This is a genomic window from Ferrovibrio sp. GW821-FHT12B10 (assembly GCF_058807515.1).
In genome coordinates this window covers 633,413-689,233 of the sequence record NZ_JBXAQT010000001.1, presented here as the reverse complement: position 1 = coordinate 689,233, position 55,821 = coordinate 633,413, and the positions used below count along the sequence as shown (strand labels likewise).

Sequence of the window (55,821 nt, the reverse complement as noted above, 5' to 3'; positions counted from 1 at the left end):
CACGTAACGTGCCCGTGAAGTAACATTTGCCGGGCGGGATGAACGGGTAAAAGAAACGGCGCCGGGTTCACCGGCGCCGTTTTCCGTCAAAATTCCGAGGGCACCATGGCCGGCGAGCCGATCAACTTCCTGGATTCCAGCGCGTTCAACCGCAGTCACTTTGCCGCTGTCCTGCAAATGAATACAGAGTGTGCCCTCTGGGCTCTGGAAGAGGCCGCTTCGGAGCCGACAGCCATGACGCGCATCCGTCGCATCATGCAGCAGCTTCACCCCCTCAGCATCGCCTGCGGCCATATGCGTGTCGCTGCGATTTGCCAGGCCATCTGCCAGCTCATCGAGGGTGCGGCGGCTGATCTGCCGCAGGCCGTGCTTGCCGAACTGAAAGCCCTGCGCCGCATTGTCGTCGCTGCCCTGCAGGACAATGCCGGCGCCACGCTCTGCGCGGCCTAATTCTTTCGCCTATTGGATCGTGATGCGCGGCATGCGGCTGGCCGCCGCGTCGCGGTCGATTTTTTCCGCCACCTTCGCCGCAATCGCGCGATAGGCCTTCGCTTCCTCGCTGTCCGGCATCGAGGCCACGATCGGTGTGCCGCCATCGCTGGTTTCGCGGATTTCGATCTTCAGCGGCAGTTCGCCCAGGAAGTCGCAGCCCAGCTCCTCGGCTGTCCTGCGCGCGCCACCATGAGCGAAGATGTCGCTGCGATGGCCGCAGTTCGGGCAGCAGAAGTAGCTCATATTCTCAACGATGCCCAACACGGGCACGTCGACGCGGCGGAACATGTTCAGACCCTTGCGCGCGTCCAGCAGTGCAATGTCCTGCGGGGTCGAGACGATCACCGCGCCGGCCAGCGGCACGCGCTGCGCCATGGTCAACTGGGCGTCGCCGGTGCCCGGCGGCATGTCCACCACCAGTATGTCCAGCTCGCCCCATTCCACGTCGCGCAGCATCTGTTCCAGCGCGCTCATCACCATCGGGCCGCGCCAGATCATCGGCGTGTCTTCCGGCACCAGGAAGCCCATCGACATGCAGGGAATGCCCCAGCCCTGCAGGGGATGCAGGCGCTTGCCGTCGGGCGAGTTCGGCTTGCCGGTGATGCCCATCATGCGCGGCAGGGATGGGCCGTAGATATCGGCATCCAGCAGTCCGACCTTCTTGCCGGTCTGCGCCAGCGCCAGCGCCAGGTTGACGGCGGTGGTGGACTTGCCCACGCCGCCCTTGCCCGAGGCGACGGCAATGATCGATTTGATGCCCGGGATGGCCGGCCGGGCGCTCACTTCCGGTTTACCGCCAGCGGGCGCCTTGGCCGGACCATGGCTGTGGCCGGCATGGTCATGCCCGGCATGGCTGTGGGCGGCAGGTTGTGCCGCGCCGCCACCTTTGCCCCGGGTTTCGGCGGTCAGAACCACGGTGGCCGAGGTGACGCCGGGCAGCGCGGCGACCGCCTGTTCGGCCGCCTTGCGCAGCGGTTCCTTGCGTGGACCCTCCTGGGCGGGCACTTCCAGCACGAAACCGACATTCCCGCCCTTGATGACCAGACCGGTCACCATGCCGAGATCGACCACATTCTTGCCATGATCGGTGTCTACCACATCGCGCAGTGCGCCTAGGATCTGCGCTTCTGTCAGCCCGGTCATGCTTGAAATCCCTGTAAACGTTCCAATATTCTTGATCAGCGGCTGGCAGTGCCAAGCTTGCGCCAAGTGATTGATATATCGCGGGGGCGGGGGCAGGGCAATTCACCGGTCAAACAGGCAGGCAAAAGGCGGGCTGGGCACTCTGACCCCGGCAGGCGGTCTGATACACTCACGGGCGCATAAGCCCGGTAACAAGCCCCAAATCGCGAGACGGTTTCGGCAAAGAAGGACAGTGGGATGCCCTGGAGCAATCAAGGTGGTGGCGGCGGTTGGCAAGGCGGAGGCGGCGGTGGTCGCGGGCCTTGGGGCCAGGGTCCCCGTGGGAATGGTCCCAATGGCGGCGGCGGTGGTGGTGGCTTCGGCGGCCCCAATCCCCCCAGTCTTGAAGATATTCTCCGCAAGGGGCAGGACCGCTTCCGCGGCATGCTGCCCGGCGGCGACGTTTCCGGTCGCGGCATCCTGCTGCTGATCCTGGTGGCCGTGGCCATCTGGCTCGGCACTGGCTTCTACCGCGTCGATACCGACGAACAGGGCGTGGTGCTGCGCTTCGGCAAGGTGCATGCCGTGACGGAGCCGGGCCTGCGCTATCGCCTGCCCTGGCCGGTCGACAGCGTGCTGACGCCGAAGGTGACGTCGGTGAACCGTGAAGAGATCGGTTTCCGCAGCCTGGGCGATTCTCCCACCCGCGGCGCGCAGCAGCGCGACGTGCCGGAGGAAAGCCTGATGCTGACCGGCGATGAAAACATCGTTGACATCGACTTTACCGTGCTATGGCAGGTGAAGGATGCCGGCCAGTACCTGTTCAACGTGGTCGATCCCTCGCGCACCATCAAGCAGGTGGCGGAAAGCGCCATCCGCGAAGTGGTCGGCAAGAACAACATCCAGTTCATCCTCACTGAAGGCCGCACCAAGATCGCCGACGACACCCGTCGCGTGATGCAGGCGGTGCTGGACGGCTATGGCGCCGGCGTGGTGGTCACCCAGGTGGCCCTGCAGCGCACCGAGCCGCCGTCGTCGGTGCTGGATGCCTTCCGCGACGTGCAGTCGGCCCAGGCCGACCGCGAGCGGACGCAGAACGAGGCGGAAGCCTACCGCAATGACATCGTGCCGCGCGCCCGCGGCGAGGTGCAGCGTCTGCTGCAGCAGGCAGAAGCCTACAAGCAGGAGACCATCGCCAACGCGCAGGGCGATGCCAGCCGCTTCACCCAGGTCTACAACGAATATCGCCTGGCCAAGGACGTCACCACCAAGCGCATGTACCTGGAAACCATGGAACAGATCATGCGCGGCACCAACAAGGTGATCGTCGACGGCCATGGCAACGGCAGCGGCGTCGTGCCGTATCTGCCGCTGCCTGAGCTGCAGAAGAAGGCGGCGCCCGCGGCGCAGCCGCAGCGCTGAGGAGATACCCAGATGAACCGCTCTCTCCTCACCATCATCGTCATCGTCGTCGTTGCGGCCGGTTTCCTGCTGCGCGGCGCGCTCTTCACCGTGCATCAGGCCCAGCAGGCGCTGGTGGTGCAGTTCGGCGATCCGCGCCGGGTCATCACCGAGCCGGGCCTGAATGTGAAAATCCCGCTGATCCAAGATGTCGTTTACTTCGATAAGCGCATCCTCGGCCTTGATGCGCAGCCTGAGGAAATCCTCACCAGCGACCAGCGCCGCCTCGTGGTGGACAGCTTCGTGCGCTACAAGATCGTCAATCCGTTGCTGTTCTATCAGACCGTCCGCAACGAACTCGGCCTGCGCGGCCGTCTTGCGCCCTCGGTGGCCAACGCCTTCCGCGGCGCCTTTGGCCGTCTGGATGCCGCCAGCGTGATCTCGGGCGATCGTCCGCAGGCCATGCAGCAGGTGACCAACACGCTGCAGGAAGACTCCCGCCGTCTGGGCATCGAGCTGGTCGACGTGCGCATCAAGCGCGCTGACTTCCCCGATACCATCAGCCAGGCGATCTTCCGCCGCATGCAGACCGAACGTCAGCGCGAGGCCAACGAACAGCGCGCCACCGGCTTCGAGCTGGCGGAGCGCATTCGCGCCGAGGCTGAGCGTCAGCGCACGATTCTGATTGCCGACGCGCGTCGCAAGTCGGAAATCCTGCGTGGTGAAGGCGATGCCGAGCGCACCAAGATTTTCGCCGAGGCGGCCAACAAGGACCCGGAGTTCTATAACTTCTACCGGTCGCTGCAGGCCTATACCAAGGTGTTGACGCCGGCTGACACCACCATGGTGCTGTCGCCGGATTCGGAGTTCTTCCGGTATTTCGAGAATCCGACCGGCACGCCGCGTCGGGCGCCCCAGCGTTAAGTGTTGCATGATCGCGGCGGCGGGTCCGTTCGCGAGGAGGTTGCCATGAATGCCATTCTGCCGACGTCCCTGTTACGTCCGGTGTTGCGACCGGTCCTGAATCGGGTGCTGGCCGCCGGTCTGGCGGTCAGCGTCGTCTTCGGTTCCGCCCTGAGCCCGGCTCTGGCGCGCGCGCCGGAAGGCGACTTCGCCGATCTGGCCGAGAAACTGCTGCCGGCGGTGGTCAATATCTCGACCACGCAGACGGTGCAGAATCGCGGCGGCATGCCGGAAGGCCTGCCGCAGTTCCCGCCGGGCTCGCCGTTCGAGGACTTCTTCAAGGAGTTCTTCGAGCGCCAGCAGCGCGGCGAGGGCAACCGTCCGCCGCGCCAGGTTTCGTCGCTGGGTTCGGGCTTCATTGTCGATGCCCGCGGCTATGTGGTGACCAACAACCACGTGATCGCCGATGCCGATCAGGTGCGCGTCATCCTGCACGACAACACCGAACTGGAAGCCAAGATCGTCGGCCGCGATCCGGAAGTGGATATCGCCGTGCTGAAGGTCGAGCCCAAGGGCCGCACGCTGACCGCCGTCAACTGGGGTGACTCGGAAAAGATCCGCGTCGGCCAGTGGACGCTGGCGATCGGCAATCCCTTCGGCCTGGGTGGCACCGTCACCGCCGGCATCATCTCGGCGCGTGGCCGCGACATCAACGCTGGCCGCTACGATGACTTCATCCAGACCGATGCCTCGATCAACAAGGGCAACTCCGGTGGCCCGCTGTTCGACAAGGACGGCAATGTCATCGGCATCAACACCGCGATCTTCTCGCAGTCGGGCGGCTCGATCGGCATCGGCTTCGCCGTGCCGGCCAATCTCGCCCGCCCGGTGGCGCAGCAGCTGATCGAATTCGGCCGCACCAAGCGCGGCTGGCTCGGCGTGCAGATCCAGTCCGTCACCGACGAGATGGTCGAGGCGCTCGGCCTGCAGCAGGCGCGCGGCGCCCTGGTCGCCAAGGTGGTGCCCGGCGGTCCGGCCCAGAAGGCCGGTATTGATTCAGGCGACGTGATTGTCGGCTTCGACGGCAAGACGATTGCCAGCACCAATGCGCTGACCCGCAGCGTCGCCGAAACGCCGGTGGGCAAGGCGGTGAATGTGGAGTTCATCCGCAAGGGCAAGAAGCAGACGGTGAAGGCGACCCTGGGCGAGTTGGAGGCCGCGCTGGCTTCGGCCAAGCAGGAAAGCACCCAGAAGCAGGATACCGCCCGCGGCAAGCCTGGCCGCAATGAGACCGATCTGGCCGATCTGGGCGTACGGGTTTCGGCCCTCAACAAGGAACTGCGCCAGAAGCACGACATCAAGGATGACGTGAAGGGCGTGGTGATCACCGATGTTGAACCTGATGGCCCGGCCGCCAAGCGCGACGTGCGTGTCGGCGACGTGATCATCGAGATGGCGCAGTCGGAAATCCGCAACACCGACGACGCGGTCGAGATGCTCAAGGCGCTCAAGGACGCCAAGCGCAAGGTGGCGCTGTTGCAGATCCAGCGCGGCGGCGAGCCGCGTTTCGTACCCGTGCCGCTCAAGTCGTAAAAGTTTGCGATCCCAATAAAAAAGGCCGGCTTTTTAGCCGGCCTTTTTCGTTTCGTACCCGTGGCGGATCAGTCGATCTCGCGGGCGTTCTGGACCACCTTGCCGACAAGGCCGTATTCCACGGCCTGCTCGGCGCTCATCCAGTAGTCGCGGTCGGTGTCCTTCTCCACGCGCTCCAGCGTCTGGCCGGTCTCGCGGGCGAAGATTTCATTCAGCCGCTTGCGCATGCGGATGATTTCCTTCGCCTGGATGGCCACGTCGGCCGCCGTGCCGCCGGCGCCGCCGGACGGCTGGTGCAGCAGGAAGCGGGTGTTGGGCAGCGCGAAGCGGTTTTCCTTCTTGGCGGCGGCATAGATGAGTGCGCCGGCCGAGGCGACCCAGCCGGTGCCGACCACGCGCACATCGGGCTTCACGAACTTGATCATGTCATAGATCGTGTCGCCGGACTCGACATGGCCGCCCTGGCTGTTGATGTAAATGGTGATCGGTTCGTCGCCGGCCGACTGCAGGGCCAGCAGGCGGGCCGACACTTCCTTGGCCAGCTTCTGATCGATGCCGCCGAAGATCAGGATGGTGCGCGCCTTGAATAGGCGCTCCTCGATGGCCGGGGTCTTGTCGCGGACCTTTTCCTTGTCGCTCTCGCCGTTCTTTTCCGGCTCGTCATCATCCATGCGGGTAATGCGGTTCAGCATGCTGCAAAATGCTCCTGTAAAAGGCCGTCCAGTCTCTTGGACCCAGTATCTTTGCGGCCGGGGCGGGGTGCAAGGCTCAGGCCGGGGCTACTCCCGCCTGCCGCTAGGCAAAAGCCCGGCTTTTCCGTTAGGCTTTACCGATCTAGGTGTTGGCCAGACAGGCTCTTTAAGAAAGGTCTCCCCATGCTGAAAGGCAAGTCCGCCGTCGTCACCGGCTCCACCAGCGGCATCGGTCTGGGCATCGCCCGCGCGCTGGCCGCCCAGGGCGCCAATATCATGCTGAACGGCTTTGGCGATGCTGCCGAGATCGAAAAGCTCCGCGCCGGCCTGGCGTCCGAATTCGGTGTCAAGGTGGTCTATGACGGCGCCGACATGAGCAAGGGCGAGGCGATCACCGCCTTCATCAAGAAGGCTGAGGCCGCGTTCGGCGGCATCGACATCCTGGTGAACAATGCCGGCATCCAGTTCGTCTCGCCGGTGGACGAGTTCCCCGAGGCGAAATGGGAGGCGATCCAGAGCATCAACCTGTCGTCCAGCTACCACACCATCAAGGCGGCGCTGCCCGGCATGAAGAAGAAGGGCTGGGGCCGCATCGTCAACATCGCGTCCGCCCATGGCCTGGTGGCCTCGCCCTTCAAGTCGGCCTATGTGGCGGCCAAGCATGGCCAGGTCGGCCTGACCAAGTCGGTGGCGCTGGAAGTGGCCGAGGCCGGCATCACGGTGAATGCGATCTGCCCGGGCTATGTGCGCACGCCGCTGGTGGAAAACCAGATCGCCGACCAGGCCAAGGTGCATAAGATGTCGCAGGAGCAGGTGATCCGCGAGGTGATCCTCGCCGCCCAGCCGACCAAGAAATTCGTCGAGGTGGAAGAGGTGGCAGCGCTCGCCGTCTTCCTGTGCAGCGACGGCGCCAAGTCGATCACCGGCACGTCGATCGCCATCGATGGCGGCTGGACGGCGCGCTGAGTGCTGTTCAATACCAAACCAAAAGTGTCATGGCCGGGCTTGACCCGGCCATCCACGCATTCACAAATGAAGGCAGCGCGCACTTTTCTTTGGCTGTTTGGTCTATTTTTAGTGTTGCAATCGGCGATGGCTGTCGCCCAGTGTCACCCCCCTGAGGCTCAGGTAACATTGGTCGGGCGTGTGGCGGAACTGGGATTCCCAGGCCCTCCGAATTATGCGAGCAGCAAAAATGGGGACCGCTTGGAGACCTATTGGTTCCTGGTTTTGGATCAACCGATATGCGCCAAGCTGGAAGTCGATCGAGATGACAATCTCGGCCAACGCGCAGATCGCATAAAAGTCATGCAGCTATTGATCACCGAGGCGACCTTGCTCACGCAATTTCGCGAGGTTGTAGGCCTGCGAGTTGTGGTCGGCGGTCAAGTTTATGAGGCGGAAACCGGCCATCATCGGACGATAGTTTTGCTGTATCGACCGCAATTACAGCAGGTTCTTCAGTAAAGCGTGGATGGCCGGATCAAGTCCGGCCATGGCGCAAGGGGGCGTATCAGCCCCGCCCGAAGATCTCGTCGGCGCGATAGCCCTGCAGGTACAGCAGCGCGGTCAGGTCGCCGTGGCGGATATTGATCTTGGCGGCAGCCTGCACCGCCGGCTTGGCGTGATAGGCCACGCCCATCCCTGACGCGCCCAGCATGGCGAGATCGTTGGCGCCGTCGCCGACCGTGATGCAGTCGGCTTCCGAGATGCCCCGCGCCCTGGCGACGCGCTGCAGCGCCTCCAGCTTGGCTTCCTTGCCCAGGATCGGCTCACGCACGGTGCCGGCGATCTGCTCGTTCTCGATGACGAGGTGATTGGCCTGCTGCTCGTCGAAGCCGAGCTGCTCGGCGATCGGCTGGGTGTAATAGTCGAAGCCGCCCGAAACCAGCGCCGTGTGCACGCCGTGCTGCTTCAGCGTGTTGAGCAGCACCTGCGCGCCGGGCATCAGCTTGATGCGGAGGGCGGCATCATTCAGCAGCGTAGCCGGCTGGCCCTTCAGCAGTTGCACGCGCTCGCGCAACGCGGCGAAGAAATCGAGTTCGCCGTTCATGGCGCGACGGGTGATGTCGGCCACCTTCTCGCCGATATCGGCCAGGAAGGCGATCTCGTCCAGCATCTCGTTGCGGATGATGGTCGACTCCATGTCGGCCACCAGCGCCTTCTTGCGGCGATTGGGTTCGGCCTTCAGCACCACCACATCCACCGGGGCGTTGCGCAGCGCCACTTTGGCCACCTTTTCTGCCTCGGCGGCCTGAACGCCGTCGAAGGGGATGTCGCAGGCGATGCCCTGATCCAGCCAGTCGACCGGGCCGACCTTGCCGCGAGCCAGCGCCAGCGCGTCGCGCACGGCATTCACGGTGCGCGCCGTCAGGACGGCGTTATGGGGAGCGGCGATCAGGGTGAGAATGTTTTGCATCCGCCTGTTCTAGGGCTGTAGAAGGGGCGGCGCAACCTCGGAAGCCGTCGGTACTGCTCCTGTGACAAGTCTTAACACCGCACCGATCCCCACCGCACCGATCCTCGTGCTTGCCGGCCCCACCGCCAGCGGCAAGTCGGCGCTCGGGATCGCATTGGCGCAGCGCTTCAACGGCACGATCATCAATGCCGACAGCATGCAGGTCTATCGCGACTTGCGTGTACTGACCGCGCGCCCCACCGATGACGAGATGGCGCAGGCGCCGCATCGCCTCTATGGCGTGCTGGATGGTGCCGAGCATGGCACCGCCGCGCGCTGGGTCGAGCTGGCCCGCGCCGCCATCGCAGAGACGGTGGCCGAGGGCCGCCTGCCCATCCTGCTGGGCGGCACCGGCATGTATCTGCGCAGCCTGTTCGATGGCCTGGTCGATATCCCGCCGATCCCCGGCGACATCCGCCGTGAAGCGCGGGCGCGGCTGGAGGCGGAGGGTGCCGCCGTCCTGCATGCCGCCCTGCTGGCGGCGGACCCGGAGACGGCGGCAAAGCTGAAGCCTGGCGACGGCCAGCGGCTGGTGCGGGCCTGGGAGGTGCTGCAGGCCACGGGGCAGGGCCTCGCCGCCTGGCAGGCCGCCGCGCCGACACCGCCTTTGCCTAATCCCGTATGCCGCCTGCTGCTGCGGCCGCCGCGTGAGGCGCTCTATGCCCGCATCGACCGGCGTTTCATGGGCATGCTCGACAGCGGGGCGATGGAGGAAGCTAGGGCGGTCCAGGCGCGGACCGACATCCCGGCCGATGCTCCGATGCGCAAGGCCCATGGACTTCCCGAACTTCTCCAATATCTTGAGGGAACGCTGAGCCTGGATGAGGCCATTCGGATCGGCCAGCTCAACACCCGGCATTATGCCAAACGGCAGACCACCTGGTTCCGGCACCAGTTCGAGGCGGGACTGGTTGTGGAAAACGATCTTACTCGGAAAGAAAATTTCAACCTAGAGGCAGAAATCTTTCCATTCATTGTGAGATGGCTATTGACCGTGGGCTGACGGGGCGTCTAGGTTGGCGCCGAATTTTGACGGCCGGGGCGGCGTGTTCCGGCCGATTTTCGTCTAAAAGGGCAGTCTGACCAAAGGATTGCCAAAAGGATTGGTTGTCATGTCTACCGCAGCGCAGGCTGCGCCGGCCCAGATGCCAACTGTGCAGATGAGCGGCGCCGAAATGCTGATCAAGGCCCTGCAGGATCAGGGTGTTGAGGTCGTCTTCGGCTATCCGGGCGGCGCGGTGCTCCCGATTTATGATGCGCTGTTCAAGCAGAATGCCATCCGCCACATCCTCGTCCGTCACGAGCAGGGCGCCGTCCATGCCGCCGAAGGCTATGCCCGTTCGACCGGCAAGCCCGGCGTGGTGCTGGTCACCTCCGGTCCCGGCGCCACCAACGCCGTCACCGGCCTGACCGATGCGCTGCTCGACTCGATTCCAGTCATCTGCCTGACCGGTCAGGTCGCCACGCATCTGGTTGGCACCGACGCCTTCCAGGAATGCGACACTACCGGCATCACGCGGCCCTGCACCAAGCACAATTATCTTGTGAAGAATATCGACGACCTGTCGCGCGTCGTGCACGAAGCCTTCTATGTCGCCACCAACGGCCGTCCGGGTCCGGTGGTGATCGACCTGCCGAAGGACATCCAGGTCGCGCAAGGGCCCTATACCGGCAAGGACAATGTCCGCCACAAGACCTATCGCCCGCAGGTCGTGGGCGACGATGCCAAGATCAAGGAGGCCATCGCGCTGATGGCTGGCGCCGAGCGCCCGGTCTTCTACACCGGCGGTGGCATCATCAATGCCGGCCCGCGCGCCTCCGAGCTGCTGCATGAGCTGGTCAAGCTGACCGGCTTCCCCATCACCAATACGCTGATGGGTCTGGGCGGCTATCCCGCCACCGACAAGCAGTTCCTCGGCATGCTCGGCATGCACGGCACCTGGGAAGCCAATCATGCGATGCATGATTGCGACGTCATGATCAACATTGGCGCGCGTTTCGACGATCGCATCACCGGCCGCCTGAACGCCTTCTCGCCGGGCTCGAAGAAGATCCATGTCGATATCGATCCGTCCTCGCACAACAAGACCGTGCGCTGCGACCTCAATATCGTCGGTGATGCCTGCAAGGTGCTGGAACAGCTGATCGCCGCCTGGAAACAGGGCGGCCACAAGCCGAACCAGAAGGCGCTCGACAAGTGGTGGGCGCAGATCGACCAGTGGCGCGCCCGCGAAAGCCTGAAGTACAAGAAGGATTCCAAGATCATCAAGCCGCAGCTGGCGATCGAGCGCCTCTACGAGCTGACCAAGGATCAGGACACCTTCATCACCACCGAAGTCGGCCAGCACCAGATGTGGGCCGCGCAGCATTACAAGTTCAACAAGCCGAACCGCTGGATGACCTCGGGCGGACTGGGTACCATGGGCTACGGCCTGCCGGCCGCCATCGGTGTGCAGCTCGGCCATCCGGGCAAGCTGGTGGTGGATATCGCTGGCGAGGCCTCGATCCTGATGAACATCCAGGAGCTCGGCACGGCGGCGCAGTTCCGTCTGCCGGTGAAGGTCTTCATCCTGAACAACGAATACATGGGCATGGTGCGCCAGTGGCAGCAGCTGCTCCATGGCGGCCGCTACTCGCAGAGCTATTCGGAATCGCTGCCCGACTTCGTCAAGCTGGCCGAGGCCTTCAACTGCGCCGGCCTGCGCGTCACCGATCCGGCCGACCTTGATGCGACCATCAAGGAGATGATCAAGATCGACGGCCCCGTCGTGGTGGATGTCGCGGTCGACAAGACCGAGAACTGCTTCCCCATGGTGCCGTCGGGGGCCGCGCATAACGAGATGATTCTCGCCGACGACAAGCCGAAAGACCCGACCAACGCCTCCGTCAGCGAAGAAGGCATGGCCCTCGTCTGAGGCCATCGAACACAGAAGCATATATCCCATGTCCGCGCCGCAGCAGCCGATCCAGAGCCATATCCTGTCCGTCCTCGTCGATAACGAGCCGGGCATCCTCGCCCGCGTGGTCGGGCTGTTCTCCGGCCGCGGCTACAATATCGAAAGCCTCACGGTGGCCGAGGTCTCTGATGCCGCGCATCTGTCGCGCATCACGGTCGTCACGTCCGGCCCCGCCAATGTGATCGAGCAGATCAAGGCGCAGCTCGGCCGTCTCGTGCCGGTGCACAATGTCCATGATCTCACGGTGGAAGGCCCGCACATCGCGCGTGAACTGGCGCTGATCAAGGTGGCCGGCACCGGCGAGAAGCGTGTCGAATCCCTGCGTATCGCCGATATCTTCCGGGCGCGCGCCGTCGACAGCACGATCGAATCCTTTGTCTTCGAGCTGACCGGTGCCCCGGAAAAGATCACGGCCTTCGTCGAATTGATGAAGCCGCTCGGCCTGGTCGATGTGTCGCGCACCGGCGTGGTGGCGATCAGCCGCGGCCCGAAGCCCCTTTAAACCCGATTACGAAACAACACGCTTTTTTCTGAGGAGAGACTGAGATGCGCGTTTACTATGACCGCGATGCGGACCTGAACCTGATCAAGGGCAAGAAGGTTGTCATCGTCGGCTACGGCAGCCAGGGCCATGCCCATGCCATGAACCTGAAGGACAGCGGCGTGAAGAATATCGCCGTCGCGCTCCGCAAGGGTTCGGCCGGCACGAAGAAGGCCGAAGAGGCCGGCTTCAAGGTGATGACCCCGACCGAGGCCGCCAAGTGGGCCGACGTGGTCATGGTGCTGACCCCCGATGAGGGCCAGTCCGACCTGTGGAATAACGACTTGCGCGACAACATGAAGGAAGGCGCCGCCCTTGCCTTCGCGCATGGCCTGAACATCCACTTCAACCTGATCGAGCCCCGCAAGGATCTCGACGTCTTCATGATCGCGCCCAAGGGCCCGGGCCACACCGTGCGCTCGGAATACCTGAAGGGCGGCGGCGTGCCGTCGCTGGTCGCCGTGCACCAGAACGCCTCGGGCAACGCGCTTGAGATCGCGCTCAGCTACGCCTCGGCCAATGGCGGTGGCAAGGCCGGCATCATCGAGACCACCTTCCAGGAAGAATGCGAGACCGATCTGTTCGGCGAGCAGGTCGTGCTCTGCGGCGGCCTGGTCGAGCTGATCAAGGCGGGCTACGAGACCCTGGTCGAAGCCGGCTACGCCCCGGAAATGGCCTATTTCGAGTGCCTGCATGAAGTGAAGCTGATCGTGGACCTGATCTACGAAGGCGGCATCGCCAACATGAACTACTCGATCTCGAACACGGCCGAATACGGTGAATACGTCACCGGTCCGCGCATCGTGACCGCCGAGACCAAGGCCGAGATGAAGCGCGTGCTGGAAGACATCCAGTCGGGCCGCTTCACCCGCAACTGGATGCTGGAGAACAAGGTCAACCAGACCTCGTTCAAGGCGACCCGCGCGGCGCTGGCCAAGCATCCGATCGAGGAAGTCGGCGCCAAGCTGCGCGCCATGATGCCCTGGATCGCCAAGAACAAGCTGGTCGACAAGGCCCGCTCGAACTAAGCCGGACGCATCCGGATACGATACGGCCGCTGGAGCGATCCGGCGGCCGTTTTCATTTATGCGGCCGCCGAAAGCGCCGCGCCCTCATGCGTCAGCAGCCAGCGTTTGCGCTCCAGGCCGCCGCCATACTTGATCAGTGTGCCGTTGGCGCCGATCAGGCGGTGGCAGGGCACCACCACGCTGATCGGGTTGGCGCCATTGGCCGCGCCGACCGCGCGCATGGCGGTGGGTGAACCCAGCTTCGCGGCCAGCACGCCATAGGTCAGCGTTTTGCCGGCCGGGATCTTGCGCAGCGCCGTCCACACCCTGCGCTGGAAGGGCGTGCCGGCCGTGGCGCAGGCGATGCCGTCGATCTGCCGCAGGTCGCCAGCGAAATACGCCTCCAGCGCCTGACGCAGGGCCTGGGGTGCCTTGCCGGTGCCAAGACCGGCCATCGGGCCATACTGCAGCCGTAGCAGTCGCAGCATGCGGTCTTCATGATCGGTCCAGTCCAGCGCCCGCAGCAGGCCCTGCGTGTCGGTCACCAGCAAGGCGGTGCCGATCGGGGTGGCCAGCTGGTGCTGCAGCAGGCGCTCGGGGGTCGGGGTGCGGGTTGGGGGCTGTTTCCGGGCCATGACCGGAGTATCGGCCGGCCGCTTTTCACTGGCCAGTGCTCGCCACTGGCCGATCCCGGACCTTTTCGACCCTGGAGCGGGATTTTGACCCTGCGTGGGCCGTGAACACAATTCCACCGTGTTTTCAGCATATTACCGAACATGACGGCATTTTTGCCGAATTCACCCCTTTTTAAGCCTGGTAGCGGAGAGTAGCCGTGCAAGTCCATGAAGGCCTTTGACTTTTCGGCCTTTGCTCGGACCCCGCCGGAGCGTGTAGACTATGGTTAAAGCACGGAAACCACGGCAAGATTCCCGCTACGCCGCCTTTTTCGGGTTTGGCTGGCGGGCGGATGCCGTGCATTGGCGAGAAGGGGTCTGACATGACGACAGCGGCGAGCAGCAGCGCGCGCGAGCGCGTCATCATCTTTGACACGACCTTGCGCGACGGCGAGCAGTCGCCCGGCGCCTCCATGAATCTGGAAGAGAAACTGAAGATTGCCGCCGTGCTGGAAGGCATGGGCGTCGATGTGATCGAGGCCGGCTTCCCCATTGCATCCAACGGCGACTTCGAAGCCGTCAACGAGATCGCCAAGCGCGTCGTCAACTCCACCGTCTGCGGCCTGAGCCGTGCGGGCAAGAAGGACATCGATCGCGCCTGGGAAGCGCTCAAGCCCGCCAAGCGCGCGCGCATCCATACTTTCATCTCCACCTCGCCGCTGCACATGAAGTTCAAGCTGCAGATGGAGCCCGAGGCGGTGCATCAGGCCATCATCGACAGCGTCAGCCATGCGCGCAATCTCTGCGACGATGTGGAGTGGAGCTGCGAGGACGGTACGCGCTCTGATCGCGAGTTCCTCTGCCGCGTGATCGAAAGCGCGATCAAGGCCGGCGCCACCACAATCAACGTGCCCGACACCGTCGGCTACACGGTGCCGGAGGAATACACGGCACTGATGCGCTACCTGATCGAAAACATCCCGAACAGCGATAAAGCCAGGTTTTCCGCGCATTGCCACAACGATCTGGGCCTCGCGGTCGCTAACTCGCTGGCTGCCGTCATGGGCGGTGCGCGCCAGGTGGAATGCACCATCAACGGCCTGGGCGAACGCGCCGGCAATGCCGCGCTGGAAGAAATCGTCATGGCGCTGCGCACGCGCCCCGATGCAATGAATTTCGAGACTGGCATCAAGACGACCGACATCATGAAGGCCTCGCGCCTCGTCTCCGCCGTCACCGGTTTTGTCGTGCAGCCCAACAAGGCCATCGTCGGCGCCAACGCCTTTGCGCATGAAAGCGGCATCCATCAGGACGGCATGCTGAAGCATGCCGGCACCTACGAGATCATGACGCCGGAATCGGTCGGCCTGAATCGTTCGACCCTGGTGATGGGCAAGCATTCCGGCCGCCATGCCTTCCGCAAGAAGCTCGAGGAGCTTGGCTTCCAGCTCGCCGACAACCAGCTCAATGACGTCTTCGGCCGCTTCAAGGATCTGGCCGACCGCAAGAAGGAGGTCTTCGATGAAGACCTCGTCGCCCTTGTGGATGATACCGTGGCCCATGACAGCCACCGGATCCGCTTCGTCTCGCTGCAGGTGGTCGCCGGCTCGAAGGAGCCGCAGCGCGCCGAGCTGGAGCTGGAGATCGACGGCGCGGTCAAGGCCATCACCGCCACCGGCAACGGGCCGGTCGATTCGATCTTCAATGCCATCAAGGGCCTGTTCCCGCATCAGGTGAATCTGCAGCTCTATCAGGTGCATGCCGTGACCCAGGGCACCGATGCCCAGGCCGAGGTGACCGTGCGCCTGGAAGAGGGCGGCAAGACCGTCAACGGGCAGGCTTCCGACGCCGATACGCTGGTGGCCAGTTGCCGGGCCTATATCCATGCTTTGAACAAGCTGCTGGTGAAACGGGAGAAGACGGCGCCTGCTGCCATGAGCGCCTGATTTTACTGGGGTAAAAATAGGGGGGCTGGGGGTTGCGCTGTTCCGGTCCCAAGGGCGATAACGGCGCGATATTTCGCTGTGAGGGTTTTTCTCAATGTTCTCGCGTTTGATGGGTTTCATGTCGGCCGATATGGCCATTGATCTGGGCACGGCCAACACGCTGGTCTACGTCAAGGGTCGAGGGATCGTGCTGAATGAACCGTCCGTGGTGGCGATCGCCAACAACCGCGGCAAGAAGCAGGTTCTGGCCGTCGGCGATGAGGCCAAGCAGATGCTGGGCCGTACGCCGGGCAATATCGAAGCCATCCGTCCGCTGCGCGACGGCGTGATCGCCGATTTCGAAGTGGCGGAGGAAATGATCAAGCATTTCATCCGCAAGGTTCACAACCGCCGCAGCTTCGCCTCGCCGCAGGTGATCATCTGCGTGCCGTCGGGTTCTACCGCGGTCGAGCGTCGCGCCATCATGGACTCAGCCGAGTCCGCCGGCTCGCGCCGCGTCTTCCTGATTGAAGAGCCGATGGCCGCCGCGATCGGCGCCGGCCTGCCGGTGACCGAGCCGACCGGCTCGATGGTCGTCGATATCGGCGGCGGCACCACCGAGGTGGCGGTGCTCTCGCTTGGCGGTATCGTCTATTCGCGCAGTGTGCGTGTCGGCGGCGACAAGATGGACGAGGCGATCATTGCCTACATCCGCCGCAATCATAACCTGCTGGTGGGCGAGGCTTCGGCCGAGCGCATCAAGAAGCAGATCGGTTCCGCCGCTCCGCCGGAAGACGGCAATGGCCTCTCGATGGAGATCAAGGGCCGCGATCTGATGAACGGCGTGCCGAAGGAGCTGGTGATCAACCAGCGCCAGATCGCCGAAAGCCTGGCCGAACCGGTCGGCGCCATCGTCGAGGCGGTGAAGGTCGCGCTCGAACACACCGCGCCGGAACTGGCCGCCGATATCGTCGACAAGGGCATCGTGCTCACCGGCGGCGGCGCGCTGCTGGGCAATCTTGACCTGGTGCTGCGTCATGCGACCGGCCTGCCGGTGTCGATTGCCGATGAGCCGCTCTCCTGCGTGGCGCTGGGCACCGGCCGCGCGCTGGAAGAAATGAAGACGCTGAAGCACGTTCTGTACAACCCGCCCTATTAAGGGCGGAGCCTGACGACGCAGGGGTCGAGAGAGGCATATGGCAAGACGGTCTGGACGCAGTGCTTGGGTTGCAGCGCCATTGCGCGCGCTGCTGCAGCGCTTTGCGTTCCTGCTGCTGCTTGCCGCTGCCGTCGCCCTGATCCTGCTCGGTCGCGTCGACCGTCCGGCGATCGAACGCATCCGTGCTGTTGGCGCCGATATCATCGAGCCGGTGCTGACCGCCGTGTCGCAGCCGGTCAGCGTGATCAATGCCATGATCGGCTGGGTCGACGACATCCTGTTCGTCCATGACGAGAACTTCCGCCTGCGCACCGAGAATGCCCGCCTGCTGCAGTGGCAGGAAGTGGCGCGGCGTCTTGAGCAGGATAATGCGGCATTGCGCCAGATGCTCTCCGCCGGCCCCGATCTGAGCCAGACCTTCGTCACCGGCCGCGTGATCGCTGATGGTGGCAGCTCGTTTGTCCGCACCGTGCTGCTCAATGTCGGCACCAAGGACGGCATCAAGAAAGGCCAGGCTGTGATTGGCCAGGGCGGCTATGCCGGTCGTGTCGCCGAAGTCGGCATCCGCGCCGCCCGTATCCTGCTGGTCACCGACTTGAACTCGCGCTTGCCGGTCATGCTGCAGGAAGGCGGCCATCGTGCCGTGCTGACCGGCGACAACTCGGCTTTCCCGCGCCTGGAATACCTCACCGGCGCGGCCAAGCCCGCTACCGGCATGCATATCGTCACCTCGGGCGATGGCGGCCAGTTCCCGGCCGGCATTCCGGTCGGCGAGATCGTGTCCACCGATGGCGTCATCCGCGTCCGTCCTGTTGTCGATCTGGGGCGCCTGGACTTCCTGCGTGTCATGCAGTTCGACGAGACCCGCATCGATGCGGAGGACCCGGCTGCGCCGTCTGGCTCTGCCTCGGCCGCACTGCCCCGGCGATAGGAGCGCGGCATGTTAGCGCTGCTCCGCCAGATCAGCCGCCGCATCCGCGCCCTGCTGCCGATCCTGAGCAGCATCGTCCTGGTGCTGTTGGGCCTTCTGCCTGTCGGGCTGCCCTATTTCGATACCGTGGCGCCATCCTTTGCGCTGATGGCGGTATTCTACTGGAGCATCTTCCGCTCCGATCTCATGACCATGGTCGGCGCCTTCCTGATCGGCCTGTTGCTCGATCTGCTCAGTGGCGGCCTGCTGGGCCTGAGTGCGCTCACCCTGGTCGTCGTGCATGAACTGGGCGTGTCGCAGCGCCGTGTCTTCCTCGGCTCATCCTTCCTGGTGAACTGGACCGCCTTTGCGCTGCTGATCGGCGCCGTGCTTCCTTTAAGCTGGGCGCTGGTCTCACTGCTGCACTGGCGCCTGCTGCCCACTGCGCCGGTGCTGGCGCAGATGGTCCTGTCGCTGACGCTTTATCCCGCCGTCTACTGGGCGCTCAGCCGTCTCGAGCGCCGCTGGCTGCGCGGATCGCTCGCGGTGTAGCGCCATGGCCATGAACCGCCGCGACAACGATTTGCAGCAGGTGTTCACCCGCCGGGCGCTGCTGCTGGGCACGGCCCAGCTGGCGCTGTTCGGTGCGCTGGCCGGCCGCCTGTATTACCTGCAGGTCCTGGAATCCGACAAATACGCCCTGCTGGCTGAAGAGAACCGCATCAACATGCGGCTGCTGTCGCCACGGCGCGGCCGCGTGGTCGACCGTCATGGCCATGAGCTGGCCTCCAATCGCCGCAATTACCGCGTCCTCATTGTGGCCGAGCAGACCCGCAACGTCGATGCCACCCTGGAAGCGCTGTCCAAGCTGATCCAGGTTGACGACACCCAGCGCGTCCGCGTGAAGCGCGAAATCGAGCGTCGCCGCAAATTCGTGCCGGTCGTCGTGGCCGAGAACCTGTCCTGGGACGATTTCGCCAAGATCAACCTGCATTCACCGGACCTGCCGGGCGTGCAGCTCGATGTCGGCGAGACGCGTGACTACCCTTACGGCGCCACCTTCAGCCATGTCGTAGGCTATGTCGGCGCCGTCTCCGAGACCGAGCTGGGCGACGACCCGCTGCTGGAGCTGCCGGGCTTCCGTATCGGCAAGAGCGGCGTTGAGAAGATCTACGACGAGCGCCTGCGCGGCCGCGCAGGCCACAGCCAGATCGAAGTGAATGCCTTTGGCCGCGGCATCCGCGAGCTGCAGCGCCATAATGGCCAGCCGGGCGATGACATCGTGCTGACCATCGATGCCGACCTGCAGCGCATGGCGCAGGAACGTTTCGGCGAGGAAAGTGGCGCCGGCGTGGTGATGGACATCCATACCGGCGAAGTCATGTGCCTGGTCTCCAATCCGGGCTACGACCCGAACTGGTTCAACGTCGGCATCACCGGGCCGCAATGGCGCCAGCTCAACGGCGACAAATACAAGCCGCTGATCAACAAGGCTGTGCAGGGCCAGTATCCGCCCGGTTCCACCTTCAAGATGCTGGTCGGCATGGCGGCGCTGGAAGCCGGTACCATCACGCCCGATACCCGTGTCTCCTGTATCGGCCACATGGAGTTCGGCAACAACACCTTCCATTGCTGGAAGAAGGGCGGACACGGCAGCATGAACTACGTGTCGGCGCTGGAGGAAAGCTGCGACGTCTTTTTCTACGAGACGGCGCGCCGCACCGGCGTCGACAAGATCGCCGAAATGGCCAAGAAGCTGGGCCTGGGCGAATTCACCGGCATCGACCTGACCGGCGAGCGCCGCGGCCTGATCCCGACGCGCAGCTGGAAGCAGGCGGTGCTGAACCAGCCCTGGCACCAGGGCGAGAACCTGATCACCGGTATCGGCCAGGGCTATATCACCACCACGCCGCTGCAGCTCTGCGTGATGGCGGCGCGACTGGCCAATGGCGGCTATGCCGTGCAGCCGCGCATCGTGCGCCAGGACGATGCCTATGGCCCCGCCACCGACCAGCGCACGGCGCGCGAGCGCTGGGCCAATCTGAACATCAAGCGCGAACAGCTTGAGCTGGCCTGGGAAGGCATGATTCGCGTCACCACGCCGCCGCGCGGCACCGCCCATCGCGCCCGCATCACGCTGGCCGAATACGCCATGGCCGGCAAGACCGGCTCCAGCCAGGTGCGCCGCATCAGCCGCCAGGAGCGCGAGACCCGCGTGCGCAAGAACGAGGAGAAGCCGTGGGAGGAGCGCGACCACGCGCTGTTCGTCGCCTTCGCCCCGATCAGCAATCCGCGCTATGCCTGTTGCGTCGTGGTCGAACATGGCGGCGGCGGTTCCACGGCGGCGGCGCCGATCGCCCGCGACATCCTACTGGAATGCCAAAAGCTCGATCCTTCGCGCAAGGGCAAGCGCACGCCTGGCCCCAATACCGCGGCCACGGCGGGTCCTGCGCCGCAGAAGGAAGGGGGCTGACATGGCCCATTGGTCCAGCCGCGGCAACGACCTGAGCTTCGGGCGCAAGCTGCGCGACATCAACTGGGGCCTGGTGCTGCTGATCACCCTGATCGCCAGCATCGGCTTCGCCACGCTGTATTCTGCCGCCGGCGGCGACATCGATCCCTGGGCCGATCGTCAGATGGTACGCTTCGTCATCGGCCTGGTGATCATGGTTGCCATTGCGGTGACCGATATCCGCGTCTGGATGCGGCTGTCCTATCTGGTTTTCGGCGTCGGCCTGGTGCTGCTGATCGCCGTCGAACTGTTCGGCCGCATCGGCATGGGCGCGCAGCGCTGGCTCGATCTCGGCATCATCCATGTGCAGCCGTCCGAGATCATGAAGATTTCTCTGGTGCTGACGCTCGCCCGCTATTTCCACGGCCTGTCCTATGACGAGGTCGGTCGGATCCGCTGGCTGATACTGCCGCTGGCCATCGTGCTGGTGCCGGTCATCCTGGTGATCAAGCAGCCCGATCTGGGCACGGCCATGCTGCTGCTGGCCTCCTCGGGCGCGGTCTTCTTCTTTGCCGGCGTGCGCGCCTGGAAATTCATCCTGGTTATCATTGCCGGCGGCAGTGCCCTGCCGGTGCTGTGGACCCTGCTGCATGATTATCAGAAGAAGCGCGTGCTCACATTCATGAACCCCGAACAGGACCCGCTGGGTTCGGGCTATCACATTCTGCAGTCCAAGATCGCACTGGGGTCTGGCGGCTTCTCGGGCAAGGGCTTCATGCAGGGCACGCAGAGCCATCTGAGCTTCCTGCCGGAAAAACAGACCGACTTCATCTTCACCATGCTGGCGGAAGAGCACGGCCTGATCGGTGCGCTGGTGCTGATCGCGCTCTATATCCTGCTGATCGCCTATGGCTATGCCATCGCGCTGCGCGCACGCAGCCAGTTCGCGCGCCTGCTGGCCGGCGGCCTGACCACCATGCTGTTCCTCTATGTCTTCATCAACATCGCCATGGTGTCGGGCATGGTGCCGGTGGTGGGCGTGCCGCTGCCGCTGGTTTCCTACGGCGGCACCGCGATGATGACGCTACTGGTCGGCATCGGCCTGCTGATCAACTGCTATGTGCACCGTGACGTGGAAATCCCGCGTCACATGAGCGGGCTCTGACGCCGTTTCCCTGACGAATCGGCCGATTTAAGCCCTTGGCAGGACGGCGGAATTTCCTTCTGCCGAAGCCCTTGCAATTCCGCCGAATCCGGATATTTTCACGCGGCTTTTCAGAGCGCTGGGCGCATAGCTCAGTTGGTAGAGCAGCTGACTCTTAATCAGCGGGTCCCAGGTTCGAGCCCTGGTGCGCCCACCATTTTCCGGCAGCTCTGAAAGCCCCAGACGGCGACCCCAGATGACAATCTCCGGGTCGCCGTTTTCGTTTCCGCTCTTTCGTATCGGCATGGTCCCGGTGGTCCGGCTTGGCCGCCCACCGCCGCGCCGCTAGGCTCTTCGCAGTCATCTCCGGAGAGCATCATGACCGCGCACAGGCTGGACCCGACGCCGCAGACCGTTCACTGGGGCTTTTTCGACGCCACGCTGAAACCCGCGATCACGGTTGCCCCCGGCGAGCAGGTCACCATCCGCACCGTCTCTGGCGGCGCCGATGTGCTGCCGCCCGCCAGCGCCGGCCTGGCCGTGCTGCCCGAACATCGCGCCATCGTCGAACAGCTCAAGCCGGTGCTGCCCGGCCATATCCTCACCGGACCCGTGGCCATCGAGGGGGCGGAGCCGGGTGACGTGCTGGAGGTGCGGATCGACGACGTGCGCCTGATCCAGGACTGGGGTTGGAACGTCAACCGGCCGCTGCGCGGCGCGCTGCCGCACCGTTTCCCTGAAACCCGGATGCTGCAGATCCCGATCAACCGCAACGCCATGACGGCCGCCTGTCCCTGGGGCTCGGTCGTGCCGCTCAGGCCCTTCTTCGGCGTCATGGGCGTCGCGCCGCGGCCCTCCTATGGCCGGGTCTCCACCATCGAGCCGCGCGAATACGGCGGCAATATCGACAATCGCGAACTGATCCCCGGCACCGTGCTCTACCTGCCGGTCTTTGTGAAAGGCGGGCTGTTCTCGACCGGCGACGGCCATGCCTGCCAGGGCGATGGAGAGGTCAATCTCACCGCGCTGGAAACCGCGCTGGAAGGCGACTTCACCTTCCATCTGCACAAGCAGCGTAAACTGCCGCGCCCGCGCGCCGTGACGCCCACGCATCTGATCACCATGGCCTTCGATCCCGATCTGGACGATGCCGCCACCCGCGCGCTGGAAGACATGATCGATATGCTGGGCGCGGTCGCCGGCCTGGCCGCCAACGACGCCTATGCGCTCTGCAGCCTGGCCTGCGACCTGCGCATCACCCAGGTGGTGGACGGCAACAAGGGCGTGCATGCCATGCTGCCCTTCGATGTGCTGGCCAGGGTCGACCGCGCCGCTATTGCCGGGTTCTGAGTATTTTTTCCAGGTTATGCCGTTATATATGTAAGGGCGTGACCTGGATGGAGCATTGAATGCGTGGCGTGGTGGCCTGTGCGGCCTATGACAGCAAGGGCAATCGCCTGTGCGATGTGCCGTTCAGCACCGAAGGCCTGAATGTGCCCACGGGTGCCGACTTCGTCTGGATCGGTCTGCATGATCCGGAACCGGCCGCGCTGCAGACCTTGCAGAAGCGCTTCGACCTGCATCCGCTGGCCGTCGAAGACGCCGCCGCCGCGCATCAGCGCCCCAAGATCGAGATTTATGGCGAAAGCCTGTTCATCGTGCTGCGCACCGCGCGGCTGGTGAATGGCGATGTGGAATACGGCGAGACGCATGTCTTTGCCGGTAAGGGCTATGTCATCTCGGTGCGCCATGGCGCGTCGTCGTCCTATGCCGAGGTGCGCAGCCGGCTGGAACGCATGCCGCAGCTGCTGCAGATGGGCGAGCAGGCCGCCATGCATGCCATCATCGATTTCGTCGCCGATAATTTCTTCCCCGTGATCGACGATATCGCCGAGGAACTGCGCGAGATCGAAAACCACGTGCTGGACGAAACCCTGGACCGCCAGATGATCGAGCGCATCTATCGCCTGCGCCGCGATCTGCGCGTCATGCGCGGCACGGTGCTGCCGCTGCTGGAAGTCAGCAGCCGGCTCGAGCGGCTGGACCTGCCGCTGCTCACGCCGGAAATCCGGCCCTATTTTCGCGATGTTCACGATCACGTGCAACGCGTGGCAGACTCGATCGATGCGTTGCGCGAAGGGCTGGCTGCGGCCTTCGAAACCGAAATCCTGCTGGCCAGCGCGCGACAGAACGACATCGTGCGTCAGCTCGCCGCCTGGGCCGCCATCCTGGCGGTGCCAACCGCGATTGCTGGCATCTACGGCATGAATTTCGAGAACATGCCGGAGCTGCGCTGGGAGTACGGCTATTTCGTCGTCCTGGGCGCGATTGCCACGGTTTGCGGCTGGCTGTTCTGGCGCTTCCGCAAGAGTGGCTGGCTTTAGGCCCGGTTATCCTGCCCGGTTTTCCCCCGAAATCCCTGCGGTCACAGCCCTGTCGCTGAAAAGGCCTCCCAGTCACAGGCCGGTCACAACTGTCTCCGATCTATAGCAGGCAGATCACACCCGCTGCGCCCCGTTTTCGCTAGGCTGTCTCCATAAGAAGACGCCTTTTCATCGTAGCGAAATGTGGAGAGCAATCATGTTCCTCAGCCTCAAGACCGAGATCGAAGCCGCCCAGCGCCAGGCCCTGCAGCTCCAGCAGGAGCGCGAAATCTGCGACCGCGAAATCCGTCTGATGAGCGGCCATTTCGCCCGCCGCTGCGGCAGCACCCTGTCGGATATCGACAGCTTCTCGGCCACCCTGCGCCGCCGCCGCCGTCTTGATGACGAACTGAAGCTGACCACCCGCCAGGTCGTGGCGATGCGCCGCCAGCTGGTGGTGCAGAAGGGCTACAAGGGCGACGCGCGGGGCTGACGCGCGTAGCATTCACTTTCCTCGGTCGCCGATTGCAGAGCCGGCGACCGCCCACGGGAACACGGCCGCAGGAGCAATCCTGCGGCCGTGTTGCGTTGGGCATCTAGGCGGGCAGGGAGCGGATGAAGTCCAGAAGGGCGGCATTGACCTCTTCTGGTCGCTCCTGTTGGGTCCAGTGGCCGCATCCCGGAAGGATATGAAGCTTTCGCAGGTTCGGCACAAAATGCTTCAGATTCGCCAGCAACTGATCCATCCCGGGTGCCGAGATGAAGAAGTCATGGTCCCCGGCCATGAAGATGGCCGGGACCATGACAGGCGCGCCTGCCAGCGAGGATGAGATTTCCCAGTTCCGGTCCAGATTCCGGTAGTAGTTCAGCGGGCCACGAAAGCCGCCACGCTTGAACTGGGTGGCGTAGTGATCGACATCGCTTTCGGTCAGCCAGCCCGGCAGCGTCGCAGGCGCAGGGGCGCCGCGCAGGAAACGCCCACCATGCGGCACCATCCCGATGTTCAGTGGCGGTCCGCCTGCTGCGGCGGCACGCGCTGCGGCAACGCCATTCCCGGATGCACCGTAGAGCATGCTGCGGAGCGTGGACCGCACGTCAGCCTCGAACTCCGCTTCGGCGGGGCCGTGTTTTTGAAAATAGAGCATGTAGAATTCGGCATCCGCGGTCCGCGGCATGGCGGTGGTTGGCCGGATATTGCCCCGGGGACGGAATGGGACACTGAGGGCGGCGATGGCGCGAACGCGGTCGGGACGTAATTGTGCGGCCTGCCACGCCACGCTGGCGCCGACATCGTGTCCGATGATGACGGCGGATTTGGCATCAAGGGCATCGAGAACACCGATCAGGTCTCCCACCAGATGGAATACGGTGTACTGGTCGATGGCGTCGGGGCTGTCGCTCATGCCATAGCCGCGCATGTCGGGGGCCACCACATGAAAGCCCGCTTGCGCGAGAGCGCTGATCTGATGGCGCCAGGAATACCATGTCTCCGGGAAGCCATGGCAGAGCACGACAAGCGGGCCGCTGCCCTGTTCGGCGATATTGACGCGAATGCCATTCGCCTCAATGACGCGTTGCGTGGGCAAGGCGGTCCCTTGGCTGGTGACGGCCCGCAATGCGGACGGAATGACGGCTGAAGCTCCCGAGAGGGCGAGCGGAAAGGCCGTCGTTTTCAGGAATCGGCGTCTATCGATCATGATCAGGTCCTGGATGTCGGGTGTTCAGACTGGAATGGCGTTTCGCCGATAGTGCTGGCCAAACCGCAGCAGCCAGCCCACGAAATAGCCCAGGCTCACGCCCGAGACAGCAACATCGAGTGCGTACAGCGTTTGCCTGTCGAATGCGGAATACGCAATTGAAACGCCGATGGCATATTTTGCGAAAAATAGAACCATGTTCCGCACCAGTGGAAAGATCGATCCTTCAATGCGGACGTGACCTTGGGCGGGATCGGGCTGTAGCGTGGCGAGGTTGGTCCCGTACCAGGCGAGGACCGAAGCGATCACTGCCGCGCCGGCCCAATACAATGGCAGCAGGCCCGAACCATCCAACCTGAACAGCAGACCGTAGATGCCCCAGACAATGAACACGATCGGTGCGATTAATGGCCGCCACACTTTTACGGTTCGCGTTTTCAGTGACACAAGGCCAAGCGCCAGCAGGACAGCGAAGAGCACGTAAACCCATGCAGGCGTGTTCTGAAGAATGGTGACGAGCATCGGCATTTCGGCTCCTTGCAGCAAAGGGAAGGTGAGGCCGGAATCTTTTCAGACGATGCGGCCTGCCATGTTGGTACCAACGGGTACCGTCATGACAAGCTATATGGTACGTGCTAGTACCGTGTCAAGAGGGTCCCGTGAGCAAGCCAGTCAAATCTACAGAATCCGCGAAATCGCAGGACAATATCCGGGAGCGTGTGCTCCGCGCCGGATTCGAGGCTTTCCGGGAATCCGGCTTCGATGGCGCGAGCACCCTTGAGATCGCCACCCGCGCCAAGGTCTCAAAGCGCGAGCTGTATGCCCTGTTCAAGGACAAGCAGTCGATTGTGGTGGAGTGCATCAAATGGCGGACGCAGCAGATGCAGCTTCCGCTCGCGTTGCCACGGCCATCGACGTCCCAGGCGTTGTCCATGACGCTGGCCCGATTTGGAACGGCATTGATGACGGGTGTCTGCGATCCCGACGTCCAGACTGTGTTCCGCTTTGCTGTGGCGGAGGCGCATAGAACACCGGAAATCGCCGAGGCTTTGAATGAGCGCGGATGGGAGCCCAGCCGTGAGATATTCATCGATCTGGTCAGAAAGGCGCAGGAGGACAAACTGCTTCTGTCTTCGCCGCCTGCCGAGATCAGCGACTTCTTTTTCTCCCTCCTCTGGGGAAATCTCCTGCTCCGTTTGCTGATGGGCCTTGCCAGGCAACCGACCCCGGCGGAACTGGAGCAGCGCGGCAAGCATGCGGCTGACCGATTGATGGCGACCTACGCCAAAGCCGGGAAAGCACGATAGCGCCCCATTCCATCGTCTTCCGCCCATCGTCTTCCGTTCATCGCTTCTTCACCTACCGCCGCTTCGGCTCCGTCGCACTCGCCGTCAGTGCCGCCTTCACCGGATCGCTCAGGACCGACTGCATGGCGACCTGGGCCTTGTTCTTCCAGCCGACAATGGTGTGGTCGTCCCCGCGCATCAGCGCGCGATAGGCCTTGGCCGCCACTTCGGCCGGATCGGTCTTGGCGTTTTCATTCACTTTCGAGCGCTGCATGCCGGCGCGGTTGAAGAAGTTGGTGTCCGTGGGCCCCGGCAGCAGCGCCGTCACAGAGACGCCGGTATCCTGCAACGAGTGGCGGATGGCTTCAGCGAAGGACAGCACGAAGGCCTTGGTGGCGGCATAGACCACCAGATAGGGGTCGGGCGTGGTGGAATCAGTGGAGGCCGTGATCAGGATCTTGCCGCGATGCCGCTGCATCATGTCCTGCAGCACCAGCTTGGTCAGATGCACCACGGATACCGCATTGAGCTGGATGATGCGCAGTTCGGCCTCCAGGTCGGTCTCGGCGAAATCGCCATAGACGCCGGCGCCAGCATTGCAGCACAGCACATCCACCGGGCCGACGGCTTTCGCCGCGTCATACAGGCGCTCGACGCCCGCGCGTGTCGACAGGTCGCAGGTCACGGTTTCCACATGGGCGCCCCCGTTATGCAGATTGCTGGCGTTCGCCAGGCCCTGGGCGGCTTCGCGCAGGTTGCCTTCATGGTCGGCGGCGATCAGCAGATCATGACCATGCAGGGCCAACTGGCGCGCCAGCTCGTAGCCGATGCCGCTGGAGGCGCCGGTGACCAGCGCCAGCGGGCGACCGGCTCCACGGCTGCGCGGGCTGAACAGGTCACGGCCGGTATCGGGAGGGGTAATGGTCTGCGGTCTGGTTTTCTGGGCCACGAGGTCCTCCTGTTTTCTGTGGGCTTGCAGGGGCAACCCGCCCCGGCAGCGGGTGTTCCAGCTTGAATGTTTCATTTTTGTTCTTACATAAAGAAGCGGACCGCAGGATATCGTGGCGTGGCGCCGGTCTGCGGGCGTCAATTGGAGGCAGGTGGCTCCTACTGGCCGGAACTGGCTCTCAACTGGCCCGAACTGGCATGAACTGGCCGCAATTGGCTGCGATCTGGCGCGCCAACAGGTGCCAACTGGCTTGGGGCGGAGGGAGCAGGCCTTTGAAATAACTGGATTTCTTGTTTCTGATGAGGTGCAATCAATCTCTCGCCCAGCTTTTCGTACGGAATGACCATGGCCGACGCGCAGACCGACCCGACCGGCACCGCCCTCCAGGCCCGACCGGTGAACGAGAATGCCCATCGCTGGCGTTTCTTCCGGGCCGGCGGCTTCGACCAGCTTCGCCTGGAGACCGGCGAGGATCTGCATCATCTCTCCGAACTCGACCAGAAGCTCTGGCTGGCGCTCAGCTGTCCGGTGCGCGGCATCGATTTCGACCGCCGCACGCTCGAGTTGATCGACGGCGACCATGATGGCCGCATCCGCGCGCCCGAGCTGCTCGCCGCCGTGCGCTGGGCCTGCAAGCTGGTGCGCAGTGCCGATGCGCTATTCGCCGGTCATGCCGAGCTGCCGCTCAGCCTGATCGACGACAGCACCGAGGAAGGCGCGCGTATCCTGGCCTCGGCCCGGCGCATCCTCACCAATATCGGCAAGGGCGAGGCGGCGGCGATCACGCCGGAAGACGCCGCCGATGTGGGGCGCATCTTTGCCAAGACCACGCTGAATGGCGATGGCGTGGTGCCGCCCTCGGCGGCGAAGGAACCGGCGACGGCCGCCGTGATGGAAGAGATCATGCGGCTGGCCGGTTCGAAGCCCGATCGTGGCGGCGAGGCCGGCATCGGCGCGGAAGAGGCGGATGCCTTCTTTGCCGCCGTCGATGCCTATGTCGCCTGGTGGGACGAAGCCAAGGCCAGGCCGGAGATCCTGCCGCTGGGCGAAGGCACGCTGCCGGCGGTGGAAGCCGTACGCAGCCTGCAGGCCAAGATCGACGACTATTTCTTCCGCTGCCGCCTGGCCGCCTTCGATCCGGTTGCTGGCGTCGCGCTGAATGCCGACGACAAGGATTTCGCAGGCGTTGCCGACAACGACCTGTCGCTGCCGACCGCTGCGGTGGCCGGCTTCCCGCTGGCACGCATTGAGGCCGAACGGCCGCTGCCGCTCGGCCAGGGCATCAATCCGGCTTGGGCGGCGGACGTGACGCACCTGCGTGAGGCGGCCGTTCTGCCGCTGCTCGGCTCCGAGAAGGGCGTGCTGACCGAAGACGACTGGCGCAGCCTTCAAGAGAGGCTCGAGCCTGCCATGGCGTGGCTCAAGCGCAAGGCCGGCCAGCTGGTCGAGCCGCTGGGCATCGCCCGCGTGCGCGAGATCAGAGCCGGCGATGCGCAGGCGAAGATCACGGCGCTGATCGCCGCCGATGCAGCGCTGGCGCCGGAATTCGAGGCCATCGCCTCGGTCGAAACGCTGGCGCGGTATGTGCGCGACCTGGTGCCGCTGCTCAACAATTTCGTTGCCTTCAAGGATTTCTACACCCGGCGCGGCAAGGCGATCTTCCAGGTCGGTACGCTCTATATCGACGGCCGCTCCTGCGATCTCTGCGTCGCGGTCGACGATCCGGCCAAGCATGCGACGCTGGCCGCGCTCAGCCGCATCTATCTGCTCTACTGCGAGATCACCCGGCGCGGCACTGATGGCAAGCCGATCCCGAATGCTACGACCGAGAAGATGACAATCGCCGCAGCCATCACGGCGGGCGATGCCGACCAACTGATGGTCGGTCGCAATGGCGTGTTCTACGACCGCGCCGGCAACGACTGGGATGCGGTGATCGTGAAGATCGTCAGTCATCCCATCTCGATCCGCGAAGCCTTCTGGCTGCCATTCAAGAAGGTGGGCAAATTCCTGGGCGAGCAGGTGGAGAAATTCGCGGCCGCCCGTTCCAAGGCGGGTGAACAGCAGATGACGACCAAACTGCTGGAAACCGGCACGCAGGCCCTGTCGGGTGGTGCACCGGCTCCCGCGCCGGCAGCGCCGCCGCCGGCATTCGATGCGGCGAAGTTCGCCGGTATCTTCGCAGCCATCGGTCTGGCCATCGGCGCCATCGGCACGGCGCTGGCCTCGGTGGTCACCGGCTTCCTCAATCTCGCCTGGTGGCAGATTCCGCTCGCCGTCATCGGCGTGGTGCTGCTGGTCTCGGGGCCGTCGATGATCATCGCGGCGATGAAGCTGCGGCAGCGCAATCTGGGGCCGCTGCTGGACGCCAATGGCTGGGCGGTGAATGCGCGGGCGCTGATCAACATTCCCTTCGGCGGCAGCCTGACCCAGCTGGCCAAGCTGCCGCCGGGTTCGGAACGGGCCCTGACCGACCCCTATGCCGACACGCGCACCCCCTGGGGGCTGTATATCCTGCTGGCCCTGCTCATTGCGGCGGGTGTTGCCGGCTGGCGCTATGGCTGGTGGGCGAGACTCCTCGGGTAAACCGGGGCTATACTGGGAGGCGAGCCGCTAGAAGGGCGGCCAGAGATCGACCCATGAGCCTGCAGCCGCGCTTCTTTTCTCCCATCGGCACCATCCGCCATGCCGACCGCCTCGGTTTCCTGTCGCAGGATGTCCGTGCGGCTGGCACGGTGCTGGGATTCTTTGGCGCCGCCGCCGCGCTCGGTGCGCAGGCCGACGAGCTGGCATTGCTGGTCTGCCGTCGGCACAGCCCGGCCGATCTGCATCGTCAGGTCGTGCTGGTCTTCCACAAGGATGCGCCATTTGCCGACAGCCTCGCGCGGCTCTATCGCGCCCATGGCCGTCCGCTCGGCTTCGAGGCGCAGCAGCGCTGGTGCGCCATCCCGGAGCCGTCTTTCCTCGCCGATGAGACCTTTGCCCTGCTGGCGGCGCGCTATCCGACGCTGCTGCTGATCGAGGAAGACGATGCCGGCGTCTCGCGCATCACCGTCTTCGCCTCGGCCGGCTTCAAGGAACATCCGAAGCTGAAGCTGGCGCCGCTCAGCCAGAGCGCCGGCCTGAAGCAGGCATCACAGCCCGCCAAGATCACGCCGCTGCCCGCGCGGCCGCGCATTCCGGTGCCGCCGCGTCCGCAATCGCCGCGCCCGGTGATGACGGCGCCCGTGGTGCCGCTGCGGCCGCGCCGCCTGAAAAGCGTCGTGGCGCTGAACGAGCATGTCGAGCGCAAGGTGGTGAGCGAGTTCCGCCGCCTGATCAAGACGGTGGCGGCTTACTCTTAAGGTCCGAGCGGCCCCGTGCACATGTAGGTGCCGTCCTGGTAGACCAGCGGCGCCACGTCGACGCGGCAGTTGGCGCCCAGCACACGCCCGATGCAGATCGAATGACTGCCATAGGCATGCATCGCTTCCACCTCGCAGAAGATGTTCGCCTGCGCATCGACCAGGAACGGCACGCCGTCGCCGTCATTCTGCCAGTCGCCCTCGGTGAAGCGGATCTCGCCTTCCATCGCCCCGGCGAAAACTTCCGACAGCCGCTGCTGGCTGCAATGCAGCAGGTTGATGCAGAATTTGTGACCCAGCCCAAGCTGGGCATGCAGCGCCGCCGAACGATTGACGCAGGCCAGCACCGCCGGCGGGCTGGCCGAGACCGAGGTGACCGCGGTGGCGGTCATGCCGTGCCGCGAGCCGTCATCAGCCGTGGTGGAGATCACGGTGACGGTGGCGGCCAGCCGGCGCATGGCGTTGCGGAAGGCGGTATCGAGCATGTCGGTCATCGCCTATTCATGTAGCGGAGGGCAGCGTCCGGGGCAATTCGGAGGCCACATTTTCCGCCAGCCCGTGCCAGTCGTTGACGGCTGTCTGCCGCCAAAGTCTGGCCGTGGGGTACCAGGGCGTCGTGTTGCCGTCCAGGGTCCAGTACCAATGCGGCGAAATGCCCTTGTGCAGCAGCAGCCAGGTCGGCTTGCCCAGGGCGGCCGCCATATGTGCCGTGGTGTTGCTGGTCGAGATCACCATGTCCATCGCCGCGACCTGGGCCGCAAAAGCGTCGAGATCCTTCAACTGGTCGATGGCCGGATCGTACAGCAATTCGACACCATGGGCGGCCTTCAGCGCCGCGCGGTCATCGGCGCGGTTGCCGTATTGCAGGTCGACGAAGCGGTAGCCGGGCAGAGTGAGCAGGGGGCTGAGGTCGGTCAGCACCGCCGATTTGGGCGCGCCGAGCTGCGGGTTGCCGCTATGCCAGGCAATACCGATCAGCGGGCGCGCATCGCCCTGCTGGTACTGCGCGCGCAAAGCGGCGGCACGCGCGGCATCGGCTTTCAGCGGCAGCGCGCCGGTGCAGTCGGCTGGGATGCGGCGCAGGACGGCGGCGATGTCGAACAGCGTCGCCTGCATGGCTAGGTCGGCCTGCAGCAGGCGCGGATGCGGCGGGTTGGTGCGAGCATGGATTTCGAGGTCGGGGAAACTGCGCTGCAGGATCGGGATCATGCGTGGATCGCATTCGATCACCGGCGTGATGCCGCGCGCCGCCAGTTCCGGCATCAGGCTGAGCAGCACCAGTGTTTCGCCCACGCCCTGCTCGGTGAACAGCAGCAGTTTGCTGTTCGCCGGCAAGGCTTCGCCTTTCCAGAACGGCACGGTGAAGGGACGACGGTCGACCTCCAGTCCCTTCATGTTCCAGCGTGCGCCGAAATGCGGCCAGGCCGCGGCATAGTCGCCCTTGATCATTAATGCCGTGCCGTAGCGCATATGCGCTTGCACATGACCCGGCTGCATCTGCCAGGCCTTTTCATACAGGCGCAGCGCGTTGTCCAGGTTGCCGGCCTGCCGCGCCAGATCGCCGCGTGCGACCATGATGTCGACGCCCAGCGCCGGCGAGCGGATGGCGGCCTGTTCGCTGGCGCGCAGCGCGGCCTCGGCTCCAGCCTCGTCGCCGATCTCCAGCAGCGCCAGGCCCAGATTCTTCTGATACAGCCCCTGCGCCGGGTTCAATGCGATGGCGCGGCGCAAGGCTTCGATCGCGCCGTGGAAATCACGCAGGTCCATGCGCGCGGTGGCAAGGTTGCTCAAGGCATCGGTGAAATCGGGTTTGATTGCCAGCGCGGCCTCGTAGGCCTTGGCGGCGTCGGCGGCGCGGCCGAGCTGGCGCAGCAGGTTGCCGCGATTGCTATGTGCTTCGGGGTAGCGCGGATTGAGCGCCAGTGCCCCGTCGAGCGACACCATGGCGCCATGGGCATCGCCCGAGAGCCGCAGCATCTCGCCCAGATTGTTGTGATAGGCGGCGTTGCCCGGCGCCAGCGCCACGGCCTGCCGCAGCAGTGGGATCGCCTCGGCGACGCGGCCGCCGCCAAACAGCCGGATCGCCTGCTCGTTCAAGGCCTCGGCGCCGGTCCCGGCCACGGGTGTCCGCGTCCCGCCCTTGTCCTGTGCCCGCCGCTCTTTCCGGTTCACGCCCGTCCTCCGCCACTCTGAACATTAACCATTGCCCCGGGACCCCTTAAAATCCCCTTTAATCCTTGTCTTGACTTCCTGATCCCCGAAATCATCTTGCAATCCAGACCGGATTGGTCTTATTTGCCGCCGTCGAACCGGACCGAAGCAGTCCGGATTGCTAATTGCGAAGGATTTGCAACATGTTGCGCCTGAGCCGCCTGGCCGATTACGGCGTCATGGTCATGGCCCATATCGCCGCTGAACCCGAGGGCGTGCATAACGCCTCGGACGCGGCGGCCGCCACTGGCCTGCCGGGTCCGACGGTGGCCAAGATCATGGCCAAGCTGGGCAAGAACGGCTTGCTGACCTCGCATCGCGGCGCCCATGGCGGCTATCGCCTGGCGGCGGCACCCGAGCAGGTCTCGGTGGCCGCCATCGTGACGGCGCTGGATGGCCCGATCGCGCTGACCCAGTGCTCCGACCACCACCAGCCCAGCGCCTGCGACCGCGAGAACCTCTGCGTCTCGCGTCGCGGCATCAACCGCATCAACACGGCCATCCGCAGTGCGCTGGAAGGCGTGACGCTGGCCGAGCTGGCGCGGCCCTCCTACGATTTCCTCACTCCCCTGCCGCCGCGCGCCGCCGCGCCGGCGCCCAACGCTTAAAGAGTCCGGAGCCACGCCCCATGGCTGCCAATGCACAAACCATCGAGACCGTCGAAGGCCTGGCCGGCGACTATAAATATGGCTTCGTCACCGACATCGAATCCGAGCTGCTGCCCAAGGGTCTGAGCGAGGACACCGTCCGCTTCATCTCGGCCAAGAAGGAAGAGCCGGAATGGATGCTGGAATGGCGTCTGCGTGCCTATCGCGCCTGGCTGCGCATGGCCAAGGAGAAGGGCGAGCCGACCTGGGCCAAGGTCAGCTATCCCGAAATCGACTTCCAGGACATCCATTACTATTCCGCGCCGAAGAAAAAGACGCTGAAGAGCCTGGACGAGGTCGATCCCGAACTGCTGGCGACCTACGAGAAGTTGGGCATTCCGCTGAAAGAGCGTGAGATCCTTGCTGGCGTGGCGGTGGACGCCGTCTTTGACAGCGTCTCGGTGGCCACCACCTTCAAGGGCAAGCTGAAGGACATGGGCATCATCTTCTGCTCGATGTCAGAAGCCGTGCGTGAGTATCCCGAGCTGGTGCAGAAATATCTCGGCTCGGTCGTGCCGGTGACCGACAACTTTTATGCCACGCTGAATTCCGCCGTCTTCTCGGACGGCTCGTTTGTCTATGTGCCGCCGGGCGTGCGCTGCCCGATGGAGCTTTCCACCTATTTCCGCATCAACGAGGCCAAGACCGGCCAGTTCGAACGCACCTTGCTGATCTGCGACAAGGGCGCCTACGTCTCGTATCTGGAAGGCTGCACCGCGCCGATGCGCGATGAAAACCAATTGCATGCCGCCGTGGTCGAGCTGGTTTGCATGGAAGACGCCGAGATCCGCTACGCCACGGTGCAGAACTGGTATCCGGGCGACAAGAACGGCAAGGGCGGCATCTACAATTTCGTCACCAAGCGTGGCGCCTGCCGCGGCGCGCGCTCCAAGATCAGCTGGACCCAGGTGGAAACCGGTTCGGCGATCACCTGGAAGTATCCCTCCGTGATCCTGCAGGGCGACGACAGCGTGGGCGAGTTCTATTCTGTGGCGGTGGCCAACAATGCCCAGCAGGCCGATACCGGCACCAAGATGATCCACATGGGCAAGAACACCAAGTCCACGATCATCTCGAAGGGCATCTCGGCCGGCAAGGCGCAGAACACCTATCGCGGCTTGGTGCGCGTGATGCCGGGCGCCACCGGCGCGCGCAACTATTCGCAGTGCGACAGCCTGCTCATCGGCGACCGCTGTGGCGGCCATACCGTGCCCTATATCGAAGTGAAGAACCGATCGGCCAAGGTGGAGCATGAAGCCACCACCTCGCGCATTTCGGATGACCAACTGTTTTACTGCCGCCAGCGCGGCCTGTCGGAAGAAGACGCCGTATCCACCATCGTGAACGGCTTCTGCAAGGAAGTGCTGCAGAAGCTGCCGATGGAATTCGCGGTCGAGGCCCAGAAGCTGCTGGGCGTCAGCCTCGAAGGCTCGGTCGGTTAAGGTTTAAGGATTGCCCCATGCTTGAGATCAAGAACCTCCACGCCAAAGTCGACGGCAAAGACATCCTGCGCGGCATCAACCTGGTGATCAAACCGGGCGAGGTGCATGCCATCATGGGCCCGAACGGATCCGGCAAGTCGACGCTGTCCTATGTGATCGCCGGCCGCGACGGCTATGAGGTCACCGATGGCGACATCCTGCTGAATGGCCAGAGCCTGCTCAGCATGGAGCCGGAAGAGCGCGCCCGCGAAGGCCTGTTCCTGGCCTTCCAGTATCCGGTCGAGATTCCGGGCGTCGCCAATGCCACTTTCCTGAAATCGGCCGTCAACGCCGTGCGCAAGCATCGCGGTCTGGCCGATCTGGATGCCATGAATTTCCTGAAGGCCGCCAAGGCAAAGATGAAGCAGCTGCAGATGGATGAGAAATTCCTCTCGCGTCCGGTCAATGTCGGCTTCTCGGGCGGCGAGAAGAAACGCAACGAGGTGTTCCAGATGCTGATGCTGGAACCCAGCATCGCGATTCTGGATGAGACGGATTCGGGCCTGGATATCGACGCGCTGAAGATCGTGGCCGAGGGCGTGAATGCGCTGCGCAGCCCGGAGCGCGCCGCGCTGGTGATCACGCATTACCAGCGCCTGCTGGACTATATCGTGCCCGACATCGTGCATGTGCTGGCCGGCGGCCGCATCATCAAGACCGGCGGCAAGGAACTGGCGCTCGAGCTGGAAGCCAAGGGTTATGCCGATATCGTCGCGGCAGCGGCCTGAGGACAGCATGGCAGCCATGCCCCTCATCGATCATCTCAGCAGCGCCTATGCGGCCGCTGTGGGCAGCCTGCCGGGCGCAAAGACACCGGCGGTGGCGGCGCGCCGTCAGGCCGCGCTGGATGCCTTCCGCACGCTCGGCCTGCCAAATCAAAAACTGGAATCCTGGAAGTTCACCGGCCTGAATGCACTGGAGCGTCAGACCTGGGCGCTGCCGGCAAATGACGGCAGCGTCGATGCGGCACGGCTTGCCGATGCTGCACTGGCTGACAGCTATCGCCTCGTTTTCGTCAACGGTCGCTTCGATGCCACGGTTTCCAAGCTTGCAGGCCTGCCCAAGGGCGTGACACTGCTGCCGCTCAGTCAGGCCGCCGATGTTCTGCCCGATGTGCTGGCGGCTGCCGGCGCCGACCGCGCGGTGTCGTTGAGCGAACTCAATGCGGCACTGGCCAGCGATGGCGCAGTGCTGCTGCTGGCTGACGATGTCGTGCTGGACAAGCCGGTGGAACTCGTCGCCTTCGGTGCCCCCGCCCTGGTCAACCTGCGCCACCTTGTCCGGCTCGGCCGCAATGCCAAAGCCACGCTGGTCGAGAGCTATCGCGACGGCGGCCTGGCGGGTGCTGGCTGGAACAACATTTTCGCCGCGCTGGATATCGGCGCCGGCGCGCAGCTCACCCATGTCCGCCTGCAGGGCGAGGCGCCGACGGCCTATCATGCCGCCCTTGGCCGCGTGACCGTGGCCGACGATGCGCGCTACGTCCATGTCTCGGTGCAGGCCGGCGGCGCGATGGCACGGCACGAACTGCATATCGACTATACTGGCCGCAACGCCGAGATCGACGTGCAGGGTCTGGTGCTGGCGCGTGGCACGGCCCATCTGGATCACACCCTGCGCCTGCATCACGCGACGCCAGACTGCCGCAGCAACCAGCTGTTCAAGCATGTGGTCGATGACCAGGGCCATGCGGTGTTCCAGGGCCTGATCCGTGTTGCCCCGCATGCGCAGAAGACCGACGCCCAGCAGTTGACCCGCACGCTGCTGCTGGCCGACCGCGCCCAGATCGACACCAAGCCGGAACTCGAAATCCTGGCCGATGACGTGAAATGCAGCCATGGCGCCTCGATCGGCGACGTGGATGCGCAGCAGCTGTTCTACATGCAGGCCCGTGGCATCAGTGCCGGCGAAGCCCGCCGCCTGCTGCTCAGCGGCTTTGCCTATGAAGTGGTCGAGCATGTGCCGGAAGGTGCGCTGCGCGACCATGTCGAGGCTTTCGTAGAGGCCTGGCTCGCCGAAGGTGTGGCGTTATGAGCGCGCTTCCCAAGGAAAAGGCCAATACTGGCTTCGATGTCGCGCGCGTGCGCGCTGATTTCCCGATCCTGTCGGAGAAGGTCCACGGCAAGCCGCTGGTCTTCCTCGACAGCGGCGCCAGCGCGCAGAAGCCACGCGTGGTGATCGATGCGATGACCCGCATGTATGAACGTGTCTATGCCAATGTGCACCGCGGCATCTATGCGCTGAGCCAGCAGGCCACCGACGAATACGAAAAGTCACGCGAGATCATCGCGCGCTACATCGGCACGCCGGACAGTCGCGAGATCGTCTTCACCCGCAATGCCACCGAGGCGATCAACCTGGTCGCCCATAGCTGGGGCTTCAAATTCCTGCAGCCGGGCGATGAGGTGCTGGTCACGCATCTGGAGCATCACGCTAATATCGTGCCCTGGCAGATCCTGCGCGAGCGCTATGGCGTCGTGCTCAAGGTGGCCCCCATTGACGATACCGGCGCGCTGATCTGGGACGAGTTCGTCAAGCTGATCGGCCCCAGGACCAAGCTGGTTTCCGTCGCCCATGTCTCCAACACGCTGGGCACGATTCTGCCGGTTGAAGAGATCGTGCGCGTCGCCCATGCGAAGGGCGCCAAGGTGCTGATCGACGGCAGCCAAGCCGTGCAGCATATGCGCGTCGACGTGAAGGCGCTGGATGTCGATTTCTATGTCTTCACCGGGCACAAGCTATATGGCCCGACCGGCATCGGCGTGCTCTACGGCAAGGCTGAGGTGCTGGAAAGCATGCCGCCCTGGCAGGGCGGCGGCGACATGATCCTGTCGGTCAGCTTCGACAAGACGGAATACAACGACATCCCGCATCGCTTCGAAGCCGGCACCCCGGCCTTCGTGGAAGCCGTGGGTCTGGGCGCGGCCATCGAGTATGTCGAGAGCATCGGGCTGGATGCCATCGTCACCCATGAGCATGACCTGCTGACCTATGCCACCCAGAAGCTGTCGGCGGTCAATTCACTGCGCATCATCGGCACGGCCAAGGACAAGGCCGGCGTGATCTCTTTCGTGCTGGGGGATATTCACCCCCACGATATCGGCACTATCTTGGACCGCGAGGGTATCGCGGTGCGGGTGGGCCAGCATTGCGCCCATCCGGTGATGGATCGTTTTGGGGTCCAGGCCACGGTCCGGGTATCGTTCGGGATGTACAATACGCGGGCCGAGGTGGATGCGCTGTGCGCCGGCCTGCAGCGGGTGAGGGAGATTTTCGGCTGATGTCTGCGCCCAAGGCAGAAAAGAAGACGGTTCCGGCCCCGGACGACCTGCGCGAGCAGGTGGTGGAGGCGATCAAGACCGTGTTCGACCCGGAAATCCCGGTTAACATTTACGAATTGGGCCTTATATACAAGGTTGAGGTCAACGAGGCGCGGGATGTCCAGATCGACATGACGCTCACCTCACCCAACTGCCCGGCGGCGCAGTCGATGCCGGCGGAAGTGGAACAGAAGACCCGGTCCATCGATGGCGTCGGCGAAGTGACGATCGATGTGGTTTGGGACCCGCCGTGGAGCCCGGAGCATATGTCCGAGGCGGCCCGGCTTGAATTGGGCGTGTTGTAAGGAACGATGGCCATGACCGCCACGACGGCATTCAAACCTGTGACGCTGACCGATGCGGCGGCCGAGCGCGTGCGCGCGCTGATCGCCAAGTCGGACAAACCGGTGATCGGCCTGCGCATCGCGGTGAAGACCAAGGGCTGCTCGGGTCTGTCCTACGATATCCAGTACGCCACCGAAAAAGAGAAGTTCGACGAAGTGGTCGAGGACAAGGGCGTCACCGTCCTGATCGAGGCCAAGGCGCAGATGTATATCTTCGGCACCGAGATCGACTGGGAGGAAGACAAGCTGCAGTCCGGCTTCGTGTTCCGCAATCCCAACGAAAAGGGCCGTTGCGGCTGTGGCGAAAGCTTCCACGTCGACTGAAGCCGGTGCAGCAGGGCCTTACTTGAGGCCCTCACGGCGGCGGTAGATCGAATACCGCTCGAAATCCAGCGCCTTTTCGTAATCCTCGAACCGCTTGGCGAACAGCGGATTGCGCGAGAAATAATCCAGATAACTGAAGGTATCGCCCTGGCAGCGCGGAATGCCGGCGACATTGTCGACGATCAGCAGTGAGGGCTTCTTCTTGTAGAAGTCGTCGGCCACCGTGCGGAAGACGAAGCTTTCGGCGGCGGTCATCGCCTCGGGCGGGTTGTACAGCGGCGCCAGCTCATGGCAGTCGGCATACGCGCCCTGCAGCAGCCACATGCTCTCGAAACGCATGGTCATGTGCAGCTTCAGGTAATTCAGCATCGGGAAATGCGGATAGATGCCGGGCGACAGCACCAGGATGCTATTATTGCGCTTTTCCTGTTTCACCACATGCATCAGGCGGCGCAGGTCTGAATCGCGGTATTCCAGCTGCTTGAAGAACGGCCGGCTATGCAGGCATTCCTGATAGAAGATCAGCAGCATCAGGGCGGCTGCGAACAGCTTGGCCGGGCGGGCGTCGCCGCGCTTGGGCCAGACCACGTGGTCCATCACATAGGCAATGATGACGCCGGCCAGCAGCAGGGTGAAGGCCTGGGCGGGCAGGGCGTGATAGGGCCAGCCCTTGCCCTGCGCGTAGCCCGAGACCAGGCCGCCGACGCCAGCGAGGAAAATCACCCGCGCCATATGCGAGCGCACGGCCAGGAAGGCGGCGATGCCTAACAGCGGCAGGATGGCGGTGGGCGGCCCCAGTTCGGCGCCCAGCATCAGGTCCAGCATGCTCCACTGGCTGACTTCGCTGTAGAAAGCGCGCGCCAGCGGCAGGGCGATGGTGAAGTATTCCGGCGTGACGATCACCGAGAACAGCGCATGGGCCACGCAAACCGCCAGCACGGCCCAGGGCGCGGGGTCATGCAGGCTGCGCTTCAGGCCCAGCTGGCTGACGATATAGAGTTCGACGAACAGCGGGATGCCCAGGAAATACGGCTTCATGGCGAAGCCCAGGCCGGCCAGCACGCCGGTGACGATCTTCAGCGTCCGGCTCAATTCTTCCTCGTCGGCCCGTCCGCTGGCGATCAGCAGATAGGGCATGGTGAGGATCAGCATGATGTGTTCGCGTTGCGCGAACATGTTGTTGGGATAGACGATCAGCAGGAACAGCAGCAGCAGTGGCAGCAGCGCATCGGCCGTGGCATGCGCCGGGTCGAGGCTGGCATTCAGCACCCAGCGGCAGGTCATGAAGGAGGCGCCGATGCCCAGCCCCAGCAGGGCGACCAGCATGGTGGTGCCCGGGATGCCGGTCAGCTTGGAGATCGCCTCGGGCAGCAGATGCAGCACGAAGACCAATGGCGTGTTGATGTCGATGGCGTCGACATAGAGCTTGGCGCCCTCCAGCCAGCTGCGCGAGATATACAGCAGCACGGCGGTGTCGTGGTTGATCGGCGGCAGGAAATAGCCGGCGATCCAGATCGCGCAGACCGCCAGCACCAGGGCGTGCAGCAGGCGCGGCCAGTCCAGGCCCTGGCGTTCCAGGGCGTCGGGTGTGGGGGCGGTTTCGTTCATGGGGGCAAGATCAGCAATCCGGACTGGCGGAGCCTAGGCCGGACTTGGTAAACCATTCACTTACAACGAAATCAAATGGAAAACCGGTAAGGTGCATGGAGCGGGTTGAATACCACCGGATGGCGGTGCTGGAAGCGACCATGTGGTGGTATCGCGCCCTGCATGCCGGCCTGACTGACCGTCTGGTTGCGGCCAAGCTGCCGGCCGGCGCGCGGCTGCTGGATGCCGGCTGCGGCACCGGCGGCTTCCTGGCCCGTTTATCCGGGATGAACACGGCCAGGGACGCCGGCTGGCATCTGACCGGCCTGGAATACGATGCCGAGGCCGCTGGCCTGGCCCGGGACAAGACCGGGCTGGAGATCGCCACCGGCTCGATCAATGCCATGCCCTATGCCGATGCCAGCTTCGATGCCGTGGTCAGCGCCGATGTGCTCTGCCATGCCGGGGTGAACGAGAGGGAGGCCCTGGCCGAGATCCGGCGCTGCCTGAAGCCCGGCGGCCTGCTGCTGCTCAACCTGCCGGCCTATCAGTGGATGGCTTCGGCCCATGACGTCCATGTCCATAATGCCCGGCGCTACACAGCGCGGCAGGCGCGGGCGCTGCTGGCGGCGGGCGGCTTCGCCCCGGTGCGGAGCGGCTATTGGAACAGCCTGCTGTTTCCGCTAATGCTGCTGCATCGGCTGACCGCCCGGTCCGCGCAGGGCGGCGGCAGTGACGTGCGGCCCTTTCCGGCCTGGCAGGAAAAGCTGTTCTTCGCCGTGACGGTATGCGAACGATGGCTGGCCCGGGCCGGCCTGCGGCTGCCCTTCGGCGGCTCGGTATGGGTGGAGGCAAGGAAAGCATGAGTCTGGTGCAGGAAACGCAGATCGCGACGGAACGGGCGACCGTGCCGGCCTTCGCGCTGTCGATCGTGGTGCCGGTCTACAACGGCGCCACCAGCGTGCCGACGCTGGTCGAGGCACTGTCGAAGCTGACGGTTCCCGGTGGCCACGAGATCGTGCTGGTCAATGACAGCAGCCCGGACAATTCGCTGGAGGTCTGCCGCGAACTTTGCCGCAAGAATGCCGTGGCGCTGACCGTGGTGAACCTCGCCCGCAATTTCGGCGAGCATAATGCCGTGATGGCCGGTCTGAGCCATGCCCGCGGTGAATACATCATCAACATGGATGACGACCTGCAGAACCCGCCCGAGGAAGTGGTGCGGCTGTGGCAGTATGCCAGAGATAACAAATACGACGTCGTCTACACCTACTATGCCGACAAGCAGCATGCCGCCTGGCGCAACCTCGGCAGCCGCTTCACCAACTGGTGCGCCGACCACCTCCTCGACAAGCCCAAGGGCCTGTATCTGTCCAGCTTCCGCTGCATGAACGCCTTCGTTGCCCGGCAGATCCTGATCCATACCGGGCCGTTCCCTTATGTGGACGGCCTGATCATGCAGGTGACGCAGAATATCGGCCGCCTGCAGGTGCAGCATCTGGCCCGCGCCGAAGGTCGCAGCAACTACACGATCCGTCGCCTGGTGCGGCTGTTCATGTCGATGTTCCTGAATTTCTCGGTGATGCCGCTGCGCATCGGCACGCTGACCGGTTTCGTCATGGCCGGTCTTGGCCTGCTGGTCTTCCTGTTCATCCTGATCGAAGCGCTGGGCGGCCGCACGCCGCAGGGCTATGCCTCGGTGATGGCTGCGATCCTGCTGCTGGCGGGCGTGCAACTGATCATGCTGGGTCTGGTGGGCGAGTATCTCGGCCGCCTGTTCCTCACCGTGAACCGCAAGCCGCAATTCGTGGTGCGCGATGTCGAGCGCAATGAGCGGGCGATCAAGGGTGGAGACGCGGCATGATCTGGTTCTATGTGGCGCTCGCCATCGGCGTCCTGCTTGGCGTTGCCGGGCAGATGCTGCTGAAATCCGGCGCCTCGGGCGAAACGCTACTGCAGCAGTTCCTGGCGCCGCAGTCGATCATCGGCCTCGGCCTCTATTTCGCCGCCGCGCTCTGCTACATGTACGCGTTGCGCAAAATCCCGGTCTCGATCGCCTTCCCGAGCGTGGCGCTATCCTACGTGCTGGTCGCGCTGCTGGCCTTCTGGCTCTACGACGAAGCGCTGACCATGCCGAAGGTGCTGGGTATCGCGCTGGTCTGCGCCGGTGTCGTCCTGATCACGCGCTCTGCGTAAAGCTTATTTCCAGACATCTTTCACGGCGGCGATCACCGTATCGACATCGGCATCGCTGAGCTGTGGATAGAGCGGCAGGCTGAGCACGCCCTTGGCGGCCGCTTCCGTGTTCGGCAGGCCGCCGGGGCCGGTCGGCACGCGGCCCTTGTAGGCCGGCTGCAGATGCACCGGCATCGGATAATGGATCAGAGTGCCGATGCCGCGGTCTTTCAGCGCTGCCTGCAGCGCATCGCGCCGTTCGCCCGCATCCACCACATACAGATGATAGACCGGCTGTGCGCCGGCGCGGGTCTTGGGCAGCTTCAGGCCGGCAAGGCCGGCGAGGCCGGCATCGTAGCGCGCGGCGATGGCCTGCCGGCGCGCCGTGTCTTTGGGCAGGGCGGTCAGCTTGACGCGCAGGATCGCCGCCTGCAGCGGATCGAGGCGGCTGTTCATGCCGGCAATGGCGCTGATGTACCGCTCTTTCCAGCCATACTCACGCAACGCTCGCAGGGTATCGGCCAAGGCAGCATCGTCAGTGGTGATGATGCCGCCATCGCCAATGGCGCCGAGATTCTTGGTCGGATAGAGGCTGTAGGCCGCGGCCTTGCCGAAGCGGCCGACCATCTTGCCATTCAGCATGGCGCCATGGGCCTGGGCGTTGTCTTCCAGCAGCAGCAGGCCGTGCTTCTCTGCGATCGCCGCGATCTCGGGCAGGGCGGCCGGCTGGCCGTAAAGCTGCACCGGGATCACCGCCTTGGGTTTGGGCGCGTTGGACGGCCAGCTTTTCAGCACGGCCTCGAGGGCCGCGACCGACATGGTGTAATGCTCATCCGTATCGATCAGCACCGGCGTCGCGCCGGTCAGTTCGATGGCCGAGACGGTGGCGACTGCCGTGTGCGACACTGTGATGACTGCATCGCCCGGGCCGATGCCCATGCCGCGCAGGGCCACGATCAGCGCGTCGGTGCCGCTGGCCACCGCCACGGCATGCCGGCTGCCGCTCCAGGCGGCGAATTCCTTCTCGAAGGCGGCGACTTCCTCGCCCTGGATATACCAGCCGTTTTCCAGCACGCGCTTGAGCGCGGCATCGATCTCGTCACGCTGCGCCAGATAGGCGGCCTTGGGATTGGTCTGCGGAATCATCGCATTGCTCTCATGATGACTGGGCTCTCACAGGTAGTACGCCGCATGGGCGCGATAGTAGTCCAGTGTCTGCTTCAGGCCCTGCGCCAGGTCGGTGCGCGGCTGCCAGCCCGTGGCCTTGCGGAAGGCGCTGTCATCGGCGACATAGTCGCCGATATCGATCTTCTTGCGCTCGGCGGGAAAGACCTTGCGGTCGAAGCCACCGCTGCCGGCTGTCGCGATCAGCAGTTCGGCCAGTTCCAGCAGCGATACCGGCGGGCAGCCTCCGGTATTGTAGACCTGACCGATGGCGGCATCGCTCTCGGCGGCGGCAAGCAGCGCATCCACCATGTCTTCCACATAGGTGAAGTCGCGTTTCTGTTCGCCGCCCCAGACTTCGAAACGGGTATTCTGGATCGCATGGCGCACCCAGATGCCGAGGAAGGTCTGTTTGGCATCCTTGATGCGCATGCGCGGGCCGAACACGTTGGTCAGCCGCAGCGCCGTGGTGCGCATGCCATGCACGCGCGCATAAAGCATGTGATAGGCCTCGGCGGCGTATTTATGGATGCCGTTGATATCCGGCGGCGCGATCGGATGCGCCTCATCGACCGGGAGATAGCGCGGCGGGCCGTAGAATTGCCGGGTCGAGCTGAAGATCAGTCGCGTCTGCGGATTGACTCGGCGCACCAACTCGAGGAAACGCAGGTTGGCTTCCTGGTTCAGCCGCATGTCTTCCAGCGGCTGCTGCATCGAGTCCATATGCGAGGTCTGGCCGGCCAGATTGAAGATCGCGGCCGCTCCGGCCACCGCCTCGGCGATCGGGCCCTCGGCGCCGATATCGGATTCCAGCAGCGTGATCGGCGCCGGAAGATTCGCCAGGTTGAAGGGGTTGGCGCCGTATTGCGCCAGCATGCGATCGATCACGGTCACGGCGGCACCCTGGCCCGCGAGGCGGCGTACCAGGTTAGAGCCGATGAAGCCCATGCCGCCGGTGATCACCACCGGTTTGTCACGCCACGTCATTCTGTCCAAACCCATCCGCCTCAAGAAGGTGCCGGCAATCAACGAATTATGCCCGAAGACATTCCATTTTGGCAGGGTCGGGCTTGTCGTTCCGTGGGGGCTGCGGCAAAGTAAAGCCATGTCCAGACAGCATTTCGGCCGGCTTGGCCTTTTCCTGCTTGCGGTTCTGACCGGCTGTGCCGGCAGCGAGCCCTATTACCTGGGTCGCTGGACGCCGGCCGATAACGGCAAGGTGGAGACCGGGCTGGGGATGCGGATGAACGATCCGGTGACGGGGCGGCCGAATTTCTCGGTCTGCTACAGCAGCCTGTTGCACAAGCCTGAGCAGATCCGCGCTCTGGTGCAGAAGCATTGCGGCGATCCGCAGCTCAGGGAAAACCTGACTGATCTGTATTCCTGCTCGGTGGCGGCCCCGGTGCGGGTGACCTACAGCTGCAGTGCGCTCAGCCGCACGGCGGAAGAGGCGCGCCCGAACCTGATCCGGACCGACTCCGCGCTGGGCGCGATCAACCTCTATTGATGCGCAGGTCCGGGCCGGCTGGCCGGCCCGGATGAACGATCAGGCGCCGATGCGCAGGCCGCTTTCGGGGTCGAACAGATGCGCGCGCGAGGTGTCGACCACCAGGCCCGGCGTCGACTGGTCGTGATAGCCGGCCTGACTCGGCACGCGCACCACAACCTCTTCGCCGGCGATCTTGCCATGCAGCAGCGTATCGGCACCCAGTTCCTCGGCCACATCGACAGGAAGCTGCAGGTGCGGCGTCTCGCCCGGGTGGGCCAGACGGAACTGCTCGGGGCGGATGCCAAGGCTGTAATTGCCCGCCGGAACCGACCAGGAGGCAGGCAGGACCAACACGGTGCCGTCGCCCAGCACGGCCTTCGGGCCGCCGCTGCCGGGCTCCACCTTGCATTTGACGAAGTTCATGGCCGGCGAGCCGATGAAGCCGCCGACATAGGTGGTGGCCGGATTGTTGTACAGCTCCTGCGGCGTGCCGATCTGGTCGGCGCGGCCCTGGTTCATCACCACCAGGCGATTGGCCAGTGTCATGGCTTCGACCTGGTCGTGGGTCACGTAGATCGAGGTGACGCCGAGCTGCTGGTGCAGGCGCTTGATCTCCAGGCGCATCTGCACGCGCAGTTTGGCATCCAGATTGCTGAGCGGTTCATCGAACAGGAAGACGCTGGGTTCGCGCACGATGGCGCGGCCCATGGCGACGCGCTGGCGCTGGCCGCCTGACAGGGCACGCGGCGTGCGCTGCAGGTAGGGCTGCAGCTGCAGGATCTCTGCGGCGCGCTGCACGCGCTTTTCGATGTCTTCCTTGCTCATGCCGCGGATGCGCAGGCCATAGGACATGTTCTGGTACACGCTCATATGCGGGTAGAGCGCGTAGTTCTGGAACACCATCGCGATGTCGCGGTCGGCCGGCTCGATGTCGTTGACCACGCGGTCGCCGATCATGATCTCACCGCCGGTGATTGCCTCCAGGCCGGCCACCATGCGCAGCAGCGTGGACTTGCCGCAGCCCGAAGGACCGACGATGACGATGAACTCGCCATCCTTGATCTCCAGGTCGACACCATGGATGGCCTTGACCGGGCCGTAACTCTTTTGGACGCCTTTCAGCGTGACTTTCGCCATGATGGGCGCTCACTTTTCCGTTTCAACAAGACCTTTGACGAACCAGCGCTGCATCAGCACCACCACCATGACCGGCGGCAGCAGGGCCAGCACGGCCATACCCATGATCACCGGCCACTCATAGAAGGCATCCGTCGAGCGCACCAGGCGGCCGATGGCCAGCACGATGGTCTGGTAGCGCGTGTCGGATGCGATCAGCAGGGGCCACAGATATTGGTTCCAACCGTAGATGAACTGGATCACGAACATTGCCGCGATGCTGGTGCGGGTCAGCGGCACCAGGATCTGCCAGAAGAATCGCATGGGCCCCGCGCCGTCGATGCGGGCGGCCTCCACCAGCTCGTCCGGCACCGTCATGAAGAACTGGCGGAACAGGAAGGTGGCGGTGGCGGACGCGATCAGCGGCAGCACCAGGCCGGTATAGGTATCCAGCAGCCCCAGATCGGCGACGATCTTGTAGGTGGGGATGATGCGTACTTCGACCGGCAGCATCAGGGTGATGAAGATCATCCAGAAGAAGAAGTTCTTCAGCGGGAAGCGGAAGTAGACGATCGCGAAGGCCGAGAGCAGCGAGATGATGATTTTGCCCACGGCGATCGAGATCGCCATGATCAGGCTGTTCATCATCAGCAGCAGGGCCGGGGTCGCTCTGGCGACGCCGGCGATCTGCGGGCCATCGAACAGCGCCTGCGCGGTGTTGCGGAACAGATCGGCGCCAGGCAGCAGCGGCATCGGGAAGGACGACAGGTCCTGGATGTTATGCGAGGCGGCGATGATGGCCAGATAGATCGGGAAGGCGACGATCAGCGCCGCCAGGATCAGGGTGGTGTGGCCGACGGCGTCGGCGATCGGGCGGCGCTCGATCATCAGTAATGCACCTTGCGCTCGATGTAACGGAACTGCACCACGGTCAGCGCGATCACGATGCCCATCAGGATCACTGACTGCGCGGCCGAACCGCCCAGGTCCTGCGCTTCAAAGCCGTCATACCAGACCTTGTAGACCAGGATTTCGGTTGCCTTGGCCGGGCCGCCGCGGGTCAGCGAGTGGATGATGCCGAAGGTCTCGAAGAAGGCATAGACCACGTTGACGACGATCAGGAAGAACAGGGTCGGCGACAGCAGCGGGAAGATGATGGTCCAGAAGCGGCGGATCGGGCTGGCGCCATCAATGGCCGAGGCTTCGATCAGCGACTTCGGAATCGCCTGCAGGCCGGCGAGGAAGAACAGGAAGTTGTAGGAAATCTGCTTCCAGGTGGCGGCGACCACCACGACGGCCATCGCCTGATCGCCATCGAGCAGGAAGTTCCAGTCGTAGCCGACCAGGGTGAAGAGATAGGCCAGCACGCCCTGGCCCGGCATGAAGACGAAGTTCCACAGCGCGCCGGCAACGGCAGGCGCCACGGCATAGGGCCAGATCAGCACGGTCTTGTAGAAGGTGGCGCCGCGAATGACGCGATCCGCCATGGTGGCCAACAGCAGGGAGATGCTGAGGCCCAGCGTGGTGACCAGCACGCTGAACAGCGCGGTCACCTTGAAGGAGTGCAGATAGTACTCGTCCTCGAACAGGGCAGCGAAATTCTCGAGCCCGACGAACTTGCTGCTGATGCCGAAGGCATCTTCGCGCAGCACCGACTGCACGACTGCCTGACTCGCGGGCCAGAAAAAGAAGATCACCGTGATGGCGATCTGCGGCGCGATCAGCAGATACGGCAGGAATTTGTTATGAAAGACGACTCGTTTTTCCATGGGCGCCATAAGGAAAGCCCGCGCCTTTTAAAGTCAAGGCGCGGGCTCCCTTTACCTCAAAAGGATATTAACGCTTGTTGTCGCGCTCGAACTGGCGGAGCAGGCGGTTGCCGCGCTCCACCGCCGTATCAAGCGCTTCCTTCGGCGACTTCTTGTTCGACCAGACGGCTTCCAGCTCCTCGTCCATCACGTCGCGGATCTGGACGAAGTTGCCCAGGCGCAGACCCTTGGAGTTTTCCGTCGCCGGGTTCAGCAGCATCTGCTGCACCGAGGTGTCGGTACCCGGGTTGGCGGCGTAGAAGCCCTGGGCCTTGGTGGCTTCATAGGCCATCGGGGTGATCGGCAGATAGCCGGTTGCCTTGTGCCAGGCGACCTGGGCCTCGGTCGAGGACAGATAGTCGAAGAACTGGGCTACGCCCTTGTATTCCTCAGCCTTGTGCTTGGACAGAACCCAGAGCGAAGCGCCGCCGATGATGGAGTTCTGCGGCGCGCCCTTCACGTCGGAGTAGTAGGGCAGCATCGCCGTGCCCCAGGCGAACTTGGCGGCCTTGAAGGTCGCATAGCCGCCCGAGCTTTCCATGGTGATCGCGCATTCGCCCGACAGGAACTTCGGGTTCGGGATGTTGGCGCGGCCGTTGTAGGCGAACAGGCCTTCGTTCATCCAGGTCTTCAGCTGGGTGATATGGCGGACATGCAGCGGGCTGTTGAACTGCAGCTCGGTGTCAAGGCCGGCCATGCCATTCTGCTTGGACGCGAAGGGCACGTTATGCAGCGCCGAGAAATTCTCGAGCTGAATCCAGGTCTGCCAGTTCGACTGCATCGGGCAGGCGATGCCGGCGGCCTTCAGCTTCTTCAGCACGCCGTCCATGTCCTGCCAGGTGCGCGGCGGCTTGTTCGGGTCAAGGCCGGCCTTGGTGAAGGCGTCCTTGTTGTAATACATGATCGGGGTCGAGGAATTGAACGGGAAGGACAGCATCTTGCCGTCTGGCGTGCTGTAATAACCCGTCACCGTGTTGATGTAGGTGGTCGGGTCGAACTTGTAGCCGTTTTCCTGCATCAGCTGGTAGACCGGCTTGATCGCCGGACCCGAGGCCATCATGGTGCCGGTGCCGACTTCGAACACCTGCACGATATGCGGGCCCTTGCCGGCGCGGAACGCAGCCATCGAGGCCGTGAGGGTTTCAGGGTAGCTGCCCTTGTTGGTGGCGATGACGCGATACTTGTCCTGGCCCTTGTTGAAGCCTTCGGCCACTTCGTTGACGCGCTCGCCCAGGGCGCCGGTCATCGCGTGCCACCACTGCAGCTCGATGCGGTTGGCCTGCGCCATGGCGCCGGTGGCGCCCATGGCCACGGCAGTACCGGCGAGCAGCGCAAAAGCGGCGCGCGCGAGTTTCCCTGTCGATTTCATTGTTCAGTCTCCAGTGTTAAAGAAATCCGCCCTGAGTCGGGTGGCCGACTTTTTTTATGGTTCCTACGATGACGATCGCACGTAAGATTTGTTACGGTTATATGACAAGGGGCGGCCGTTGACCAAGCCTTATTCTGCGCCTGTGGAAATCGAATCCGACCGGTTGAGGGTCGGCGCGCAGAGCTTCCCCTTCCTGGTCAAGCGTGACGCAAGGGCCCGCCGCATGCTGCTGCGGGTCATGCCGCGGGACGGTTCGGTGGTCCTGGTGCTGCCGACTCGGGCCAGCCTGAAATCCGGACAAAGATTCGTGACCGAGCAGGTGGCCTGGATTCTGGCCCGGCAGGAAGAGCGTCCGGCGACGCAGCCCTGGGAGGACGGGGCGACTCTGCCGCTTTATGGTGCACCGCACATTATTAGGCACCGCCCGGCCGGCCGTGGTGGGGTTTGGCTGGAGAGCGGGGAAATCCATGTCACTGGCCAGGCCGAGCACCTGCCGCGCCGCCTGCGCGACTGGCTGAAGCGCCGGGCCCGCGAGGAATTCGGCCTGCTGGCCCGCGAGATGGCTGGCGGCATCGGCGTATCGGTCAGCCGCGTCACCGTGCGCGACACCCAGAGTCGTTGGGGCAGCTGTTCGGCGCATGGCAACCTGTCCTTCTCCTGGCGGCTGATGCTGGCTCCGCCCACCGTCGGCCGCTATCTGGTCGCCCATGAAGTGGCGCATCTGCGCCATATGGACCACAGCACCGCTTTCTGGTCGCTCTGCGCGCAGCTGCTGGGCGGCGAGGCCGAACTGCGCACCGCCCGCGGCTGGCTGCGTCGGCACGGCTCCACTCTGCATCTGCACGGCTGAAGGATGGCGGCATGAAAATCTCCGGGCGCGCGCTGCCCCGTGATTCCGCCGCCCTGGTGATCCTGCTCGGTTGCGCCACCGCGCTCGGGCCGCTCAGCACCGACATGTATCTGCCTTCGCTGCCGGCGCTGGCCGCGCTGTACGGCACCGATGCGGCCGCGGTGCAGCTAACTCTCAGTGCTTTTCTCGCGGGCTTCGCCGTCACCCAGCTCATCTATGGCCCCGTTTCGGACCGCTTCGGCCGGCGGCCGGTGATGCTGTTCGGCATTGGGCTCTACACGCTGGCCTCCATCGGCTGCGCCTTCGCCGGCAGCATCGAATGGCTGATCGCCTGGCGCTTCCTGCAGGCGCTGGGCGCCTGTGCTGGCGTGGTGCTCGGCCGCGCCATCGCGCGCGATCTTTTCGAAGGCGCCGCGGCGGCGCGCGCGCTGTCGATGATGGCGATGGTGTTGGGGCTGACGCCGGCGGTGGCGCCAATCCTGGGCGGCTATCTGCATGCCGGTCTGGGCTGGCAGGCGAATTTCATCGCCATGGCCCTGATCGGCTGCCTGCTCGGCACCTGCGTGCTGGTGTTCCTGCCGGAAAGCAACCAGCACCGCAATCCGCTGGCCACCCGCATCGGCCCGATGCTGCGCAACTTCGCCACGCTAGCGCGGCATCCCGGCTTTCGCGGCTATGTGCTCTGCGTCTCCTTTTCCTATGGCGGCATGTTCGCCTTCATCTCCGGATCATCATTCACGCTGCGCACGGTGTTTGACATCGGCGAGACGACATTTGGCTATTGCTTCTCGCTGATCGTCTTTGGCTATCTCTGCGGCGGCTTCATCGGCGCGCGGCTGACGGTGCGGCTCGGCGTCGATCGCATGCTGGGACTTGGTACGCTGCTCTGCGCCACCGGCGGCTGCCTGATGGCGCTGCTGCAGCTCTGGGCCTGGATGGCGGGCGGCAGCTGGCACTGGTTCAGCCTGATTGGCCCGATGATGCTGTTCACCATGGGTCTCGGCCTCACCATGCCGCAGGGTCAGGCCGGCGCCCTGCAACCCTTTGCGCATATGGCCGGCGCGGCGGCGTCGCTCATGGGCTTCGTGCAGATGAGCATGGGTGCGGCCACCGGCATTCTGGTCGGCCATGCGCTGAACGATACCGCGCTGCCCTTAAGCTTCACGCTGGCGGGGATGGGCATGGCGACGCTGCTCAGCTATCTGCTGATCGTGCGTCGGCTTAAGAACTCTGTTGTCTAGGGATTGAGGCGGCTGAGCAGCCAGCTGCTGGTGCGCTCGATCACGCTGGGATCGATCTCGCCCTGGAAGCCTGGATCCTTGTCATTCTGCAGCGGCTTCAGGTTATGGCTGCCACGCGGCACGATCACCAACGCATGGTCGTCGTTGCTGCGTGCCTGCAATGCGCGGTCGAGCACCAGCGCATCGCGTTCGGGCGAAACCTGGATATCGGCATCGCCCTGCAGCACCAACACTGGGCCGGCATACTTGGCCGCCAGCGCCGGCGGATCGAGTTTGGACAGCGCTTGCAGGAACGGGCCGATATAGAACGGATACAGGATGGCCAGACCATTCGGCACGTTGTTCGGCACTGTACCGGTCTCGCGGATGGTCTTCAGGATGCGGTCATTCTCGCCGAGGAAAAACTTGCGCTGATTTTGGTTGGCTTTCTGCTCGGTCAGCAGGCGGCCGATTTGATCGCGCAGCACGGCGTCGAATGGCCGACCCGGGGTGGATGCCAGGATCAGGAAGGCCGGCTGCTCGGCGGGGACCAGCCGGCCGGTGAGATCGAGCGCGATGAGGCCGCCTTCGGAATGGCCGAGGAAGCCGGTCTTCATCATGTTGATGCCGGGCTGCGCGCGCAGGAAGGCATAGGCCGCATAGGCGTCGTCGATATAGCGGTTCCAGGAAAAATAGGTCGGATATTGCGTGGTGTCCGCCGGGATGCTGGCGGCATTGGCAGGCAAGCCGCGCTTGTCGTAGCGCAGGGTCGCGATGCCTTTCTGCGCCAGCCCTTCGGCGATCTGGCGCAACAGGTCGCTGCGGATGGTTGGCGGCTGATTGCCATCGCGATCCGTCGGCCCGCTGCCCTGCAGCAGCAAGATACCGGGCAGCTTGCCCCTGACATTGGCCGGTGCGGTCAAGGTGCCTGACAGCACGCTGCCGTCGTTGGAGGTGAAGGTGACCAGCTGGTTGGCCACGCCCTCTGCTGCTGCCGCGTTCATCGCGGCGAACAGGATTGGCGCAGCCAGCACCACGCCAGCCAGTCGTGCCGCCCAAGGTCTCACTGCCGCACCGCCTGCGGGCCGACCTGCCAGATCATCTGCGGTTCACCGGATTGCTGCTGCGGCAGGGGCTGCATCTGTGCGGGATCGGCGGCCGGCGGCGCCGCCGGTTCAATATAACTGCGCGGCGGTGGCGGCACGGGTGCGTTGCCGCGCGTCTGCGCCTGGGCCGGCTGCGCGCTGCCGCCGAAGCTGCCGACAATACGGTCCCACAGCGAGGGCAGGCTGAAGCTGCGGCTCGGCGGCTGCGGGAGGTCGCTGACAGGACGGCCCTTCATGGCGTCGGCCATGAAACTGCGCCAGATTTGCGAAGGCAAGCCCGCGCCGCTGACTTTCTTGGTCGGCGAGTTGTCGTCGTTGCCGACCCAGACCGATGCCACCAGATCAGGCGTGTAGCCCACGAACCAGGCATCGCGATAGTCCGAGGTCGTACCGGTTTTGCCGGCGACCGGGCGGCCGATCTGGGCAGCGCGGCCGGTACCGCGCTCGACCACGCCGCGCAGCAGGTCGTTCAGGTCGCCCAGCGCGTCGCCACCGATCATATGGGCGTAGGCGCCGCCGGTATCGCGACGGAACAGCGAAACATTCTGCGCATTGCGGATTTCCAGCACGCCATAGGGCTGCACGGCATAGCCGCCATTGGCGAAGGCGGTGTAGGCCGAAGTGAGTTCCAGCACACCGACTTCAAAGGCGCCCAGCGCCAGCGAGGGATGCGGCTTCAGGTCGCTGGTGATGCCGAGCCGCCGCGCGGTCTCGATCACCTTGTCGCGGCCGACCTTTTCGTCGACCTGCACGGCGATGGTATTGATCGAGCGCGCCACGGCGTCGCGCATGGTCATCGCGCCATGATACTGGCCGTCGTAATTGCGCGGCTTCCAGCCTGCGACCTCGATAGGCTGGTCGATGAACTGGTCATCGGGACGGATGCCCTGTTCCAGCGCGGTGAGAAAGACCAGTGGCTTGAAGGCTGAGCCGGGCTGGCGACGCGCCTGGGTCGCGCGGTTGAACGGGCTGTCGATATAGTCGCGGCCGCCGACCATGGCGCGCACCGCGCCATCGGGCGCCAGCGCCACCAGCGCTGCCTGGTCGACATCCTGCTTCTCGGCTTCGCGGTCCATGATGGTGCCGACCGCGCGCTCGGCGCTGCCCTGCAGGCGGCTGTCCAGCGTGGTGTAGACGGTAAGATCGGCATGGTCGCGGCCGACGAGCTGGTACACCTCGTCGATCACCCAGTCGGCGAAGTAGCGCGCATTGGGCAGGGGCAGGCGCGAGCGCGCCAGTTGCGTCGGCTTGGCGATGGCTGCCTCGGCGGCCTCTGCGGTGATATAGCCGGCCTCGACCATGTTGCGCAGGACCTGCGCACCGCGGGTCTGTGCCGATTTGATGTTGCCGGTTGGCGCCAGTCTGGACGGCGCCTTCAGCAGGCCGACCAGCATGGCGCTCTCGCCCAGCGAAAGCTTGGCCGCCGGCTTGTCGAAATAGCGCTGCGCCGCCGCTTCGACGCCATAGGCGCCGGCGCCGAAATAGACGCGGTTGAGATACATCTCCAAGATCTGGTCCTTGGTGAAGCGATGCTCCAGCCGGAAGGCCAGCATCAGCTCCTGCACCTTGCGTTTCAGCGTGCGGTTCGGGCTGAGGAAGACATTCTTCGCCAGCTGCTGGGTCAGCGTCGAACCGCCTTGTACGGTGCGGCCGGCGCGCAGGTTGGCGTAGGTGGCGCGCGCCAGGCCGATCGGGTCGATGCCGAAATGGCTATAGAAGCGCCGGTCCTCGGTGGCCATCAGCGCCTGCGGCAGCGCTGGCGGCAGATTTTTAAGCGCCTGATGCTCGCCATAGAGATCGCCATAGGTGGCCAGCACCATGCCGTCGGCGGCCTTCAGCGTGACCGAGCTTTTGCGCTCGACGATATAGAGGTCGTCGAAATCGGGCAGGTCATAGGCATACCAGGCGACCAGGCCGCCGCAGGCGACCAAGCCCCAGATGCCCAGCACCAGGGCGAGGCGGCCGAGCTTGCCGAGCGTGCCCCCGCTGCCGCCCAGCCAGGCACCCCGGAAGACCGCGGAGGCGCGGTTGGCAAGGCCGCCCTTGCGGCGGCCGGAGGTGGAGGACTTTTTGGGCGAGCGACGCGGCGTACGGGCCATGACTGAGTATGAATCGGGTCCGGAAAGGGGAAAAGCACCGGACTGACCGGCAGGCGGGGTGTGGCAGGGGAATGTGACGGGTTTAGGGCAGTTGACGGCAGGGGGATATCGTATGTTATAAAATAACATATAGAGACATCCCGATGCATGACCACAGCTCCCACAGGCACGCCCTGAAACAAGCCCCGGCCTTCGACCTGCCCATTGCCGCGCTGACCGCCGGTTGGTGGATGCGGCTGGCCGCGCTGCTGCCGGTGATCGCGCTACTCTGGGCCGCCATCGCCTGGGCGCTGGGGGTGGAGTGATGACCTGCGCAGCCGGCGAAATCCGCCTCGACAACGTGACGGTCGCCTATGACCGCCATCCGGCCGTACATCATGTCAGCGGCCGGTTCGCGCCCGGCTCGCTCACGGCCATCGTCGGTCCCAACGGTGCCGGCAAGTCGACGCTGCTGAAGGCCGTGATGGGCCAGATGCCGCTGGCCGACGGCAGCATCGAGCGC

General features: G+C 64.3%; 55 protein-coding genes and 1 tRNA gene (1 of these 56 running past the window's edge). 38 read left to right on the top strand and 18 right to left on the bottom strand.

Translation table 11 applies throughout. From position 1 onward, the window contains the following. Positions 1-234: 234 nt before the first annotated feature. A complete protein-coding gene (locus tag AC1RRT_RS03580) occupies positions 235-450 on the top strand; it encodes a hypothetical protein (RefSeq protein WP_493012331.1) in 216 nt (71 codons plus the stop codon). A 9-nt stretch (positions 451-459) separates the two neighbouring features. Here AC1RRT_RS03580 and apbC read toward each other — a convergent pair whose 3' ends face one another. Then, on the bottom strand, positions 460-1,635 hold the full coding sequence (gene apbC, locus AC1RRT_RS03575; RefSeq protein WP_493012330.1) for an iron-sulfur cluster carrier protein ApbC: 1,176 nt from the start codon (positions 1,633-1,635) through the stop codon (positions 460-462). A 237-nt stretch (positions 1,636-1,872) separates the two neighbouring features. Between apbC and hflK the strand changes: the two genes are divergently transcribed. The 3 genes from hflK to AC1RRT_RS03560 are packed head-to-tail and all read left to right on the top strand — an operon-like array spanning position 1,873 to position 5,511. Further along, positions 1,873-3,036 (top strand): FtsH protease activity modulator HflK, encoded by a 1,164-nt coding sequence (gene hflK / locus AC1RRT_RS03570; protein WP_493012329.1) that lies wholly within the window; start codon positions 1,873-1,875, stop codon positions 3,034-3,036. Between the two features lie 12 nt (positions 3,037-3,048). Further along, on the top strand, positions 3,049-3,939 hold the full coding sequence (gene hflC / locus AC1RRT_RS03565; protein WP_493012328.1) for a protease modulator HflC: 891 nt from the start codon (positions 3,049-3,051) through the stop codon (positions 3,937-3,939). Between the two features lie 45 nt (positions 3,940-3,984). After that, positions 3,985-5,511, top strand: a complete 1,527-nt coding sequence (locus AC1RRT_RS03560) for a DegQ family serine endoprotease (protein WP_493012327.1) — start codon at positions 3,985-3,987, stop codon at positions 5,509-5,511. A 68-nt stretch (positions 5,512-5,579) separates the two neighbouring features. Here AC1RRT_RS03560 and AC1RRT_RS03555 read toward each other — a convergent pair whose 3' ends face one another. Then, a complete protein-coding gene (locus AC1RRT_RS03555; protein WP_493012326.1) occupies positions 5,580-6,203 on the bottom strand; it encodes an ATP-dependent Clp protease proteolytic subunit in 624 nt (207 codons plus the stop codon). Positions 6,204-6,386: 183 nt separating this feature from the next. Here AC1RRT_RS03555 and AC1RRT_RS03550 point away from each other — a divergent pair, with 183 nt between their 5' ends. Next, entirely contained in the window at positions 6,387-7,169 is a 783-nt protein-coding gene (locus AC1RRT_RS03550) for a 3-hydroxybutyrate dehydrogenase (protein ID WP_493012325.1), read from the top strand. Then, positions 7,170-7,670, top strand: coding sequence for a DUF4431 domain-containing protein (locus tag AC1RRT_RS03545; protein WP_493012324.1), 501 nt, complete (start codon positions 7,170-7,172; stop codon positions 7,668-7,670). It begins immediately after the preceding gene. 46 nt (positions 7,671-7,716) lie between these two features. Here AC1RRT_RS03545 and serB read toward each other — a convergent pair whose 3' ends face one another. After that, the gene (serB, locus tag AC1RRT_RS03540) at positions 7,717-8,622 is read right to left on the bottom strand and encodes a phosphoserine phosphatase SerB (RefSeq protein WP_493012323.1); all 906 of its coding nucleotides are present in this window, start codon (positions 8,620-8,622) and stop codon (positions 7,717-7,719) included. A 61-nt stretch (positions 8,623-8,683) separates the two neighbouring features. On the opposite strand from serB, the gene miaA reads away from it, so the two are divergent. The 4 genes from miaA to ilvC all read left to right on the top strand — a co-directional run bounded on the left by miaA (position 8,684) and on the right by ilvC (position 13,187). Next, a complete protein-coding gene (gene miaA, locus AC1RRT_RS03535) occupies positions 8,684-9,664 on the top strand; it encodes a tRNA (adenosine(37)-N6)-dimethylallyltransferase MiaA (RefSeq protein ID WP_493012322.1) in 981 nt (326 codons plus the stop codon). 142 nt (positions 9,665-9,806) lie between these two features. Further along, a complete protein-coding gene (locus AC1RRT_RS03530; protein WP_493015126.1) occupies positions 9,807-11,576 on the top strand; it encodes an acetolactate synthase 3 large subunit in 1,770 nt (589 codons plus the stop codon). A gap of 28 nt (positions 11,577-11,604) precedes the next feature. After that, a complete protein-coding gene (ilvN, locus tag AC1RRT_RS03525; RefSeq protein ID WP_297688666.1) occupies positions 11,605-12,120 on the top strand; it encodes an acetolactate synthase small subunit in 516 nt (171 codons plus the stop codon). Between the two features lie 44 nt (positions 12,121-12,164). Then, a complete protein-coding gene (gene ilvC, locus AC1RRT_RS03520; RefSeq protein WP_493012321.1) occupies positions 12,165-13,187 on the top strand; it encodes a ketol-acid reductoisomerase in 1,023 nt (340 codons plus the stop codon). 56 nt (positions 13,188-13,243) lie between these two features. Here ilvC and ogt read toward each other — a convergent pair whose 3' ends face one another. Next, complete coding sequence (gene ogt, locus AC1RRT_RS03515) at positions 13,244-13,801, bottom strand: methylated-DNA--[protein]-cysteine S-methyltransferase (protein ID WP_493012320.1); 558 nt, start codon at positions 13,799-13,801, stop codon at positions 13,244-13,246. A gap of 362 nt (positions 13,802-14,163) precedes the next feature. Here ogt and AC1RRT_RS03510 point away from each other — a divergent pair, with 362 nt between their 5' ends. The 10 genes from AC1RRT_RS03510 to AC1RRT_RS03465 all read left to right on the top strand — a co-directional run bounded on the left by AC1RRT_RS03510 (position 14,164) and on the right by AC1RRT_RS03465 (position 24,226). Next, positions 14,164-15,726: a 2-isopropylmalate synthase gene (locus AC1RRT_RS03510; RefSeq protein WP_493012319.1), complete on the top strand. Its 1,563-nt coding sequence runs from the start codon at positions 14,164-14,166 to the stop codon at positions 15,724-15,726. A gap of 94 nt (positions 15,727-15,820) precedes the next feature. After that, on the top strand, positions 15,821-16,864 hold the full coding sequence (locus AC1RRT_RS03505; protein WP_144066920.1) for a rod shape-determining protein: 1,044 nt from the start codon (positions 15,821-15,823) through the stop codon (positions 16,862-16,864). A gap of 37 nt (positions 16,865-16,901) precedes the next feature. Beyond that, positions 16,902-17,795 carry a rod shape-determining protein MreC gene (gene mreC / locus AC1RRT_RS03500; RefSeq protein ID WP_493012318.1) on the top strand — a complete coding sequence of 298 codons (894 nt, stop codon included), beginning with the start codon at positions 16,902-16,904 and terminating at the stop codon, positions 17,793-17,795. Positions 17,796-17,804: 9 nt separating this feature from the next. Continuing rightward, complete coding sequence (gene mreD / locus AC1RRT_RS03495; RefSeq protein WP_493012317.1) at positions 17,805-18,326, top strand: rod shape-determining protein MreD; 522 nt, start codon at positions 17,805-17,807, stop codon at positions 18,324-18,326. A gap of 4 nt (positions 18,327-18,330) precedes the next feature. Then, entirely contained in the window at positions 18,331-20,247 is a 1,917-nt protein-coding gene (gene mrdA, locus AC1RRT_RS03490; protein WP_493012316.1) for a penicillin-binding protein 2, read from the top strand. A gap of 1 nt (position 20,248) precedes the next feature. Continuing rightward, the gene (gene rodA / locus AC1RRT_RS03485; RefSeq protein WP_493012315.1) at positions 20,249-21,391 is read left to right on the top strand and encodes a rod shape-determining protein RodA; all 1,143 of its coding nucleotides are present in this window, start codon (positions 20,249-20,251) and stop codon (positions 21,389-21,391) included. Positions 21,392-21,511: 120 nt separating this feature from the next. Then, positions 21,512-21,587 (top strand) — tRNA-Lys (locus AC1RRT_RS03480). A gap of 161 nt (positions 21,588-21,748) precedes the next feature. Beyond that, positions 21,749-22,720 (top strand): acetamidase/formamidase family protein, encoded by a 972-nt coding sequence (locus tag AC1RRT_RS03475; RefSeq protein WP_493012314.1) that lies wholly within the window; start codon positions 21,749-21,751, stop codon positions 22,718-22,720. A 59-nt stretch (positions 22,721-22,779) separates the two neighbouring features. After that, the gene (corA, locus tag AC1RRT_RS03470) at positions 22,780-23,754 is read left to right on the top strand and encodes a magnesium/cobalt transporter CorA (RefSeq protein WP_493012313.1); all 975 of its coding nucleotides are present in this window, start codon (positions 22,780-22,782) and stop codon (positions 23,752-23,754) included. Between the two features lie 196 nt (positions 23,755-23,950). Further along, the gene (locus AC1RRT_RS03465) at positions 23,951-24,226 is read left to right on the top strand and encodes a hypothetical protein (protein ID WP_493012312.1); all 276 of its coding nucleotides are present in this window, start codon (positions 23,951-23,953) and stop codon (positions 24,224-24,226) included. A gap of 103 nt (positions 24,227-24,329) precedes the next feature. Here the strand turns inward: AC1RRT_RS03465 and AC1RRT_RS03460 are convergent, their stop codons facing one another. Further along, positions 24,330-25,430 carry an alpha/beta fold hydrolase gene (locus AC1RRT_RS03460; RefSeq protein WP_493012311.1) on the bottom strand — a complete coding sequence of 367 codons (1,101 nt, stop codon included), beginning with the start codon at positions 25,428-25,430 and terminating at the stop codon, positions 24,330-24,332. Between the two features lie 24 nt (positions 25,431-25,454). Continuing rightward, positions 25,455-25,958, bottom strand: coding sequence for a DUF6622 family protein (locus AC1RRT_RS03455; RefSeq protein ID WP_493012310.1), 504 nt, complete (start codon positions 25,956-25,958; stop codon positions 25,455-25,457). Positions 25,959-26,089: 131 nt separating this feature from the next. On the opposite strand from AC1RRT_RS03455, the gene AC1RRT_RS03450 reads away from it, so the two are divergent. Next, positions 26,090-26,737 (top strand): TetR/AcrR family transcriptional regulator, encoded by a 648-nt coding sequence (locus AC1RRT_RS03450; protein WP_493012309.1) that lies wholly within the window; start codon positions 26,090-26,092, stop codon positions 26,735-26,737. A gap of 52 nt (positions 26,738-26,789) precedes the next feature. On the opposite strand, the gene AC1RRT_RS03445 is transcribed toward AC1RRT_RS03450, so the two are convergent. After that, the gene (locus AC1RRT_RS03445) at positions 26,790-27,665 is read right to left on the bottom strand and encodes an SDR family NAD(P)-dependent oxidoreductase (RefSeq protein ID WP_493012308.1); all 876 of its coding nucleotides are present in this window, start codon (positions 27,663-27,665) and stop codon (positions 26,790-26,792) included. A gap of 345 nt (positions 27,666-28,010) precedes the next feature. Between AC1RRT_RS03445 and AC1RRT_RS03440 the strand changes: the two genes are divergently transcribed. Together AC1RRT_RS03440 and AC1RRT_RS03435 are read left to right on the top strand one after the other, a co-directional pair. Then, positions 28,011-30,251, top strand: a complete 2,241-nt coding sequence (locus AC1RRT_RS03440; RefSeq protein ID WP_493012307.1) for a hypothetical protein — start codon at positions 28,011-28,013, stop codon at positions 30,249-30,251. Positions 30,252-30,304: 53 nt separating this feature from the next. Next, positions 30,305-31,009: a hypothetical protein gene (locus tag AC1RRT_RS03435; RefSeq protein WP_493012306.1), complete on the top strand. Its 705-nt coding sequence runs from the start codon at positions 30,305-30,307 to the stop codon at positions 31,007-31,009. On the opposite strand, the gene AC1RRT_RS03430 is transcribed toward AC1RRT_RS03435, so the two are convergent. Continuing rightward, positions 31,006-31,503 (bottom strand): flavin reductase family protein, encoded by a 498-nt coding sequence (locus AC1RRT_RS03430; RefSeq protein ID WP_493012305.1) that lies wholly within the window; start codon positions 31,501-31,503, stop codon positions 31,006-31,008. The two genes, AC1RRT_RS03435 and AC1RRT_RS03430, sit on opposite strands and share 4 nt — an antisense overlap. Before the next feature lie 7 nt (positions 31,504-31,510). Then, positions 31,511-33,130, bottom strand: coding sequence for a tetratricopeptide repeat protein (locus AC1RRT_RS03425; RefSeq protein WP_493012304.1), 1,620 nt, complete (start codon positions 33,128-33,130; stop codon positions 31,511-31,513). 233 nt (positions 33,131-33,363) lie between these two features. On the opposite strand from AC1RRT_RS03425, the gene AC1RRT_RS03420 reads away from it, so the two are divergent. The 7 genes from AC1RRT_RS03420 to AC1RRT_RS03390 are packed head-to-tail and all read left to right on the top strand — an operon-like array spanning position 33,364 to position 39,336. Further along, positions 33,364-33,828 (top strand): SUF system Fe-S cluster assembly regulator, encoded by a 465-nt coding sequence (locus AC1RRT_RS03420; RefSeq protein WP_493012303.1) that lies wholly within the window; start codon positions 33,364-33,366, stop codon positions 33,826-33,828. Positions 33,829-33,848: 20 nt separating this feature from the next. Beyond that, complete coding sequence (sufB, locus tag AC1RRT_RS03415) at positions 33,849-35,309, top strand: Fe-S cluster assembly protein SufB (protein WP_493012302.1); 1,461 nt, start codon at positions 33,849-33,851, stop codon at positions 35,307-35,309. A 17-nt stretch (positions 35,310-35,326) separates the two neighbouring features. Further along, positions 35,327-36,076, top strand: coding sequence for a Fe-S cluster assembly ATPase SufC (gene sufC / locus AC1RRT_RS03410; protein WP_493012301.1), 750 nt, complete (start codon positions 35,327-35,329; stop codon positions 36,074-36,076). A 7-nt stretch (positions 36,077-36,083) separates the two neighbouring features. Further along, positions 36,084-37,382, top strand: coding sequence for a Fe-S cluster assembly protein SufD (gene sufD, locus AC1RRT_RS03405; protein WP_493012300.1), 1,299 nt, complete (start codon positions 36,084-36,086; stop codon positions 37,380-37,382). Beyond that, positions 37,379-38,629, top strand: a complete 1,251-nt coding sequence (locus AC1RRT_RS03400) for a SufS family cysteine desulfurase (protein ID WP_493012299.1) — start codon at positions 37,379-37,381, stop codon at positions 38,627-38,629. The genes sufD and AC1RRT_RS03400 overlap by 4 nt, the downstream gene beginning before the upstream one ends. Beyond that, a complete protein-coding gene (locus AC1RRT_RS03395; protein WP_493012298.1) occupies positions 38,629-38,973 on the top strand; it encodes an SUF system Fe-S cluster assembly protein in 345 nt (114 codons plus the stop codon). Before AC1RRT_RS03400 ends, AC1RRT_RS03395 begins: the two co-directional genes overlap by 1 nt. A 6-nt stretch (positions 38,974-38,979) precedes the next feature. Next, positions 38,980-39,336 carry a HesB/IscA family protein gene (locus AC1RRT_RS03390; RefSeq protein ID WP_493012297.1) on the top strand — a complete coding sequence of 119 codons (357 nt, stop codon included), beginning with the start codon at positions 38,980-38,982 and terminating at the stop codon, positions 39,334-39,336. Between the two features lie 18 nt (positions 39,337-39,354). Here AC1RRT_RS03390 and AC1RRT_RS03385 read toward each other — a convergent pair whose 3' ends face one another. Then, positions 39,355-40,944 carry a hypothetical protein gene (locus AC1RRT_RS03385; protein WP_493012296.1) on the bottom strand — a complete coding sequence of 530 codons (1,590 nt, stop codon included), beginning with the start codon at positions 40,942-40,944 and terminating at the stop codon, positions 39,355-39,357. A 95-nt stretch (positions 40,945-41,039) separates the two neighbouring features. Between AC1RRT_RS03385 and AC1RRT_RS03380 the strand changes: the two genes are divergently transcribed. From AC1RRT_RS03380 to AC1RRT_RS03370, 3 genes are read left to right on the top strand one after another with little or no spacing between them, the layout of a single operon-like run. After that, a complete protein-coding gene (locus AC1RRT_RS03380; RefSeq protein ID WP_493012295.1) occupies positions 41,040-41,789 on the top strand; it encodes a class I SAM-dependent methyltransferase in 750 nt (249 codons plus the stop codon). Continuing rightward, positions 41,786-42,787, top strand: a complete 1,002-nt coding sequence (locus tag AC1RRT_RS03375) for a glycosyltransferase family 2 protein (RefSeq protein ID WP_493012294.1) — start codon at positions 41,786-41,788, stop codon at positions 42,785-42,787. Before AC1RRT_RS03380 ends, AC1RRT_RS03375 begins: the two co-directional genes overlap by 4 nt. After that, positions 42,784-43,119 carry a DMT family transporter gene (locus AC1RRT_RS03370; protein ID WP_493012293.1) on the top strand — a complete coding sequence of 112 codons (336 nt, stop codon included), beginning with the start codon at positions 42,784-42,786 and terminating at the stop codon, positions 43,117-43,119. The genes AC1RRT_RS03375 and AC1RRT_RS03370 overlap by 4 nt, the downstream gene beginning before the upstream one ends. Positions 43,120-43,122: 3 nt before the next feature. Here the strand turns inward: AC1RRT_RS03370 and AC1RRT_RS03365 are convergent, their stop codons facing one another. Then, complete coding sequence (locus AC1RRT_RS03365; RefSeq protein WP_493012292.1) at positions 43,123-44,244, bottom strand: DegT/DnrJ/EryC1/StrS family aminotransferase; 1,122 nt, start codon at positions 44,242-44,244, stop codon at positions 43,123-43,125. A gap of 27 nt (positions 44,245-44,271) precedes the next feature. Then, positions 44,272-45,249, bottom strand: a complete 978-nt coding sequence (locus AC1RRT_RS03360; protein ID WP_493012291.1) for an NAD-dependent epimerase/dehydratase family protein — start codon at positions 45,247-45,249, stop codon at positions 44,272-44,274. Positions 45,250-45,367: 118 nt separating this feature from the next. On the opposite strand from AC1RRT_RS03360, the gene AC1RRT_RS03355 reads away from it, so the two are divergent. Then, positions 45,368-45,769 carry a hypothetical protein gene (locus AC1RRT_RS03355; RefSeq protein ID WP_493012290.1) on the top strand — a complete coding sequence of 134 codons (402 nt, stop codon included), beginning with the start codon at positions 45,368-45,370 and terminating at the stop codon, positions 45,767-45,769. A 39-nt stretch (positions 45,770-45,808) separates the two neighbouring features. On the opposite strand, the gene AC1RRT_RS03350 is transcribed toward AC1RRT_RS03355, so the two are convergent. The 4 genes from AC1RRT_RS03350 to ugpB form a co-directional block, all read right to left on the bottom strand. After that, the gene (locus tag AC1RRT_RS03350; protein ID WP_493012289.1) at positions 45,809-46,888 is read right to left on the bottom strand and encodes an ABC transporter ATP-binding protein; all 1,080 of its coding nucleotides are present in this window, start codon (positions 46,886-46,888) and stop codon (positions 45,809-45,811) included. A 9-nt stretch (positions 46,889-46,897) separates the two neighbouring features. Continuing rightward, positions 46,898-47,755: a sn-glycerol-3-phosphate ABC transporter permease UgpE gene (gene ugpE / locus AC1RRT_RS03345; RefSeq protein ID WP_493012288.1), complete on the bottom strand. Its 858-nt coding sequence runs from the start codon at positions 47,753-47,755 to the stop codon at positions 46,898-46,900. Further along, a complete protein-coding gene (gene ugpA, locus AC1RRT_RS03340) occupies positions 47,755-48,636 on the bottom strand; it encodes a sn-glycerol-3-phosphate ABC transporter permease UgpA (protein WP_493015125.1) in 882 nt (293 codons plus the stop codon). The genes ugpE and ugpA overlap by 1 nt, the downstream gene beginning before the upstream one ends. A gap of 67 nt (positions 48,637-48,703) precedes the next feature. Then, positions 48,704-50,044 (bottom strand): sn-glycerol-3-phosphate ABC transporter substrate-binding protein UgpB, encoded by a 1,341-nt coding sequence (ugpB, locus tag AC1RRT_RS03335; protein ID WP_493012287.1) that lies wholly within the window; start codon positions 50,042-50,044, stop codon positions 48,704-48,706. 118 nt (positions 50,045-50,162) lie between these two features. Here ugpB and AC1RRT_RS03330 point away from each other — a divergent pair, with 118 nt between their 5' ends. After that, positions 50,163-50,894, top strand: a complete 732-nt coding sequence (locus AC1RRT_RS03330) for a M48 family metallopeptidase (RefSeq protein ID WP_493012286.1) — start codon at positions 50,163-50,165, stop codon at positions 50,892-50,894. An 11-nt stretch (positions 50,895-50,905) separates the two neighbouring features. Continuing rightward, positions 50,906-52,135: a multidrug effflux MFS transporter gene (locus tag AC1RRT_RS03325; protein ID WP_493012285.1), complete on the top strand. Its 1,230-nt coding sequence runs from the start codon at positions 50,906-50,908 to the stop codon at positions 52,133-52,135. On the opposite strand, the gene AC1RRT_RS03320 is transcribed toward AC1RRT_RS03325, so the two are convergent. Then, positions 52,132-53,181, bottom strand: coding sequence for an alpha/beta hydrolase family protein (locus tag AC1RRT_RS03320; protein ID WP_493012284.1), 1,050 nt, complete (start codon positions 53,179-53,181; stop codon positions 52,132-52,134). The genes AC1RRT_RS03325 and AC1RRT_RS03320 overlap by 4 nt on opposite strands. Continuing rightward, the gene (locus tag AC1RRT_RS03315; protein ID WP_493012283.1) at positions 53,178-55,319 is read right to left on the bottom strand and encodes a transglycosylase domain-containing protein; all 2,142 of its coding nucleotides are present in this window, start codon (positions 55,317-55,319) and stop codon (positions 53,178-53,180) included. Before AC1RRT_RS03315 ends, AC1RRT_RS03320 begins: the two co-directional genes overlap by 4 nt. 143 nt (positions 55,320-55,462) lie before the next feature. Here AC1RRT_RS03315 and AC1RRT_RS03310 point away from each other — a divergent pair, with 143 nt between their 5' ends. Continuing rightward, positions 55,463-55,624, top strand: coding sequence for a hypothetical protein (locus tag AC1RRT_RS03310; RefSeq protein WP_493012282.1), 162 nt, complete (start codon positions 55,463-55,465; stop codon positions 55,622-55,624). After that, a protein-coding gene (locus AC1RRT_RS03305) for a metal ABC transporter ATP-binding protein (protein WP_493012281.1) crosses the window boundary here: on the top strand, positions 55,624-55,821 show its start. The gene runs 582 nt beyond the window's last position; only the first 198 of its 780 coding nucleotides appear in the window; its start codon is at positions 55,624-55,626; the stop codon falls past the right edge of the window. The genes AC1RRT_RS03310 and AC1RRT_RS03305 overlap by 1 nt, the downstream gene beginning before the upstream one ends.

Bases quoted from the DNA above. Each gene is read 5' to 3' on its own strand.
- ugpE (WP_493012288.1), bottom strand. From the start codon at position 47,755: ATGATCGAGCGCCGCCCGATCGCCGACGCCGTCGGCCACACCACCCTG.
- AC1RRT_RS03315 (WP_493012283.1), bottom strand. From the start codon at position 55,319: ATGGCCCGTACGCCGCGTCGCTCGCCCAAAAAGTCCTCCACCTCCGGC.
- AC1RRT_RS03395 (WP_493012298.1), top strand. From the start codon at position 38,629: ATGTCTGCGCCCAAGGCAGAAAAGAAGACGGTTCCGGCCCCGGACGAC.
- AC1RRT_RS03475 (WP_493012314.1), top strand. From the start codon at position 21,749: ATGACCGCGCACAGGCTGGACCCGACGCCGCAGACCGTTCACTGGGGC.
- AC1RRT_RS03370 (WP_493012293.1), top strand. From the start codon at position 42,784: ATGATCTGGTTCTATGTGGCGCTCGCCATCGGCGTCCTGCTTGGCGTT.
- mreC (WP_493012318.1), top strand. From the start codon at position 16,902: ATGGCAAGACGGTCTGGACGCAGTGCTTGGGTTGCAGCGCCATTGCGC.
- AC1RRT_RS03420 (WP_493012303.1), top strand. From the start codon at position 33,364: ATGTTGCGCCTGAGCCGCCTGGCCGATTACGGCGTCATGGTCATGGCC.
- ilvN (WP_297688666.1), top strand. From the start codon at position 11,605: ATGTCCGCGCCGCAGCAGCCGATCCAGAGCCATATCCTGTCCGTCCTC.
- AC1RRT_RS03385 (WP_493012296.1), bottom strand. From the start codon at position 40,944: ATGAACGAAACCGCCCCCACACCCGACGCCCTGGAACGCCAGGGCCTG.
- AC1RRT_RS03435 (WP_493012306.1), top strand. From the start codon at position 30,305: ATGAGCCTGCAGCCGCGCTTCTTTTCTCCCATCGGCACCATCCGCCAT.
- mrdA (WP_493012316.1), top strand. From the start codon at position 18,331: ATGGCCATGAACCGCCGCGACAACGATTTGCAGCAGGTGTTCACCCGC.
- ogt (WP_493012320.1), bottom strand. From the start codon at position 13,801: ATGGCCCGGAAACAGCCCCCAACCCGCACCCCGACCCCCGAGCGCCTG.
- sufB (WP_493012302.1), top strand. From the start codon at position 33,849: ATGGCTGCCAATGCACAAACCATCGAGACCGTCGAAGGCCTGGCCGGC.
- AC1RRT_RS03430 (WP_493012305.1), bottom strand. From the start codon at position 31,503: ATGACCGACATGCTCGATACCGCCTTCCGCAACGCCATGCGCCGGCTG.
- AC1RRT_RS03325 (WP_493012285.1), top strand. From the start codon at position 50,906: ATGAAAATCTCCGGGCGCGCGCTGCCCCGTGATTCCGCCGCCCTGGTG.
- AC1RRT_RS03560 (WP_493012327.1), top strand. From the start codon at position 3,985: ATGAATGCCATTCTGCCGACGTCCCTGTTACGTCCGGTGTTGCGACCG.
- AC1RRT_RS03355 (WP_493012290.1), top strand. From the start codon at position 45,368: ATGTCCAGACAGCATTTCGGCCGGCTTGGCCTTTTCCTGCTTGCGGTT.
- apbC (WP_493012330.1), bottom strand. From the start codon at position 1,635: ATGACCGGGCTGACAGAAGCGCAGATCCTAGGCGCACTGCGCGATGTG.
- AC1RRT_RS03400 (WP_493012299.1), top strand. From the start codon at position 37,379: ATGAGCGCGCTTCCCAAGGAAAAGGCCAATACTGGCTTCGATGTCGCG.
- ugpB (WP_493012287.1), bottom strand. From the start codon at position 50,044: ATGAAATCGACAGGGAAACTCGCGCGCGCCGCTTTTGCGCTGCTCGCC.
- corA (WP_493012313.1), top strand. From the start codon at position 22,780: ATGCGTGGCGTGGTGGCCTGTGCGGCCTATGACAGCAAGGGCAATCGC.
- ilvC (WP_493012321.1), top strand. From the start codon at position 12,165: ATGCGCGTTTACTATGACCGCGATGCGGACCTGAACCTGATCAAGGGC.
- AC1RRT_RS03360 (WP_493012291.1), bottom strand. From the start codon at position 45,249: ATGACGTGGCGTGACAAACCGGTGGTGATCACCGGCGGCATGGGCTTC.
- AC1RRT_RS03455 (WP_493012310.1), bottom strand. From the start codon at position 25,958: ATGCCGATGCTCGTCACCATTCTTCAGAACACGCCTGCATGGGTTTAC.
- AC1RRT_RS03440 (WP_493012307.1), top strand. From the start codon at position 28,011: ATGGCCGACGCGCAGACCGACCCGACCGGCACCGCCCTCCAGGCCCGA.
- hflC (WP_493012328.1), top strand. From the start codon at position 3,049: ATGAACCGCTCTCTCCTCACCATCATCGTCATCGTCGTCGTTGCGGCC.
- AC1RRT_RS03375 (WP_493012294.1), top strand. From the start codon at position 41,786: ATGAGTCTGGTGCAGGAAACGCAGATCGCGACGGAACGGGCGACCGTG.
- hflK (WP_493012329.1), top strand. From the start codon at position 1,873: ATGCCCTGGAGCAATCAAGGTGGTGGCGGCGGTTGGCAAGGCGGAGGC.
- AC1RRT_RS03555 (WP_493012326.1), bottom strand. From the start codon at position 6,203: ATGCTGAACCGCATTACCCGCATGGATGATGACGAGCCGGAAAAGAAC.
- AC1RRT_RS03310 (WP_493012282.1), top strand. From the start codon at position 55,463: ATGCATGACCACAGCTCCCACAGGCACGCCCTGAAACAAGCCCCGGCC.
- AC1RRT_RS03390 (WP_493012297.1), top strand. From the start codon at position 38,980: ATGGCCATGACCGCCACGACGGCATTCAAACCTGTGACGCTGACCGAT.
- rodA (WP_493012315.1), top strand. From the start codon at position 20,249: ATGGCCCATTGGTCCAGCCGCGGCAACGACCTGAGCTTCGGGCGCAAG.
- ugpA (WP_493015125.1), bottom strand. From the start codon at position 48,636: ATGGAAAAACGAGTCGTCTTTCATAACAAATTCCTGCCGTATCTGCTG.
- AC1RRT_RS03530 (WP_493015126.1), top strand. From the start codon at position 9,807: ATGCCAACTGTGCAGATGAGCGGCGCCGAAATGCTGATCAAGGCCCTG.
- sufC (WP_493012301.1), top strand. From the start codon at position 35,327: ATGCTTGAGATCAAGAACCTCCACGCCAAAGTCGACGGCAAAGACATC.
- AC1RRT_RS03380 (WP_493012295.1), top strand. From the start codon at position 41,040: ATGGAGCGGGTTGAATACCACCGGATGGCGGTGCTGGAAGCGACCATG.
- AC1RRT_RS03510 (WP_493012319.1), top strand. From the start codon at position 14,164: ATGACGACAGCGGCGAGCAGCAGCGCGCGCGAGCGCGTCATCATCTTT.
- AC1RRT_RS03460 (WP_493012311.1), bottom strand. From the start codon at position 25,430: ATGATCGATAGACGCCGATTCCTGAAAACGACGGCCTTTCCGCTCGCC.
- AC1RRT_RS03365 (WP_493012292.1), bottom strand. From the start codon at position 44,244: ATGATTCCGCAGACCAATCCCAAGGCCGCCTATCTGGCGCAGCGTGAC.
- AC1RRT_RS03350 (WP_493012289.1), bottom strand. From the start codon at position 46,888: ATGGCGAAAGTCACGCTGAAAGGCGTCCAAAAGAGTTACGGCCCGGTC.
- AC1RRT_RS03465 (WP_493012312.1), top strand. From the start codon at position 23,951: ATGTTCCTCAGCCTCAAGACCGAGATCGAAGCCGCCCAGCGCCAGGCC.
- AC1RRT_RS03550 (WP_493012325.1), top strand. From the start codon at position 6,387: ATGCTGAAAGGCAAGTCCGCCGTCGTCACCGGCTCCACCAGCGGCATC.
- sufD (WP_493012300.1), top strand. From the start codon at position 36,084: ATGGCAGCCATGCCCCTCATCGATCATCTCAGCAGCGCCTATGCGGCC.
- serB (WP_493012323.1), bottom strand. From the start codon at position 8,622: ATGCAAAACATTCTCACCCTGATCGCCGCTCCCCATAACGCCGTCCTG.
- AC1RRT_RS03580 (WP_493012331.1), top strand. From the start codon at position 235: ATGACGCGCATCCGTCGCATCATGCAGCAGCTTCACCCCCTCAGCATC.
- AC1RRT_RS03505 (WP_144066920.1), top strand. From the start codon at position 15,821: ATGTTCTCGCGTTTGATGGGTTTCATGTCGGCCGATATGGCCATTGAT.
- mreD (WP_493012317.1), top strand. From the start codon at position 17,805: ATGTTAGCGCTGCTCCGCCAGATCAGCCGCCGCATCCGCGCCCTGCTG.